The sequence below is a fragment of the Pseudomonas sp. IT-232MI5 genome (genome assembly GCF_949767845.1).
Classification (GTDB): domain Bacteria; phylum Pseudomonadota; class Gammaproteobacteria; order Pseudomonadales; family Pseudomonadaceae; genus Aquipseudomonas.
The window spans coordinates 57,672-115,342 of sequence record NZ_CATKQE010000059.1 but is presented as its reverse complement, the minus strand read 5'-3'; the positions used below and the strand labels follow the sequence as shown (position 1 = coordinate 115,342).

Annotated in this window: 42 protein-coding genes (2 of these 42 cut by a window edge); 23 read left to right on the top strand and 19 right to left on the bottom strand. The window is 57.6% G+C overall.

Features of this window, described 5'->3' with window-relative positions:
- The 6 genes from ACM6JQ_RS25405 to ACM6JQ_RS25380 form a co-directional block, all read right to left on the bottom strand.
- A protein-coding gene (locus ACM6JQ_RS25405) for an ABC transporter substrate-binding protein (protein WP_414894867.1) crosses the window boundary here: on the bottom strand, positions 1 to 1,101 show its 5' portion. It extends 210 nt beyond the left edge of the window; 1,101 of the gene's 1,311 nt are visible here — the first part of the coding sequence; it begins with the start codon at positions 1,099 to 1,101; its stop codon lies beyond the left edge, outside the window.
- 342 nt (positions 1,102 to 1,443) lie between these two features.
- A complete protein-coding gene (locus ACM6JQ_RS25400; protein WP_007914965.1) occupies positions 1,444 to 2,349 on the bottom strand; it encodes an AraC family transcriptional regulator in 906 nt (301 codons plus the stop codon).
- A 68-nt stretch (positions 2,350 to 2,417) separates the two neighbouring features.
- Positions 2,418 to 3,305 carry a hypothetical protein gene (locus ACM6JQ_RS25395; RefSeq protein WP_007914963.1) on the bottom strand — a complete coding sequence of 296 codons (888 nt, stop codon included), beginning with the start codon at positions 3,303 to 3,305 and terminating at the stop codon, positions 2,418 to 2,420.
- A gap of 119 nt (positions 3,306 to 3,424) precedes the next feature.
- Entirely contained in the window at positions 3,425 to 4,735 is a 1,311-nt protein-coding gene (locus tag ACM6JQ_RS25390; RefSeq protein ID WP_007914960.1) for a glycosyltransferase, read from the bottom strand.
- An 82-nt stretch (positions 4,736 to 4,817) separates the two neighbouring features.
- Positions 4,818 to 8,711, bottom strand: coding sequence for a hypothetical protein (locus tag ACM6JQ_RS25385; protein WP_414894866.1), 3,894 nt, complete (start codon positions 8,709 to 8,711; stop codon positions 4,818 to 4,820).
- A gap of 178 nt (positions 8,712 to 8,889) precedes the next feature.
- The gene (locus tag ACM6JQ_RS25380) at positions 8,890 to 9,252 is read right to left on the bottom strand and encodes a response regulator (protein ID WP_007914955.1); all 363 of its coding nucleotides are present in this window, start codon (positions 9,250 to 9,252) and stop codon (positions 8,890 to 8,892) included.
- A gap of 263 nt (positions 9,253 to 9,515) precedes the next feature.
- On the opposite strand from ACM6JQ_RS25380, the gene ACM6JQ_RS25375 reads away from it, so the two are divergent.
- The 5 genes from ACM6JQ_RS25375 to ACM6JQ_RS25355 are packed head-to-tail and all read left to right on the top strand — an operon-like array spanning position 9,516 to position 16,060.
- Positions 9,516 to 13,007, top strand: coding sequence for a response regulator (locus ACM6JQ_RS25375; RefSeq protein ID WP_414894865.1), 3,492 nt, complete (start codon positions 9,516 to 9,518; stop codon positions 13,005 to 13,007).
- Positions 13,007 to 13,840 carry a CheR family methyltransferase gene (locus ACM6JQ_RS25370; protein WP_007914952.1) on the top strand — a complete coding sequence of 278 codons (834 nt, stop codon included), beginning with the start codon at positions 13,007 to 13,009 and terminating at the stop codon, positions 13,838 to 13,840. The genes ACM6JQ_RS25375 and ACM6JQ_RS25370 overlap by 1 nt, the downstream gene beginning before the upstream one ends.
- On the top strand, positions 13,837 to 14,430 hold the full coding sequence (locus ACM6JQ_RS25365) for a chemotaxis protein CheB (protein ID WP_007914949.1): 594 nt from the start codon (positions 13,837 to 13,839) through the stop codon (positions 14,428 to 14,430). Before ACM6JQ_RS25370 ends, ACM6JQ_RS25365 begins: the two co-directional genes overlap by 4 nt.
- Complete coding sequence (locus ACM6JQ_RS25360; protein WP_007914947.1) at positions 14,424 to 15,638, top strand: hybrid sensor histidine kinase/response regulator; 1,215 nt, start codon at positions 14,424 to 14,426, stop codon at positions 15,636 to 15,638. The genes ACM6JQ_RS25365 and ACM6JQ_RS25360 overlap by 7 nt, the downstream gene beginning before the upstream one ends.
- 44 nt (positions 15,639 to 15,682) lie before the next feature.
- Positions 15,683 to 16,060 (top strand): response regulator, encoded by a 378-nt coding sequence (locus tag ACM6JQ_RS25355; RefSeq protein ID WP_007914945.1) that lies wholly within the window; start codon positions 15,683 to 15,685, stop codon positions 16,058 to 16,060.
- Between the two features lie 102 nt (positions 16,061 to 16,162).
- Here ACM6JQ_RS25355 and ACM6JQ_RS25350 read toward each other — a convergent pair whose 3' ends face one another.
- The 3 genes from ACM6JQ_RS25350 to ACM6JQ_RS25340 all read right to left on the bottom strand — a co-directional run bounded on the left by ACM6JQ_RS25350 (position 16,163) and on the right by ACM6JQ_RS25340 (position 20,520).
- Positions 16,163 to 17,833: an ATP-binding protein gene (locus ACM6JQ_RS25350; protein ID WP_414894864.1), complete on the bottom strand. Its 1,671-nt coding sequence runs from the start codon at positions 17,831 to 17,833 to the stop codon at positions 16,163 to 16,165.
- The gene (locus tag ACM6JQ_RS25345) at positions 17,830 to 19,332 is read right to left on the bottom strand and encodes an ATPase domain-containing protein (RefSeq protein WP_007914943.1); all 1,503 of its coding nucleotides are present in this window, start codon (positions 19,330 to 19,332) and stop codon (positions 17,830 to 17,832) included. Before ACM6JQ_RS25345 ends, ACM6JQ_RS25350 begins: the two co-directional genes overlap by 4 nt.
- Positions 19,333 to 19,464: 132 nt before the next feature.
- On the bottom strand, positions 19,465 to 20,520 hold the full coding sequence (locus tag ACM6JQ_RS25340; protein WP_007914942.1) for a tetratricopeptide repeat protein: 1,056 nt from the start codon (positions 20,518 to 20,520) through the stop codon (positions 19,465 to 19,467).
- A gap of 171 nt (positions 20,521 to 20,691) precedes the next feature.
- Between ACM6JQ_RS25340 and ACM6JQ_RS25335 the strand changes: the two genes are divergently transcribed.
- The 3 genes from ACM6JQ_RS25335 to ACM6JQ_RS25325 are packed head-to-tail and all read left to right on the top strand — an operon-like array spanning position 20,692 to position 23,966.
- The gene (locus tag ACM6JQ_RS25335) at positions 20,692 to 22,827 is read left to right on the top strand and encodes an FUSC family protein (RefSeq protein WP_414894863.1); all 2,136 of its coding nucleotides are present in this window, start codon (positions 20,692 to 20,694) and stop codon (positions 22,825 to 22,827) included.
- Positions 22,817 to 23,017, top strand: a complete 201-nt coding sequence (locus ACM6JQ_RS25330; RefSeq protein ID WP_007914938.1) for a DUF1656 domain-containing protein — start codon at positions 22,817 to 22,819, stop codon at positions 23,015 to 23,017. The genes ACM6JQ_RS25335 and ACM6JQ_RS25330 overlap by 11 nt, the downstream gene beginning before the upstream one ends.
- A 4-nt stretch (positions 23,018 to 23,021) precedes the next feature.
- Complete coding sequence (locus ACM6JQ_RS25325) at positions 23,022 to 23,966, top strand: HlyD family secretion protein (RefSeq protein WP_007914936.1); 945 nt, start codon at positions 23,022 to 23,024, stop codon at positions 23,964 to 23,966.
- Between the two features lie 195 nt (positions 23,967 to 24,161).
- Here the strand turns inward: ACM6JQ_RS25325 and ACM6JQ_RS25320 are convergent, their stop codons facing one another.
- The 4 genes from ACM6JQ_RS25320 to ACM6JQ_RS25305 all read right to left on the bottom strand — a co-directional run bounded on the left by ACM6JQ_RS25320 (position 24,162) and on the right by ACM6JQ_RS25305 (position 32,040).
- Positions 24,162 to 25,583: an efflux transporter outer membrane subunit gene (locus ACM6JQ_RS25320; RefSeq protein ID WP_007914935.1), complete on the bottom strand. Its 1,422-nt coding sequence runs from the start codon at positions 25,581 to 25,583 to the stop codon at positions 24,162 to 24,164.
- Positions 25,580 to 28,759, bottom strand: coding sequence for an efflux RND transporter permease subunit (locus tag ACM6JQ_RS25315; protein ID WP_414894862.1), 3,180 nt, complete (start codon positions 28,757 to 28,759; stop codon positions 25,580 to 25,582). The genes ACM6JQ_RS25320 and ACM6JQ_RS25315 overlap by 4 nt, the downstream gene beginning before the upstream one ends.
- Before the next feature lie 15 nt (positions 28,760 to 28,774).
- A complete protein-coding gene (gene mexE, locus ACM6JQ_RS25310; protein WP_414894861.1) occupies positions 28,775 to 30,028 on the bottom strand; it encodes a multidrug efflux RND transporter periplasmic adaptor subunit MexE in 1,254 nt (417 codons plus the stop codon).
- 272 nt (positions 30,029 to 30,300) lie between these two features.
- The gene (locus ACM6JQ_RS25305; RefSeq protein WP_414894860.1) at positions 30,301 to 32,040 is read right to left on the bottom strand and encodes a dipeptidase; all 1,740 of its coding nucleotides are present in this window, start codon (positions 32,038 to 32,040) and stop codon (positions 30,301 to 30,303) included.
- Positions 32,041 to 32,268: 228 nt separating this feature from the next.
- Between ACM6JQ_RS25305 and ACM6JQ_RS25300 the strand changes: the two genes are divergently transcribed.
- Together ACM6JQ_RS25300 and ACM6JQ_RS25295 are read left to right on the top strand one after the other, a co-directional pair.
- A complete protein-coding gene (locus ACM6JQ_RS25300; protein ID WP_414894859.1) occupies positions 32,269 to 34,281 on the top strand; it encodes an McrB family protein in 2,013 nt (670 codons plus the stop codon).
- Positions 34,281 to 35,615 carry an McrC family protein gene (locus tag ACM6JQ_RS25295; RefSeq protein WP_414894858.1) on the top strand — a complete coding sequence of 445 codons (1,335 nt, stop codon included), beginning with the start codon at positions 34,281 to 34,283 and terminating at the stop codon, positions 35,613 to 35,615. The genes ACM6JQ_RS25300 and ACM6JQ_RS25295 overlap by 1 nt, the downstream gene beginning before the upstream one ends.
- A 183-nt stretch (positions 35,616 to 35,798) precedes the next feature.
- Here the strand turns inward: ACM6JQ_RS25295 and ACM6JQ_RS25290 are convergent, their stop codons facing one another.
- From ACM6JQ_RS25290 to ACM6JQ_RS25275, 4 genes are all read right to left on the bottom strand, one after another.
- Positions 35,799 to 36,314: a hypothetical protein gene (locus ACM6JQ_RS25290; RefSeq protein ID WP_414894857.1), complete on the bottom strand. Its 516-nt coding sequence runs from the start codon at positions 36,312 to 36,314 to the stop codon at positions 35,799 to 35,801.
- Positions 36,311 to 37,045 (bottom strand): alpha/beta hydrolase, encoded by a 735-nt coding sequence (locus ACM6JQ_RS25285; RefSeq protein WP_414894856.1) that lies wholly within the window; start codon positions 37,043 to 37,045, stop codon positions 36,311 to 36,313. Before ACM6JQ_RS25285 ends, ACM6JQ_RS25290 begins: the two co-directional genes overlap by 4 nt.
- A gap of 4 nt (positions 37,046 to 37,049) precedes the next feature.
- A complete protein-coding gene (locus tag ACM6JQ_RS25280) occupies positions 37,050 to 37,547 on the bottom strand; it encodes a PAAR domain-containing protein (protein WP_007914923.1) in 498 nt (165 codons plus the stop codon).
- 338 nt (positions 37,548 to 37,885) lie between these two features.
- On the bottom strand, positions 37,886 to 38,800 hold the full coding sequence (locus tag ACM6JQ_RS25275) for a LysR family transcriptional regulator (RefSeq protein WP_007914920.1): 915 nt from the start codon (positions 38,798 to 38,800) through the stop codon (positions 37,886 to 37,888).
- 269 nt (positions 38,801 to 39,069) lie between these two features.
- Here ACM6JQ_RS25275 and ACM6JQ_RS25270 point away from each other — a divergent pair, with 269 nt between their 5' ends.
- From ACM6JQ_RS25270 to pgm, 4 genes are all read left to right on the top strand, one after another.
- Entirely contained in the window at positions 39,070 to 40,092 is a 1,023-nt protein-coding gene (locus ACM6JQ_RS25270; protein ID WP_007914918.1) for a zinc-dependent alcohol dehydrogenase family protein, read from the top strand.
- A gap of 547 nt (positions 40,093 to 40,639) precedes the next feature.
- Entirely contained in the window at positions 40,640 to 42,091 is a 1,452-nt protein-coding gene (locus ACM6JQ_RS25265) for a hypothetical protein (protein ID WP_414894855.1), read from the top strand.
- Between the two features lie 49 nt (positions 42,092 to 42,140).
- A complete protein-coding gene (locus ACM6JQ_RS25260; protein WP_042704921.1) occupies positions 42,141 to 43,538 on the top strand; it encodes a PLP-dependent aminotransferase family protein in 1,398 nt (465 codons plus the stop codon).
- A 105-nt stretch (positions 43,539 to 43,643) separates the two neighbouring features.
- Positions 43,644 to 45,287 (top strand): phosphoglucomutase (alpha-D-glucose-1,6-bisphosphate-dependent), encoded by a 1,644-nt coding sequence (gene pgm / locus ACM6JQ_RS25255; RefSeq protein ID WP_007914911.1) that lies wholly within the window; start codon positions 43,644 to 43,646, stop codon positions 45,285 to 45,287.
- A 72-nt stretch (positions 45,288 to 45,359) separates the two neighbouring features.
- Here the strand turns inward: pgm and ACM6JQ_RS25250 are convergent, their stop codons facing one another.
- The gene (locus ACM6JQ_RS25250; protein WP_414894854.1) at positions 45,360 to 46,055 is read right to left on the bottom strand and encodes a pirin family protein; all 696 of its coding nucleotides are present in this window, start codon (positions 46,053 to 46,055) and stop codon (positions 45,360 to 45,362) included.
- A gap of 279 nt (positions 46,056 to 46,334) precedes the next feature.
- Between ACM6JQ_RS25250 and ACM6JQ_RS25245 the strand changes: the two genes are divergently transcribed.
- Positions 46,335 to 48,809, top strand: a complete 2,475-nt coding sequence (locus ACM6JQ_RS25245) for a UvrD-helicase domain-containing protein (RefSeq protein ID WP_414894853.1) — start codon at positions 46,335 to 46,337, stop codon at positions 48,807 to 48,809.
- A 49-nt stretch (positions 48,810 to 48,858) separates the two neighbouring features.
- On the opposite strand, the gene ACM6JQ_RS25240 is transcribed toward ACM6JQ_RS25245, so the two are convergent.
- Positions 48,859 to 49,131: a DUF1652 domain-containing protein gene (locus tag ACM6JQ_RS25240; protein WP_414894852.1), complete on the bottom strand. Its 273-nt coding sequence runs from the start codon at positions 49,129 to 49,131 to the stop codon at positions 48,859 to 48,861.
- A gap of 263 nt (positions 49,132 to 49,394) precedes the next feature.
- Between ACM6JQ_RS25240 and ACM6JQ_RS25235 the strand changes: the two genes are divergently transcribed.
- The 8 genes from ACM6JQ_RS25235 to ACM6JQ_RS25200 all read left to right on the top strand — a co-directional run.
- Entirely contained in the window at positions 49,395 to 50,210 is an 816-nt protein-coding gene (locus ACM6JQ_RS25235; RefSeq protein ID WP_123375151.1) for a helix-turn-helix domain-containing protein, read from the top strand.
- A 52-nt stretch (positions 50,211 to 50,262) separates the two neighbouring features.
- On the top strand, positions 50,263 to 51,669 hold the full coding sequence (locus tag ACM6JQ_RS25230; protein ID WP_414894851.1) for an NAD(P)/FAD-dependent oxidoreductase: 1,407 nt from the start codon (positions 50,263 to 50,265) through the stop codon (positions 51,667 to 51,669).
- A gap of 41 nt (positions 51,670 to 51,710) precedes the next feature.
- A complete protein-coding gene (locus ACM6JQ_RS25225) occupies positions 51,711 to 52,055 on the top strand; it encodes a cupin domain-containing protein (RefSeq protein ID WP_414894850.1) in 345 nt (114 codons plus the stop codon).
- A gap of 59 nt (positions 52,056 to 52,114) precedes the next feature.
- A complete protein-coding gene (locus ACM6JQ_RS25220) occupies positions 52,115 to 53,200 on the top strand; it encodes a polyamine ABC transporter substrate-binding protein (RefSeq protein WP_007914896.1) in 1,086 nt (361 codons plus the stop codon).
- Between the two features lie 456 nt (positions 53,201 to 53,656).
- On the top strand, positions 53,657 to 55,102 hold the full coding sequence (locus ACM6JQ_RS25215) for a serralysin family metalloprotease (RefSeq protein WP_007914895.1): 1,446 nt from the start codon (positions 53,657 to 53,659) through the stop codon (positions 55,100 to 55,102).
- A 93-nt stretch (positions 55,103 to 55,195) separates the two neighbouring features.
- Positions 55,196 to 55,618: an AprI/Inh family metalloprotease inhibitor gene (locus ACM6JQ_RS25210; protein ID WP_414894849.1), complete on the top strand. Its 423-nt coding sequence runs from the start codon at positions 55,196 to 55,198 to the stop codon at positions 55,616 to 55,618.
- 209 nt (positions 55,619 to 55,827) lie between these two features.
- Positions 55,828 to 57,603: a type I secretion system permease/ATPase gene (locus tag ACM6JQ_RS25205; RefSeq protein WP_007914893.1), complete on the top strand. Its 1,776-nt coding sequence runs from the start codon at positions 55,828 to 55,830 to the stop codon at positions 57,601 to 57,603.
- Positions 57,600 to 57,671 carry the 5' portion of an HlyD family type I secretion periplasmic adaptor subunit gene (locus ACM6JQ_RS25200; RefSeq protein ID WP_007914892.1) on the top strand. Its footprint extends 1,278 nt past the window's final position, so the window shows 72 of its 1,350 coding nt (coding positions 1–72); the start codon lies at positions 57,600 to 57,602; its stop codon lies off the right edge, out of view. Before ACM6JQ_RS25205 ends, ACM6JQ_RS25200 begins: the two co-directional genes overlap by 4 nt.

The following is a 57,671-nucleotide window of genomic DNA, read 5'->3' as shown; positions in this document are numbered from 1 at the left end:
CAACGATTCCAGCGTGACCTTGGCGAACGGTGCGGCGCTCATATAGGCGTCGCTGTAGGTCGAAGCGCGGGTGCCGGGCGGTACGTTGGCGATGCCGTCAGTCTTGGCCACCAGTTCGCCGTACTCTTTTGACGTCGCCCAAGCGCTGAATTCTTTGGCGGCGTCTTTGGCTTTGGAACTGGTCGGGATTGCCAGCGCCCATGAATACAACCAGGCCGAGCCTTTGTCGGTCACTTGATGCGGGGCGAAAGTGAAGCCGACGTGATCAGCAACCTTGCTCTGGGTCTTGTCGGTGACGAACGAGCCGGCGACGCTGGCATCGACCCAGATCGCGCATTTGCCGCTGTTGAACAGCGCGAGGTTTTCGTTGAAACCGTTGCTGGAGGCACCCGGCGGGCCGGATTTCTTCATGGTGTCGACGTAGAAATTCAGCGCGTTTTTCCACTCAGGGCCGCTGAATTCAGGCTTCCACTGCTCATCGAACCAGCGCGCGCCGTAGGCGTTGGCAACCGTCGTGATCAGCGCCATGTTCTCGCCCCAACCGGCCTTGCCGCGCAGGCAGATGCCGTACTGCTCTTTGTCTTTGTGGGTGAGTTTTTCGGCGAAACCGGCGATCTGCTCCCAGGTCGGACGCTCGGGCATGGTCAGGCCGGCATCCTTGAACAGGTCGGTGCGGTAATAGGTGATCGAGCTTTCCGCGTAGAACGGCAGGGCGTACAGCGAACCCTTGACTGACAAGCCTTCACGCACCGATGGGAACACATCGTCGAGGGCGTAACTGGCCGGCAGATCCTTCATCGGTTCCAGCCAGCCTTTGGCGCCCCACAGTGCGGCTTCGTACATGCCGATGGTCAACACGTCGAACTGGCCGCCCTGGGTGGCGATGTCGGTGGTCAGGCGTTGGCGCAGGACGTTTTCTTCGAGCACGACCCAATTGAGCTTGATGTCCGGATGCTCGGTCTCGAAGGTTTTCGAGAGTTTTTGCATGCGGATCATGTCGCTGTTGTTGACGGTGGCGATGGTCAGGGTCTGGGCGCCAAGGCTGACGCTGCTGAGGGTCATGCAGGTGAGGGCAAGCAGAGCTTTTGCAGTCGGTTGCATCGTGCACTCCTTTTCTGCACCCGTAGGGTTACAGAAGGACAGTTATTGTTTTTGTGTCTTCCTGTGCAGGAAGAATGTGCGCTGATTACAGCCTTCAATCGCAGGGCTGACAAATCATCCCTAACACTTTGATCGATACTTTTTTGCACTGGGCTTTTGTGGGGCGAATGCAGGGAAGGGCTTTTCAGCGCAGAGGTGCTGTCGGATGCGTACAGGTTTCCGGAGTGGCATCGCAACTTGTAGGAGTGAGCCCGCTCGCGATAGCGGAGTGTCAGCCAACATATCTGCACGCTGTCACACCGCTATCGCGAGCAGGCTCACTCCTACAGGGGAGTTGCGTTGTCAGAGATGGTTTTGTTCAGTCAGGCGCTGCACCGCAAGCCGCCGATAGTGCGACGGCGTCATGCCCTTGAGCTGCTGAAAGCGCCGATTGAAGTTGGAAATGTTGTTGAACCCCGATTCGAAACACACCTCGGTCACCGGTTTGTCGCCATCGGCCAGCAGCTCGCAGGACTTGCTGATACGCAAGCGATTGACGAACTCGATGAAATTGCGCCCGGTGGCCTGTTTGAACACTCGGCTGAAATAGGTCGGCGTCATGCCCAGATGCGCGGCGACTTCCTCCAGCGAGATATCGCGGGCGTAGTGGCTGAAAATATAGTCGACGGCCCGGTTGGTACGATCGATATTGTGCTCATCGGCCAGTTGCGGGGTGGTGGCGCCGGACAACAGCTGGAAATCATCGCTGGCCGCGAGCAATTCCATCAGGATAAAGAAGTGCCCGAGGCGGGTGATGCCCTTGCTGTCGGCGATGCGCTGCATCAGCGTCATGGCCTGGCGGATGGTACGTTTGCAGCGAAACTCGATGCCGTACTGCGCACGTTCCAGCAGGGGCGCCAGGGTCTTCAGTTCGGCAAACACCTGGTGGCCACTCTCGAACAACTCGTCGGTGAAGTTGACCAGCATGTCGCGCTTTTCAACGACCTCGTCCTCGGCCACCTGGCTGATCCAGTTGTGCGGCAAATTGGGGCCAGTGAGGAACAGGGTTTCGGGATAGAAGTTGCCAATGTAGTCACCGATAAACACCTTGCCCGAGCTGGCGACAATCAGGTGCAGTTCATATTCCTTGTGGAAATGCCAGCGCACCAGCGGGCACGGAAAACCGTGCTGGCGGTAGATGATGGACAACCCGTTGTGGTCATCCATCAACTCGTATGAAGGGTCGGTCACGCGGGCGGTTCGGGTCATGGCGAGCTACTTTTTTTGTTATCGCCTGCCGATCATGCCTCGTTTCTCGGGACTTGCGCCAGCTTCACTCAAGCGGTCTGCTCGCGGACGCTGCCTCTGGACTTCTCGATGGCTTTTTCCAGATTGGCCATCTGGCAAAAACGTACAATGTTCGAGTTTTTAATAAAGTCGAAATTGATGATGTTGCACTTTTTGGCCCAATCCGATCTGGCTGGGTCAAACCAGTGGTCGAGATCATCCAGAATTCGCTGAGGGCCGCCAATCGAAAAACTGGTTGCTGACAGCGACCACGGGCGAAGTGTGCTGTTGGCAGTGCTCAATACTTCTTTGATGTAACCCTGCAGATCGAGAGAACTGACAAGCTGCTTTCCGATCCACTTGTGCTGGATTCTTCCATAGATACGGTAGTCCTCGGTTTCCCAGGTCATGGGGGCTGCCACCATGATGCGCTGCAATGGGCTGATCGCTTTGAGCTGGCCAAGCGTCAGGTGCAGATTCCGGGTCGGGATCATTCGGTCGCCCAAGTGTTGCAGTATCAACGCTTGAAACTCCGAATGATCGAATGCGTCCTTGCCACTACCCAATTCATGAAAGTCCAGAATGATGAATTCATTGATGTTCCTTTCATAAAAAGCTTTGACGTCGCGTACAAGATCTTCAAGCGTACGGGAAGAAAGGTAGCCGTTGTGGTGGAAGCGGAACTTTGCCAGTCCTTGCGCTTTGTTATCGTAAGTCAGGCGGGCGTCGAGTGCTCGAACACCGCGATTCAATTGTGAATAAAAGGAGACATCCTGGCAGGCGAGCCAGTTTTTACCGGGTATCAGTGCATAACCCGCTTCCCAGTCGCAGCCAGCGTTATGGGCACCCGGCAAACTAAGTTCGAAAAGCGACAAGTTGTCGATTTGCGGCGAATCCGCCATCCATTGATAAGGTTGGAAATTATCAAGATTGTTCATGTTGTACATCCTGCAATTGAAAACGAAAGTTGTCGGAATTGCGCGCGCAGGATGTTTATAACGGGTGCCGGGTGTTCGGCCAAGTTTGCTTTTAATGCAAGTCGTGTAAAAGGCGTTACTTATATGTCCGGTGTTTGTTGTGTGTGTCGGTTTTTCGCTTCGATCCATTGCGCCATGTACTGGGTGCTTTTGTGCGAGTGATGACGGAGCATGCTGCCAATGAAGTTGTTGGATCTGAGGTGTTCTAAGTTCCGTTGGCAATAACGCAGTTTTTCAATCAATGCCGGACCATGTACTGGTTGTGGGTAGCGTTCATTCAACAGCGTGTATCCCGCCAGACGAGCGTCCTGCCAGCGCGACTCGTCGTTGTAAAGCGCCACGGCACTGTTGGCGAACTCCACTGCGCTGCTGGTGACTGCACCGGGCCACGCGTGATCGCCCTGCATGGCCTCGGCGCCAATCGGCGTGGTGACACTGGGTGTACCGCAAAGCATGGCGTCGACCAGTTTGCCCTTGATACCGGCACCAAATCGCAAGGGCGCCAGGCAGACTCGCGCGGCAGACATGACCTGCAATGCATCTTCGGCCCAGTTCATGATGTGGAAACCTTCGCGGGCGTTATGCAGCGCTGTGGCTTTCGGCGGCGTATACGCGCCGTAAATGTGCAATTGTGCCTGGGGCAACTGTTGGCGAATCAGCGGCCAGATCGTGGTTTTCATCCACAGCACGGCATCCCAGTTGGGTGCGTGGCGGAAGTTGCCGATACTCAGAAAGTGCGCCCGATCCGCAAATGTTGCAGGTTCGACCGCAGGCGGGTCGATCATCAGCGGGCACCAGTGCAGCAATTGTCGGGGCAAGCCGAACTGCTCGATCAACAATTCGATCTCCACTTCGGAGATCATCAGGTTCAGATCGCAACGATACAGCGCGGCGATTTCACGCTTGGCCAGATCGGTTTCGGCCATCAGTTCGAACTCGTCGCGCAGGGCCGGGGCAAAGACATCACTGAAATCATTCTGGTCAGGATTGACCTTCAGGCGAGACTTGAGTCGCTGATGACGCGCATGCCGCAGACTTTGCAGGTCGGAAGTTTCCAGCACGCGCAGCGCCTGAGGGCAGTGTTTTTCAACTCGCCAGCCGAACTGCTCTTCCATCATGAATTGGTCGAACAAGACGATGTCCGGCGCCAGTCCGCTGATGAATTGATCGAAGCTGCTGTTGTTGAGTTCGATCGGCACCTCACGAATGCCGAGTGCGGCAAGATCCGCCTTGTGCTCGCCGGGACCGGCCGGGCTGCTGAAGGTAATGTCCCAGCCTTGTTGCAGGAAGGTTTCGAGGATCTGCATCACATGACCACTGGCCGCGGAAGAGCGCGGCTCGGGCCAGACGTAGCCGATGACCAGGACTTTGGTGTTATCGGGTTGGGTCATGGGGGCAGATCCTTTAAAGCAGGTGAGAAAAAAGGGCGCAATTAAACCACAGCCATAAAGCTTGGATGCGCCCTGTTTCTCTTCACATCGGTTTGGCGAGATTAAGCAACAGCGGCCCCTGGATAAAAGCACCGGGAGCCGTGTTCTTCAAAGCGTTTTCCATGGCCGAGAGGTTGAGTTGAAACGCCGCGGGCGCGGTCACTTGCTGGTCCAGGAGCGAGACAGACAGTGCATAGGATTCCGCATTCAACAATGCGGGATGGTCTTGGACCACTTTTGGCAGCCCGTCCTTGATTCGCTTGAACTCGATGTATTCCTCACGCTTGGCAAAGCGGAAATGAGGATTGCTCAGATTATCCGGATGGGCCCTGTGCGCGTCCCTGGCAAATTCAAGCAGCCCGACGGCATCGAACTCGGCGGGAGTAACCCCGGCAAGCACTTCGCCGTAGTAAAGGTCGAGCGTTCCCGGAGCGCCGTGCGACATTTCATGGACGATGACATCGCCAATGCTGCCATCGTCATACCTGGACACTTGATAGAACTCATCCAGATTGTCCGGGTAGATCGCGAGAAACTGACCTGCGTTTTTATCGACTTTCACGCCAGCGTCCACGCCGGCTTTCCAGTGTTTGTAGGTATCGACACGCAGTGCCGCGAGGATGTCCGGCTCATGCGGGCGGAATACCATATTGGTGAGATCAACGGAGTCGAGATCCTTGCGCATGGCGCGCAAATTGTGGGTGATGTATTCAATTGCTTCGTTAGAGTCAGTGCCAAAGACATGCTTGAGCAGCGAGCGAACATGGTGATCGTCCTCGTGTATGTTGCTGAGCATGCCGATCGTGTTGTCGAGTTTGCTTTTCGCGTGGGGAATGGCTTTGGTCAGATATCCCTGCGTGTAACTGAAGGGCCTGGCGCGAGCGAACAATCGTTTCAACGGCGAGAAATTCCCCAGATTGAGGAACTTCAGGCGCGGCCCCCAGGCACCGCCGACTTTGAGGTTGAGTGCGTGCCAGCGCTTGTTGCGTTGCAGCACGGCAATATCGACGGCCTGGCTCACACCGTCCGCCCCGCGCCAGGTCGCCTGGCGCATATCGGTCAGCCGTTCGAACTTGATCAACTCAGGGGCATTTGCACCGCGCACGAGTTTGCGCAACTGGGCATTGGCGGTTCGCGCCGTACTCAGTGCGTTTTCGCCGACGAAGACGATGCCACGGCCCGCGAGCCGCAGACCTTTGCGTGCCAGTGTCGGCAAGCCATCCAGCGGATTGATCAACGACAGCGCTACACGAGCCACGGCCCTGGAGATTTTCAATACCTTGAGTGTGGTTGACCCGGTCTTGGCGGCGATACTTGCCGCGCTTGCCCCCAGACCAATCAACAAACCGATGACCGACAGGCCATCCAGCACACAGCCACCGATGCCCTCGGAAACCCGATCAGTACGCCCCGAACGGATATCTTCAATACATTGTTTGAACGGCACGATCACGTTGATCGCCAAGCGTTCAACGGTTTCTATGGTTGTGCGCCATTCCTCCAACTCCGTCTGCACATTCAGTGAGGTGTACAGCTCGGCACGGCTGGCCACAGGATGGTGGGTCAGGATGCATTCGGCGATGTCATCGACCTCGCGGGAAAAGAACAGGGAAACCGGTCGATTGTCCGTGGCGGCCAGATTCAGGTGCCAGAGCTTTTCCACCACTACGCGAGACGTCACGCCACCTCGGGGCTCGCTGCCCTCGCTGTAAGCCGCGAAATCGAGAGGCCATTCCACGGCTTTGTTCTTTGCCTGGAAGTCGTACCGGCTGCCGGTGAAGGAGAGTGTCGGGCGAGCATCGATGATCTGCGTGCTTTGCAATAACACCAGTAATTCGGGGCGTTCGCGACACAGACCGCGCAAGCTGAATAACTCATAAGTACGCAATGCATCGTCATTGTTACAGCACAGAATAAGGCCGTAGCGACCTTTCGCTTCGTCACGAGCGAATTGGGTTTCTTCCTGTGGATTGAGTGGATTGACTTCCTTTCTGACGGTGTAAAGCGTCATGTAGCCGTTGGTGAGCGCCTGTCTATCGCGCTCGGGCATGTTCGAAATCGCCATTTTCATGATCGAAGACATTCCCTCGCGCACGTCTTTGTAATAGCAATCGAAGGCTTGATCGAACAGTACGCCAGGCAATTCGAGTTCAGACAATCGGGCAAACGCGTCAGCGGGTGGCTTGAAATCGCTTTGTTGCTGAAATCGGTCTGTCAACTTGCCATTTTCGATCAGGTCGCCGGACAGGTAGAGATCCACTATCGAGAAGCGCAGGCGCAGCAGTTTGTTTATCGCGTATTCGCTGTTGCCGGTTGTGCTAAGCAGCGCATCATAGAACTCGCTGAGAATGCCGGCCGGGTGCGCCGCCTTGAGTCCCTCGAGCCAGCTGCGGTCTTTGAAGCTGCTCAGGTATTTGATGGAGAACCCTTTCTTTTCGAGGTAACTGCCTTCGGGCATCACCTTCTTTAATGCCTCAAGGGCGATTGTTCTGCGCTCGGGGGGCGTTCGCGACAGACCCGTCTCCGATTGGCTGAGGGCCTCCATGTAGCGCTCGAAGTGCGCGGTAGCCTTGACCAGCGTGGGCTTGTCGTAATCTTTTTGGGCTCGGTAGTCGATCACGCCATTGAGTACTGCCCAATTGATCGTCGGGGTGAATCCAGCTACCTGGTGCAGTTCGATTTGTTCGGGGGACAGCGGAGCCAGTTCTGCAAACGCCTTGATTTGGCTATATGTCATCATTCGGGAGGACCCCGGCGAGGCGTGCTCGATCAACGCCACCGCTTGAGCGATGACGACCCAGCCAGGTTTTTCCAGGGTCAGATCAGGCGGTATATCGGCGATCAGAAATTCAGCGGCGGAGCCGGCCAGTAACAGGTGTGCCGCCAGCAGGGCGTAGTCTGGTTCAATCAAGCCTTCGCTAACGAGATGCTGCTCGAGGCTTTCACGCACTTGTGCAGCATGGCGGGTTGCATTGGCCGGTTGATACAGGTCGTAACCGGCGAGGATGGGCGAGTTGGTCCGCGCCTCCAGATCGATGACCAGCGCGGCCTGCAGGATTTCGCGAAGCTGATTGGCGCGCACGTGCTGATCGTCCGTTTCCAGATGCCAGTCGAGGCACTCATGGAGCTTTCGGCCCAGGTCACTGGCAAAGTTCTGCTTCAAACAGTCGGTAATAATGTCGTCCACGTGCTTGCGTTTAGTGGCGATGGGAATCTGCTTGAAATCGGCGAGGGACAGTTTTTTCAGAAGAGTGCTCTTGCCTTCAGTCGCTTCCTGAATGACTTGTGTGATGATTTCGCGTTTGGCGCGCGATAAATGAAACGGTGAATCCGCTTCACTGTTCAGTAACTCGTGGTAATCGCCGGAGTCGGGAGGGGCGGGAAGTTCAAAAATCAAATAGGCGATCAATTGTTTGATGTCGCCAATGGTCTGCGGCAGATTCAAACCTTCAAAGGCAAGCCATTGCTCAATGCCAATGTCGTAACCGGAATAAACATAGCCACCGGTTATTTCCGCAAACTCGGCCAGCATCAGCGTCTCTGCGCTTCCGCCGATGGGTAGCTCATGTTTGGCGTGTTCAAATATTCCAAAGATACTGCCTTCGCCGTCGACACCGATTCTAGCGTTCGCCGGAAAACCATGAATTTCGCAAAGATGCGAGAACTGCTCGGTTTCAATCATTTTCTGCAAGGCATGACGTGCTGGCTCATAGGCTTCATCGAACGTGCTGCCGGCAACGTAGGGGAAAAACAGGTTCTGCAGGCTAAGCCTGGTTGTCTCGGGTAAAGACGCGCTCGCGCTGTACTGCTCAAATGTCAAAGTGGGATGCGAACGTAGAAGGGCAGCATTCAGCGCTTGGGTGATGTTGGCTCTTTCCTGTTTGTCGAAAAGAGAACGATCGACGTATGAAGTTTTATTGATTACTGCGGGGCGCATGTCTTATATCCTGAGTCGGGTAAGCTTCAAGTGTCTTTGTTAGCGGCGCTGATTTGTCAGGCGCCACAGATCAAAGAGTTGACTCAGGATAGAACTGCGGTGATCAGTAATTACAGGTTTAGTGCGTTGCGAATTATGCGTGGATATAACAAGTTGCTTCGGCTGCTATTTCCTGTTGTTAATTGTTCAATATGGCTTTTACCTTGTCACGCAACTGATCAATTGAAAACGGTTTGCCGATTACATGCATGCCTGCGGGTACATCAATGGATTCGGCATAACCGCTGGCAAACATAATCGGCAGGGCGGGGCGCAGTTTGCGTGCTTCGGTCGCCAGTTCGCGGCCATCCATGCCCGGCAGGCCGACGTCGGTCATCATCAGATCAATGTGCAGACTTGAGTCTTCAAGCTTTTCCAGTGCCTGTTCGCTGCCGTCTGCTTCAAGCACCGTGAACTCCAGCTCCTCCAGCACATCGACGATCAGCATGCGCACGATGTCGTCGTCTTCTACGACAAGGATGGTGGAGGCGGGGGTAGACATAATAAGGCTCTCGAAAGTCAGTTCAGGGTCGCCGGTCGATCAAAAGTGCCGGGCTTCTTCATCAGTAAGTGGCGCAGTGCCACAAGTTCCCCGCCCGACGCAAAAAAAGCATAGCCGCAGATGGGGGCGCAAGGATAACTGTTCAGGGGCATGAACATGCTGGTGAGCGTAGGAATTTGCTGCGAAAGGTGTGAGAAAAATGGATCCATGCCGCCGTTTTGGGGCAAACTGCCTGTTTTTCAACAGTTCGACAAGGCTGCCCCATGTCCTCTCCGTCTACGGTTGATGAGCAACGGTTTCGTAAACTCCTGAGTCGCAACATCAGTCTGCCCTTGGGCGTCGGTGTGCTCAGTGCCGTGTTCTTCGTGTCGCTGATTACTTATCTGCTGTCGGTGATCCAGTGGGTGGAGCACACCGACCGGGTGATCAATAACGCCAACGAAGCGGTGAAGCTCACCGTGGACCTGGAAACCGGCATGCGCGGTTTCTTGCTTAGCGGCGACGAGCATTTCCTTGACCCTTACGAAACTGCCAAACCGCGTATCGCGGTGGCGCTCAGTACTTTGCTCGATCTGACCGCCGATAACCCGGTGCAGACCGATCGCTTGCGTCGTTTGCAGGCCTTGCAGATCGAGTGGGCCAATTACGCACAATCGATGATCGATCTGCAGCGCTCCAGCGGCGATTACCGGGGCGCGGTCAAGGCTGGACGTGGCAAACGCTTGACGGACGAAATCCGCAAGCAATTTGAAGACGTCATCGAAACCGAACAGGTTCTGCGCACGACGCGCAATGAAGACGTGCGCCGCACCACGATCTGGAGCATCAGCCTCTACCTGATTTTCATTGCCGGTATCAGCGGCTTGCTGGCCTATATCGGCCGTCGCGATCTGGTCAATCTGTCGACCAACTACAGCGCCAACCTTGCCGCACAGCAAGCCAGTGCCGAACGTCTGGAGCAGCAGGCGTGGTTGCGCAATGGTCAGACCGAGCTGGCCGAGCAGGTGCTGGGGCAACTGACGCTGAACTTGCTGGGGCGCAATATTCTGCAGTTCTGCGCGCAATACCTGGGCACCGCCGTGGCCGCGCTGTACGTGCGTGAAGAACATGGCGGCCTCAAGCGGGTGGCCACTTACGGCTTCTCTCGCGAGCAGGAAGAACAAGATCAGTCGATTTACAGCGGTGAAGGCATTGTCGGCCAGGTGGCGCAACAGGCGCGGCTGATCCGTCTGGATTCGGTGCCGTCGGACTACTTCAAAGTCAGTTCTGGGCTGGGCGAGGGCTTGCCGCACAGTGTGCTGGTAGTGCCGACCAGCGATGACGACCGGGTCAATGGCGTGATCGAACTGGGTTTCCTGCGGCCGCTCACGGATCGCGATATCGAATTGCTGGAACTGATTGCCGGCAATATCGGCACCTCCATCGAAGCTGCGCGCTACCGTCAGCGCTTGCAGGAAGTGCTGGCCGAAACCCAGCAGCTCAACGAAGAGTTGCAGGTGCAGCAGGAAGAGCTGAAAACCGCCAACGAAGAACTGGAAGAGCAGTCGCGGATTCTCAAGGAATCCCAGGCGCATCTGGAAACCCAGCAGGTCGAACTGGAGCAGACCAACGAGCAACTCGCCGAGCAGGCGCAGACCCTGGCCGAACAGCGCGACGCCATGGACCTGAAGAACACCGAACTCAACCAGGCCCAGGTACAACTCGAAGAACGCGCCGAAGAGTTGCAGCGTTCGAGCAAGTACAAGTCCGAATTCCTCGCCAACATGTCCCACGAACTGCGCACACCGCTGAACAGTTCGCTGATTCTGGCCAAGCTGCTGGCGGAGAACCCGCAAGACAACCTCAGCGCCGAACAGGTCAAGTTTGCCGAATCGATCTACTCCGCCGGCAACGATCTGCTCAACCTGATCAACGATATTCTGGACATCTCCAAGGTCGAGGCGGGCAAGCTCGAAGTGATTCCGGAGAACACCAGCGTGGCGCGTCTGGCCGATGGTCTGCGCAGCGTGTTCGAGCCTCTGGCGGCAGACAAGCAGCTGACCTTCAGTGTCGATTTGCAACCTGGCGCGCCGGGCATGCTCTACACCGACCGTCAGCGTCTGGAGCAGGTGATCAAGAACCTGCTGTCCAACGCCGTGAAGTTCACCGAGAAGGGCGCAGTCAGCCTGACCATTGCCGGCCAGCCGGATGATCGCGTCGCGTTCATCGTGCGCGATTCGGGTATTGGCATTGCTGCCGATCAGCAGGAAAGCATTTTCGAAGCCTTCCGCCAGGCCGACGGCACCACTAACCGCAAGTACGGCGGCACCGGTCTGGGCCTGTCGATTTCGCGGGATCTGGCGACCTTGCTCGGCGGTTCGATCAGCGTCAGCAGTACACCGGGGCAGGGCAGTGTGTTCACGCTGGTGTTGCCGCAGCAGTTCGACGAGACCAATGAAGTGCCGTTCGCTCCGTTGACCTTTACCCCGCCAGCGACGGTGGCCAGCGTGCCACTGGCGCCGGTTGTTTCGCCGTTGACGCCGGTGCACATTCCGCGCTTCGCCGATGACCGTAACAAAGCGCCATTCGCCACGCGCTGCATTCTGGTGGTGGAAGACGAGCCGAACTTTGCGCATATCCTCTACGATCTGGCGCATGAGCTTGGCTATCAGTGCCTGGTGGCTCACGGCGCGGACGAGGGCTACGACCTGGCCAAAGAATTCGTCCCGGATGCCATCCTGCTCGACATGCGTCTGCCGGATCACTCCGGCCTCACCGTGCTGCAGCGTCTGAAAGAACACGCCGGAACCCGGCACATCCCGGTGCATGTGATTTCCGTCGAGGACCGCGTCGAAGCGGCGATGCACATGGGTGCGATCGGTTACGCGGTCAAACCGACCACCCGCGAAGAGCTCAAGGACGTGTTCGCCCGTCTCGAGGCCAAGCTGACCCAGAAGGTCAAACGCGTGCTGTTGGTCGAGGACGACGACTTGCAGCGCGAGAGCATTGCCCGACTGATCGGCGACGAAGACATCGAAATCACCGCCGTCGGCCTCGCGCAGGACGCGCTGGAGCTGCTGCGCACGACGATCTACGACTGCATGGTCATCGACCTGAAATTGCCGGACATGCTCGGCAATGACCTGCTCAAGCGCATGTCCACCGAGGACATCTGCTCGTTCCCGCCGGTCATCGTCTATACCGGACGCAACCTGACTCGCGATGAAGAGGCCGAACTGCGCAAGTACTCGCGCTCGATCATCATCAAGGGCGCACGCTCGCCAGAGCGTTTGCTGGATGAGGTCACACTCTTTCTGCACAAAGTCGAATCGCAGTTGTCCCATGAACGGCAGAAGATGCTCAAGACCGCGCGCAGCCGCGACAAGGTCTTCGAGGGTCGCAAGGTGCTGCTGGTGGACGACGATGTTCGCAACATTTTCGCCCTCACCAGTGCCCTGGAGACCAAAGGCGCAGTCGTGGTGATCGGCCGTAACGGTCGTGAGGCGATTGAAAGACTCAATGAAGTCGAGGACATCGATCTGGTGTTGATGGACGTGATGATGCCGGAAATGGATGGTTTCGAAGCCACCATTGAAATCCGCAAGGATCCGCGCTGGCGCAAGCTGCCGATCATCGCGGTGACGGCCAAGGCCATGAAAGACGATCAGGAGCGCTGCCTGCAGGCGGGCGCCAATGATTACCTGGCCAAGCCTATCGACCTGGATCGCTTGTTCTCGCTGATTCGCGTGTGGTTACCGAAGATGGAACGCATTTAGTGGAACGTAGTACGCCAGCTGAACGAAACAGTGAAATCGAACTGCGCTTGTTGATTGAGGCGATTTACCTCAAGTACAGCTACGATTTTCGCGATTACTCCGGCGCTTCAATCAAGCGCCGGGTGCAGCACGCGCTGAGCCAGTTCGAATGCGCGACCATTTCGGCGCTGCAGGAAAAAGTCCTGCACGATCCGACGGCGTTCATGCAGTTGCTGCAATTGCTGACGATTCCGGTCAGCGAGATGTTCCGCGATCCGTCGCACTTCCTCGCCATTCGCAGGGAAGTGGTGCCGTTGCTGCGCACCTATCCGTCGATCAAGATCTGGATTGCCGGGTGCAGCACGGGCGAGGAGGTCTATTCGATGGCGATTTTGTTGCGCGAAGAAGGCCTGCTCGATCGCACGATCATCTATGCCACCGATATCAACCCGCGCTCGCTGGACAAGGCCAAGCAGGGGATTTTCTCCATGGAGAATGTTCGTGCGTATACGGCCAACTATCAGCAGGCCGGTGGTCAGCGTTCGTTTGCCGACTACTACACGGCAGCGTACGGTTATGCGATTTTCGACAAGAGCCTGTGCGAGAACGTGACCTTCGCCGACCATAGTCTGGCGACGGACAGTGTGTTCTCCGAAACCCAATTGATTTCCTGTCGCAACGTACTGATTTACTTCAACAAGAAACTTCAGGACCGTGCCTTCGGTCTGTTTCATGAATCGCTGTGCCACCGCGGATTTCTGGTGCTGGGCAGCAAGGAAACGCTGGATTTCTCCGGTTACGCGAACCAGTTCGAACCGCTGGTCAAACAAGAACGGATCTACCGCAAAACATGAACGAGGCCGTGGATTTACCTCGCGTCGAGGCGATTGTGGTCGGGGCTTCCGCCGGCGGCGTCGAGGCGCTGCTGAGCCTGCTCGGACCGCTGCGCCGAGGCTATAGGTTGCCGATCGTTGTGGTCCTGCATCTGCCCGAAGAACGCCGTAGTCAATTGGCCGAAGTCTTCGCCCGCCGCGTGGACATGCCGGTGCACGAGGCTGCTGACAAGCAGGATATCGTTGCCGGCAATGTGTATTTCGCCACGCCGGGTTATCACCTGTCGGTGGAGCAGGATCGCAGCCTCTCGCTGAGCCTTGAGGAGCGCGTGCATTATTCCCGGCCATCGATCGACTATCTGTTTGAATCGGCGGCTGACGCCTACGGAGAGTCGCTGGCCGCCGTACTGCTCACCGGCGCCAATCACGATGGCGCGCGCGGGCTGGCGCAAGTCAAACGCCGCGGTGGCCTGACCATCGTTCAAGACCCCGAAGACGCGCAAGTCGCCACCATGCCCTTGGCTGCACTGAAGATTCAGCAGCCGGACCATGTCCTACCCATTCACGGCATCGGCCGTCTGCTTGTCGAGCTGGAACGAATCGCATGCTGAGTAATATCCAAGCCAAACTGCTGATCGTCGACGATCTGCCGGAGAACCTGCTGGCGCTCGAAGCGCTGATCAAGCGTGAAGACCGTACTGTCTACAAAGCCTTGTCGGCCGATGAAGCGCTGTCGCTGCTGCTGCAACACGAGTTCGCCATGGCCATCCTCGATGTGCAGATGCCGGGCATGAACGGCTTCGAGCTTGCCGAGTTGATGCGCGGCACCGAGAAAACCAAGAACATCCCGATCATTTTTGTCAGCGCTGCCGGCCGTGAACTCAATTACGCGTTCAAGGGCTACGAGAGCGGGGCAGTGGACTTTCTGCACAAGCCGCTGGATATCCACGCGGTGAAGAGCAAGGTCAACGTCTTCGTCGATCTGTACCGTCAGAGCAAGGCGATGAAGCAACAGCTCGAAGCGCTGGAGCAGGCCCGTCGCGAGCAGGAAGCACTGTTGCAACAACTGCAAAGCACCCAGCTGGAACTGGAGCAGGCGGTGCGCATGCGCGATGACTTCATGTCCATCGTCGCCCATGAAGTGCGCACGCCGCTTAATGGCCTGATCCTTGAAACCCAGCTGCGCAAGATGCACCTGGCCCGCGACAACGCTGCGGCGTTCACCCTCGACAAGATGCACGCCATGGTCGACCGCGATGAACGCCAGATCAAAAGCCTGATTCGCCTGATCGAAGACATGCTCGACGTGTCACGCATTCGCACCGGCAAATTGTCGATCCGACCGAGCCGTTTCGATCTGGTGCAACTGGTGAGCAACCTGCTGCAAAACTTCGCGGCACAGATCGAAGCTGCTGAAACCGAAGTGTCGTTCACCGCGCCTGTACCGGTGGAAGGCCATTGGGACGAGTTCCGCATCGAGCAGGTGGTGACCAATCTGCTGACCAACGCCCTGCGTTACGGTGGCCGCAGCCCGATTCAGGTGCGGGTTTACCGTGAAGGTGATGAGGCGCGGGTCGAGGTGCAGGACCGTGGCATCGGCATCAGCCAAGAGAATCAGAAACGTATTTTCCAACAGTTCGAACGGGTTTCCGCCAAGACGGTAGTGGCCGGGCTCGGGCTGGGTCTGTTCATTTCCGAGCAGATCGTCGCCGCCCATGGCGGCTCCATCGTCGTCGAGAGTGAAATCAACGAAGGCGCCCTGTTTCGCGTTTGTCTGCCAATTCAGGAAAACGGCACATCCGACGCAACCTCTGATTGACCGTACGGTCGTATCAGCAGCTATTGACTGAACAAAGGCTTCCCATGAGCGTAGATGCACAAGATGTAGTACTCGTCGTCGAGGACGAACCGGTTATCTTGATGGTCCTGACGGATTACTTGTCAGGGCAGGGGTATCGCGTGTTGCAGGCGGAAAACGGCGAGCAGGCGTTCGAGATTCTTGCGCGCAAGCCACATCTGGACATGTTGATCACCGATTTCCGTTTGCCGGGCGGGATCTCCGGCGTGCAGATCGCTGAACCGGCCGTCAAATTGCGCCCGGACCTGAAGGTGATTTTCATCAGCGGCTATCCGCAGGAAATCCGCGAAACCGGCAGCCCGATCACACGCAAGGCGCCGATCCTGGAAAAACCATTCGACCTGGATGTGTTGCAGGAAAAGATTCAGGAATTGCTCGCGTAAAGCCCTGTAGGAGCTGCCGAAGGCTGCGATCTTTTGATGTTGATGATCAAGAACAAGATCAAAAGATCGCAGCCTTCGGCAGCTCCTACAGTTTCAGCGGTTTCAGCTTTCGATCATCTCCCGCACTTTGGCGGTCAACAGGTCGAAAGTGAACGGTTTGGTGATCATCTGCATCCCCGAATCGAGGAACCCGCCACGCACTGCGGCGTGCTCGGCGTATCCGGTGATAAACAGAACCTTCAGCCCCGGACGATATTGGCGGCCGACTTCCGCCAGTTGCCGGCCGTTCATGCCCGGCAGGCCGACATCGCTGATCAGCAGATCGATACGCTGCGTCGAATTCAGAATCGGCACGGCGCTGTCAGCATCCCAGGCTTCGACAAAGGCATAGCCCAACTCACCGAGCACCGCGCAGACCAGCACGCGCACTGCCGGGTCGTCCTCGACGATCAGCACGGTTTCGCCGTCCAGCGCATCCGGGGCTTGTTGAATAGCCGAGTCTGGACTGGACAGTTCTTCACCGCGAAAGCGCGGCAGATAAAGTTTTACCGTGGTGCCTTCATCGATCTCGCTGTGAATCGAGACATGGCCACGGGACTGCTTGCTGAACCCATAGATCATCGACAGGCCCAGCCCGGTGCCCTGACCAATCGGTTTGGTGGTGAAAAAAGGATCGAACGCCCGGTTAATGACACTTTGCGGCATGCCGCTGCCGTTGTCGGTGACACTGAGCATCACGTAATCACCGGGTTCGAGATTGCTGTAGGCCTCGGTGAATTCGCGCTTGAGTACCTGATTACTGGTCTCGACCACCAGTTTGCCGCCGTCGGGCATGGCGTCGCGGGCATTAATGACCAGGTTGAGCAGGGCACTTTCCAGTTGATTGGGGTCGGCCTCTGCGACCCACAACTTGTCGTTGAGGCGCATGTCCAGTTGAATGCTTTCGTTGAGGCTGCGTTGCAGCAGTTCACCCATGGACAGCACCAGGGTGTTCATCTGCACAGCTTTTGAATCGAGTGATTGCCGACGCGAAAATGCCAGCAGGCGGTGGGTCAGACTGGCGGCACGGTTGGCCGACGTCACGCCCAGATCGATCAGGCTGTCGAGGTCGTCCAGACGTCCACGGGCCAGGCGCCGACGTAACAACTCAAGGCTGCCGATGATGCCAGTCAGCATGTTGTTGAAGTCGTGGGCGATACCGCCAGTGAGTTGGCCGACCGCTTCCATTTTCTGCGATTGGCGCAGGGCTTCTTCATTGTGCCGCAGTTGTGCGGTGCGCTCTTCGACCTGTTGTTCAAGGGTTTCCAGGGTCGATTGCAGACGTCGTTCGCTTTCACTGAGGTCAACCAGCCGGTCGCGGGCCTCGTACTGTCGTCGTCGGCCGCGCAATGCGGCGGACACCATACTGACCAGTGTCGCGGGATGGAACGGTCGCTCAAGGAACGTCACGTTGCCCAACAGATCGCTCAACCGCGAGGAGGGGCCTTGTTCCTGGCCGCCGTGATGGGTCAACAGCACAATGGGCAGATCCGACCACGCCGGCTGCTGCTCCAGGTGCAGGAACAGCGCTTCCAGTTCCGGTCCGCGCAAGGCTTCGGCGGCGACCAGCACCAGACCGGCACCCTGTTCAAGCTCCGTGCACAGCGAATCCAGACCTGGCGTGACGAGTCCGCTGTAGCCGGCCTCGTTGAGGATCATCAGCGCAATCTGGCTGTCGCGACCCACCGGCGCCAGAATCAGCGCCCGTTCGGCCGGCGGCACCTGAACCGTCACAAGTGTTCTTCCTGCAACAGCGGATTACTCGCGCCGAGGTAGGTGGGGACGCCTCGCAGCACGCCTTGAAAGGCTTCCAGCGGTTCACCGATGGTCATGCCTTGCGTGGAAATGCGGTATTCACGAATGGTCGATTCGTGGCTGCCGGTGCGTTTCTTGATGATCGAGATCGCGCGGCGGACTTTGCCTAGTGCTTCGAAGTAGCGCAACAGAATCACCGTGTCAGCCAGATAAGTAATGTCGACCGGCGCTTGCATGTCGCCGACCAGACCATGCTGGGCGACCGTCATGAACGTCGCCGCGCCTTTGCGGTTCAGGTACAGCAACAACTCGTGCATGTGCAGCACCAGCGCGTTTTCTTCCGGCATTGCCGCCTGATAGCCGTTGATGCTGTCGATGACCACGGTTTTGATTTGACCTTCATCGACGCAGCGTCGCACGCGATGGGAGAACTCACCTGGCGACAGTTCAGCGGCGTCGACTTGCTCGATCAACAGATTGCCGGTGGCCTGCAAGGCTTTCAGGTCGATGCCGATGTTTTTCATCCGCTCAAACAGCAGGCCGAGTTCTTCATCGAAGATAAACAGCGCGGCTTTTTCCCCGCGTAGTACGGCAGCGGCAGCGAAGATCATCGAGATCAGCGATTTACCGGTACCGGCAGGGCCGAGAATCAGCGTACTGGAGCCGGTCTCGATGCCGCCGCCGAGGAGCGCGTCCATTTCCGGGATGCCGCTCGAGAGTTGCAATCGCGCGTACTCGCCGCGATGTTCGGCCGCCACCAGTCGTGGGAATACATGCACGCCGTCGCCCATGATGGTGAAGTCATGGAAACCACCGCGATACTTCTGGCCGCGGTACTTGACCACCCGCACGCGTCGGCGCTCGGCGCCGTAGTTAGGTGTCAGCTCTTCGAGGCGAATGACCCCGTGAGCAACGCTGTGCACAGTCTTGTCGAGCGACTCGGTGGTCAGGTCGTCAAGCAGCAATACGGTGGCGTTATAGCGCACGAAGTAATGCTTGATCGCCAGAATCTGTCGGCGATAACGCAAAGAACTCTGCGCCAGCAAACGGATCTCCGACAGGCTGTCGAGCACCACGCGCGTCGGCTTGAAGCGTTCGACTGCTTCGAAAATCTGCTTGGTGGCTTCGCCCAGTTCCAGGTCGGAGGAATACAACAGGCTCTGCTGATGCTCGGCATTGAGCAGGCTTTCCGGGGGCGTCAGCTCGAAGATCTTGATGTTGTCATCCAGCGTCCAGCCGTGGGACGACGCCCCTTGCCTTAGTTCGCGCTCGGTTTCCGAGAGCGTGATGTACAACGAGCGTTCGCCGGCTTTCGCGCCGGCCAGGAGAAAATGCAAAGCGACCGTGGTTTTGCCGGTACCGGGTTCACCCTCCAGCAAGAAAACATGACCGCGAGACAAACCACCGGCCAGGATGTCGTCCAGACCCACAATGCCGGTAGCGGCTTTCGCACTGATCAACTCGTTAGAAGTAGACAAAAAATGCCCTCTCATGACTAAGGGAAGCGAGGCCGCCAACAGAATCGCGCGGCCTGATTAACTTGACCCTTTGGCGTGATGGCAGTTCCGAAATTCCTTGCCAGATGTGTCGAAAGAGCTGTCGAAAGTGGGTCAGAGGCCTTGCTGCAAGGCCGGGTCATCCGGGTTGAGTTGTTCCAGTTGCGCCAACAGAATCTGCACATTCTGCAGTTGACCGCTTTCTTTCCAGTAGTTGATCAACAAGACCCGCGCCTTGCGGTCAGCGGGGTGGCGCTGGACGATTTCCTGCAATTGCTTTTGTGCCGCTTCCAGTTCTTCGGCGCTGTGCAGGGTGGTGGCGAGGTCGTAGCGGTAATCCTTGTTGTCTGGCTCAAGTTCGACGGCTTTGGACAAGCCGAGCAGGGCGTATTCGCGCTGATCGTGGTGTAACAGCCAAAGACCGAGAGCATGTTGCAGGTAAGCAGAATCGGGTTGCGCTTTGAGTTGTTGCCCCAGCAATTGCCGGGCGGCGTCGGTCTGGCCCTGGCGGTCGAGGACATCGATCTGCATCACCAGCGCCTGCAGATTGCCGGGCTCCAGGCGCAGGGTGTTATCGAGCGCGACCTGCGCCTCCTTGAGTTCGGCGTTGTGTAGATGCAGCCGAGCGATTTGCGCGTAGTTGGCGGCGCTTTCCGGTTGCGCCTTGAGCGTTTGTTCCCAGCCGTCGATTGCTTGTTGCAGTGGTGCGAAGTACAGACCCAGTTCATCCGGGGTCAAGCCGAGCAGAGCGTTGATGGCGGCAAAGCGCACGGTTTGATCTTCATCATCGAGCATTGGCCCGAGCAACAGGCTGCGTTGCCCGCCTGGCACCAGCCCCACCACGCTTTTGATCGCCGCCAGCCGCACGGCTGGGGATTCGTTTTGCAGGTCGGTGTCGGCCAGCTTCAACGCCTGTGGACTCGGATAGTTAGGCAGCTCGCCATGCAGCCACACGCGGCGCTTGACCGAGATGTCCGGACGGCCCAGCTGTTGATATAGCTGACGCGCCGCGCCCGGTTGACCCTTGCGCGCGGCATCCAGCGCTTCGCTATAGCCGTGTTTGATCGCATCGGGTATGACCGGCACGGTGCTGCGCACGGACAACCACGCGACAATGACGACAAGCACAAGGCCCAGGCTGATAAGCAGGTAGCGGCGCGACTGAGGCATGCAGGTTTCCGAAACAGGCGTTCTTGAGCAGAACGGCAAGCTTCGGTCAGCGCGGGCCACGAGTCAAACCCTGTGCATGCGAATCGCCCTACAAGCTGCGTCGACTCAGTTACCCGTCAGGCTTTCGATGCAGTGTCTACGCTTGCAGAAGTCGCTTCGATGAGTGTGCCCATGCAAGCCCTGTTCAATTATTTCAAGGCCGTGATCCATCCCGGTCAGGCCGTCCTGCTGTTTGCCCTGCGAACCATCGCGGCGGGATTGTTGACTTTGTATCTGGCCTTTTTGTTCGATCTCGACCAGCCCAAGTGGTCGATCATGGCGGTAGTCATCGTCAGCCAGCCGTTGGCCGGGATGGCACTGGCGCGCAGTTTCGGTCAGGTGATCGGTACGACCCTCGGGGCGGCGGTGGCGGTGTTGATCATGGCGATCTTTCCCCAGGCACCGCTGCCATTCATTACCACTCTGGCCCTATGGCTGGCGCTGTGCACGGCGGGCGGTACGTTGCTGCGCTACACCAGCTCTCAAGCATTTGTGCTCAGTGGTTACACTGCCGTGGTGGTGGCGTTACTGGCGATTCCGGATCAGGACGGTACGTTTTTACTGGCGGTTACCCGCGTGACCGAAACCTTGCTGGCCGTGGCGTGCGTGTGTGTCGTCAGCCTGCTGACAGCGCGCCCGCAAGCGGTGGCCAAGGGTTATTTCGCCAAAGTCGATCAAGTGATCAAACTGGCCGCCAGCCACGCAGCGGCGGTGCTTCGCACGGAAGAAAGCGAGGCCGATTTCCAGCGCCGGCAAATGCAACTGCTGGGGGAGATCAGCGCACTTGAAGGCTTGCGGCGACACTTGTATTTCGATGCACCACGATTGCGCAGCGCCAACCATCTGGTGCTGCTGTTGGGCAATCAACTGATGCTGTTGACCTCGCGATTAACCGCGCTGCGCCATCAACGCGAACTGCTCACCGAACGTTGGGAGGGGGAGCTGCCGCTGGATATCCAGCGACTGCGTGCGGACGAACTGGCGCTCCTCGATCAGTTGGCGGAGCAGGGGCGATCATTGTCCGAGCCCACACGTCACCGGTTTATCACGCTGCAGCATCAGTTCGAGGCGCTCGCTTATCAGGCCGAACAACTGACTGAAGACATGAGTGCCACGCTACGTTCGCTGGCCTGGGCGCTGCGCTGGGAACAGGCGCGGCTGTTGCAGCAACTGGAGCAAATCCTCGAATTGAGCGATGCCATCCAGGAAGGGCGCGAGGCCAGTTGCCTCTATCGCGGTCAGGTCAGCCCGTTGCATCTGGACTTCACCCTGGCGTCGATGAACGCGATTCGCGCTTTCACTGCGTTGCTGGTGGCCGGGTTGATCTGGATCGAAACCGCGTGGGACGGTGCGCGGGGCGGGATGATTCTGGTGGGAATCCTCTGTTCGCTGATGGCTACTTTCCCGCGTCCACTGATGGCCGCGCAAAGTTACGCCCGAGGCTTGGGGCTCGCGCTGGTGGTCTCGGCGTTCTATCAATTCATGCTGGTGCCGGCGGTCAGTGATTTCGAGCTGTTGGCATTACTGCTGGCCCCGCTGCTGTATGTGATCGCGATTGGTCTGGCCAGCCCGGCGACGGCGGGCATCGGCATGGGACTGGGGTTGTCGAGTTTCCTGATGATCGGCCCGCAGAATGTCGGTACCGGGCAGAACACGGCGATTCAATGGTTCGAGTTCGCCGGCGCCTACGTCAGTGCGGCCATGCTTGCCCTGATTGTTTACGCGTGGATTTTCCCGTTTCGCCCGGCGTGGCGCCTTCGTCGCTTGTACAACGAAGCGCGCGAGCAGGTGTATGCGCTAACCAAAACCCCCGCGACCGATGAACAACAGTTCGCCTTCGAAAGCCGCATGGTCGATCGTCTGACCAGCATGCTCGGCCTGCTGCCGGCGGTGAACAGCCGCGCGATGCAGCAACTTTACGAAATCAGCCTGGCGTGTGTTGCGCTGGGTGTGGCGATGCATCAACTGCGTCAGCAGGCACACAACAATGCGCTGCTGACAGACACCTTCAATCAGCGTCTTGCTTCGGCCGTGCGCAAAACCGGGCGTTTTGTCGCCGGGCGTCAGGATGTGCAATTGGCGCCACTGCTGACCACGCTGCACACACTGGGCGACGAACTGGATGAATTGCACGTCGCCAGTCATGAGCATGTGTGGTCGTTGTTTCGCATGCGCGTGGCCCTGTTGATTGTCGTGTCATTCCTGCAGCGCCACGGTGACGCCATCCAGCAATCTGTCCCGGAAGGAGAAGCAGCCCTTGCCCATTGATTTCGAGATTGGCGGTGTCTACCTGCCGCCCATTGCCCAGGCGCTATTGTTGGCCATACCGATATTCATGCTGCTCGACTGGGGATTGCGGCGTCTGGGTGTGCTGCGCCTGGTCTGGCATGAAGCGCTGTTCGAAGGCGCCCTATATGCCTGCGTCTGTGCCACGCTGATTTTGCTGATGGGAGCCTGATGCCTTGAAAGTGTTATTCACGCGATTGATCACGTTGGCGGTGGTGTTGCTGGCGATCGTGCTCGGCTGGTTCGCCTGGGAGCATTACACCCGCGCACCGTGGACTCGCGATGCCCGGGTGAGGGCGGATGTGGTGACGCTGTCGGCGGATGTCTCGGGGCGCATTGTCAGGCTGGCGGTGCAGGACAACCAGCATGTCGACAAGGGGCAACTGTTGATGGAGATCGACCCGGCGCGTTACAGGTTGGCGGTGGAGCATTCGCGACGTTCAGTGGAAGTGGCCAAGGCGACGCTGGGCCAGTCGCAAGCGGCGATCGTTGCCAGTGAAGCCTTGCTCAAACAGCGGCAAAGCGAAGAGCGTAGGCGGCGTACGCTCAAGCAGGGTTTTGCGATTTCCGGGGAAGAGTGGGAGAAATCCAGTACCGATGTAGCGGTGGCCCAGGCCGATCTTTTACGTAATCAGGCCAATCTCGGCCTGGCCGAAGCCAATGTGCAGTTGGCGATTGCCGCGATGACTCAGGCCGAACTGGACTTGCAGCGCACCCGCGTCGAGTCACCGGTCAGTGGCTATGTCACTAACCTGCTGACTCGCGAAGGTGACTACGCAGTGAGTGGCGGCGCGTTGTTGGCGCTGGTTGACAGCGATTCGTTCTACATCAGTGGTTACTTCGAAGAAACCAAACTGCCGCGAATCGGTGAGGGCGATCGGGTGCGGGTGCAATTGATGAGTGGGGAGACCTTCGGCGGTACGGTGCAGAGCATTGCCTTCGCCATTGCCGACAGGGAGAACGCGCCGGGCAGTCGGCTGCTGGCGAACATCAACCCGAGTTACACCTGGGTGAAACTGGCGCAGCGGGTGCCGGTACGGATCGAAATCGATGGCGACTACGCCGGCAAAAACCGTTTGCGTGCGGGCACCACAGCGACCGTCACCGTGCTGGAAAACTGATCCCTGTAGGAGCTGCCGCAGGCTGCGATCTTTTGATCTGCTCCTTTAAAGCAAAGTCAAAAGATCGCAGTCTGCGGCAGCTCTTACAGAAGAGGGTGTGATTTTCGAGGCATAAAAAAGCCCCGCGACCGAATGATACGCGGGGCAAAAAATTTGGTTGGTTGCGGCCAACCAAAGGAGCTCTTTAACAATCGATTACTTGCTGGCAACAGTCTCCGGTTGCCAGCCGCCGCCAAGGGCCTTGTAGATCGCGACAATGCCGCGATACAGGTCAACTTCGGCCTGGGCCTGACTGTCTTCGGCGTTCAACCGTTCACGTTGAGCGTCGAGCAGCACGAGGAAGTCAGTCGTGCCTTCGCGATAGCGAATTTCAGCCAGGTCGGCAGCCTTGCGGCTCGATTCGCTCTGACGGATCAGCGAGATCAGGCGTTGCTGGCGTTTGCCGTAATCGCTGAAAGCGTTTTCCGACTCTTCCAGGGCCAGCAGCACTTGTTGCTCGTAAGTCGCCAGTGCGCCTTCGGCTTCAGCATCGGCGCCACGCAAACGGGCGCGTACGCTGCCAAGGTCGAACGCCGCCCACGTGATGCTCGGGCCGAGTGCCCAGGCGTTGGCCGCCGAGGAACCGATCTGCGAACCACGCCCGGCCGTCCAGCCGAGGAAGCCGCTAAGGCTGACCCGAGGGAACAGATCGGCTTTCGCCACGCCGATACGCGCCGTGGCCGAAGCCAGATTGCGTTCAGCGCTGAGAATGTCCGGCCGACGCTGCAGCAGTTCGCCCGGATCTCCGATCGGCAAGGCCTTGGCAATCGCCGGCAAGTCTTTCGGGCTCAGATCGACGGTCAGCTTGTCCGGACGCTCACCGAGCAGGGTGGCGATGCGGTTTTTCTGCCGAACCTGTTCCGCCTGCAACTGCGGCACGGTGGCTTCAACGTTGGCCAGACGCGCATCGGCGCGCTCGACATCGAGCTGATCACCGACACCGGCGTCTCGCAGGCTGATGGTGATCTTGCGCGACTCCACCTGATTGTTCAGGTTGGCCACGGCGATCTTTTCGCGCAGCTGGGCACCGCGCAGTTGACCGTAAGCATCGACCAGTTCGGCAATCATGGTGACTTGCAGTTGATACAGATCGGCTTCGGCCGCTTGCTGGTCGGCGTTGCTGGCTTCCAGATTGCGCTGGATGCGGCCAAACAGGTCCAGCTCCCAGGCCATGTCCAGACCGAGGTCATAGCGTTCGCTATTGACCCGGTCGGTGGTCTGGCCAGGGATTTGCCCCTTGGCCAGATCACTGCTGGCGCGGCTGGTGATGGTCGGCATCGCATCGTTGCTGGCGTCGTCGCGGATCGCCCGGGCGGCTTTCCAGCGGGCGAACGCCACGCGCAGTTCACGGTTGCCTTGCAGCGATTGGGTCACCAACTGGTTGAGGGTCGGATCGTCGAATTGCTGCCACCAGATGCCTTCGAATTTCGAGCGGTCGAAGTTCTTTTGCCCGGCGGCGCCGTCGGTGACGGCCGTGATGTTGGCCGCCTCCGTGGCTGGGGTCTTGTAGTCGGGGCCGACGGCGCAGGCACTGAGGGCCAGCACCAGCAGACTCGGCAGGAAGACTTTCAGACTCATCGTTGCGCCTCCAGTTTCAGAGCTTTGGCCGCTTTGCGGGCTTCACCGCGTTCGACAAAGTTACGGATCAGTACGTAGAACACAGGTGTCAGCAACAGACCGAAGAAGGTCACCCCGAGCATCCCGGAGAACACTGCCACACCCATGGCGTGACGCATCTCGGCACCGGCACCGCTGGAGAACACCAGCGGCACCACACCCATGATGAACGCGAAGGAAGTCATCAGGATCGGCCGCAGACGCAGACGGCAGGCTTCCAGTACCGCAGCGAGCGGGTCGAGGCCTTCTTCCTGTTTGTCCTTGGCGAACTCGACGATCAGAATCGCGTTCTTACAGGCAAGTCCGACCAGTACGATCAAGCCGATCTGGGTAAAGATGTTGTTGTCACCGCCCGAGATGATCACGCCGGTGATGGCCGACAGCAGGGTCATCGGTACGATCAGGATTACCGCCAATGGCAGGCTCCAGCTTTCGTATTGAGCGGCGAGCACCAGGAACGCCAGCAGTACGCAGAGCGGGAACACGAACAACGCGGTGTTGCCGGACAGAATCTGCTGGTAGGTCAGGTCGGTCCACTCGTAGGTCATGCCGTTCGGCAGTTCATCTTTCAGCAGTTTCTCGATGGCTTTCTCGGCTTGGCCGGAGCTGTAACCGGGAGCTGCCGCACCGTTGATTTCTGCGGTGATGAAGCCGTTGTAGTGCATCACGCGATCCGGGCCCGAGGTGTCGCTGACCTTGATGAAGGTCGCCAGCGGGATCATTTCGCCTTTGTTGTTGCGCACTTTCAGCTGACCGATCTGATCGGATTCGAGGCGGAACTGTTGTTCGGCCTGAACGTTGACCTGATAGGTGCGCCCGAAACGGTTGAAGTCGTTGGCATACAGCGAGCCCAGGTAGATCTGCAGGGTGTCGAAGATGTCGCTGACGGCCACGCCGTGGGTCTTGGCTTTTTCACGGTCGATGGCGGCATCGACCTGTGGCACGTTCACCGTGTAGCTAGTGAACAGGCCCGCCAGTTCCGGCACGCTGTGGCTCTTGTTAATGATGTTCATGGTTTCTTTGTACAGCTCGTCGTAGCCCAGGTTGCCCCGGTCTTCGATTTGCAGACGGAAACCACCAATGGTGCCCAGACCTTGTACCGGCGGTGGCGGGAAGATCGCCATGTACGCCTCTTGAATGTTCGCATATTGGCCGTTCAAGGCACCGGCAATTGCACCGGCGGACATGCTCGGGTCTTTACGCTCGTCGAACGGTTTCAGCGTCACGAAGACGATGCCGGCGTTCGGGCTGTTGGTGAAACCATTGATCGACAGCCCCGGGAACGCAACGGCGCTTTCCACGCCTGGCTGTTTCAGCGCCAGATCAGACATGCGCTTGATCACGTCTTCGGTGCGATCCAGGCTCGAAGCATCCGGCAGTTGTGCGAAGGCCACCAGGTATTGCTTGTCCTGGCCGGGTACGAAACCGGTCGGCGTGCTGGAGAAACCGAAGAAGGTCAGGACCATCAGACCGGCGTAGAGCAGAAGGGCGATGCCGCTGCTGCGGATAACCCGGCCCACCGTACCGACGTAGCCATGGCTGGCGCGGTCGAAGAAGCGGTTGAACGGACGGAACAGCCAACCACCGAAGATCTTGTCGAGCACTTTGGAGAAGCGGTCTTTCGGTGCGTCGTGGCTTTTCAGCAACACAGCGGCCAGTGCTGGCGAGAGGGTCAGCGAGTTGAACGCCGAGATCACGGTCGAGATGGCGATGGTCAGTGCAAACTGTTTGTAGAACTGCCCGGTAAGACCGGAGATGAACGCTGCCGGAATGAACACCGCACACAGCACCAGCGCCGTGGCAACGATCGGGCCGGTCACTTCACGCATGGCGCGCTTGGTGGCTTCGACCGGATTCAATCCGAGCTCGATATTGCGCTCGACGTTCTCCACCACCACGATGGCGTCGTCCACCACGATACCGATGGCCAGTACCAGGCCGAATAGCGAGAGCGCATTGAGCGAGAAGCCGAACAGGTGCATCACCGCAAACGTACCGATCAACGATACCGGCACCGCCACCAACGGAATGATCGAGGCGCGCCAGGTTTGCAGGAACAGGATAACCACCAGTACCACGAGAATCAGTGCTTCGAAGAGGGTGTGAACCACCGCCTCGATCGAGCCGCGCACAAAGATCGTCGGGTCATAGACGATGCTGTAGTCCATGCCTTGCGGGAAGCCTTTCTTCAACTCGTCCATTTTCGCCCGAACGTCGTTCGAGATGTCGATGGCATTGGAGCCTGGACGCTGGAAGATCGGGATGGCTACCGCCGGCTGATTGTCCAGCAACGAGCGCAGGGCGTATTGACTGGAACCGAGTTCAACGCGAGCGATGTCTTTGAGACGAGTGATTTCACCGTCGTCGCCTGCACGAATGATGATGTTCTCGAACTCTTCCTCGGAGACCAGACGGCCCTGAGTATTGACCGACAGCTGGAAGCTCTGGGCATTCGGGGCAGGGGGCGCACCCAATTGACCGGCCGCGACCTGGCGGTTTTGCTCACGAATCGCGGTGACCACATCCGTTGCGGTCAGATTGCGCGAAGCGGTCTTGTTCGGATCGAGCCAGACCCGCAGCGAGTAATCGCCCATACCAAACAACTGCACATCACCAACACCGTTCAGACGAGCGAGCTCATCCTTGATGTTGAGGATCGCGTAGTTGGACAGGTAGAGCATGTCGTAGCGCTTGTCCGGGGAGGTCAAGTGCACAACCATGGTCAGGTCGGGCGAGGCCTTGTCGACGGTGATACCTATGCGCGTCACTTCCTCGGGAAGCTTCGGTTCGGTACGGGTCACCCGGTTTTGCACCTGCACCTGCGCATTGTCCAGGTCAGTGCCCAGGGCGAAGGTGATGGTCAGGGTGATCTTGCCGTCGGCGGTCGACTGCGAGGACATGTACAGCATGTTCTCGACGCCGGTGATGGCCTGCTCCAGCGGAGCGGCCACGGTTTCACCGATGACTTTAGGGTTGGCGCCCGGGAAGTTGGCACGTACCACCACGGTCGGTGGCACGACTTCCGGGTATTCGCTGATCGGTAGCTGGAACAGCGAGATCGCACCGGCGATCAGGATCAACAGCGAGAGCACCGCTGCGAAGATCGGCCGTGAAATGAAGAATTGGGAAAAATTCATCGGAGTTGTCGTCCCTTAACCGCGTGGGGTCGTAGCAGCCAGCTTCACAACCGCACCGGACGCACCTTTGGCAGGGGCGACTTTGGGCAGGTTGCTGGCTTCCAGCGCTTGACGTTGTTGAGCGAGTGCCGCGATGGTCTGTTCGCTGGCCATGGGCACCACTTCAGGAGTGACCGGTGAGCCAGGGCGAACCCGTTGCAGACCCTTGACGATGATCGTGTCGTCCTTGTTCAGGCCGTTACGGACGATGCGCAGGCCTTCGATTTTCGGACCCAGTTCGACGGCGCGGTACGCGGTTTTGTTGTCCGCATCCATCACCAGTACGAACTTCTTGCCGAGGTCGGTACCGACCGCTTCGTCGTTGATCAGCATGGCGTTGTAGGTACCGCTGCCGACCAGTTTCAGGCGTGCGTACAGGCCCGGGGTGTAGGTGCCGTCGCGGTTGTCGAACACCGCGCGACCACGGATGGTGCCGGTTTTCGGGTTGACCTGGTTGTCGACGAAGTTCATCTGGCCGAGGTGCGGGTTGCCGTCTTCGTTGGACAGGCCCATGTACACCGGAGTGGTGGCACCGCGCTGACCGTTACGGGCGAGTTGGGTGTATTTGAGGAACACGCGCTCGTCGGCGTCGAAGTAGGCGTAGACGCGGTCGGTGGAAACCACGCTGGTCAGTGGCGTGGTGTCGGCGGTTACCAGGTTACCGGCAGTGATTTCGGCACGGCTGACGCGGCCGCTGATCGGCGCGGTCACGCGGGTGAAGCTGAGGTTCAGTTTGGCCAGATCCAGTTGCGCTTGCAGGGCACCGACGGCGGCGCGGGCTTCCTGTGCAGCGCTGGTGCGCGAGTCGGCCAGTTCGGCGGAAATGGCGTTGCTGGCGCGCAGACGCTCACCACGTCCGGCTTCGTTTTCACTGCGGGTGGCGTTGGCGCGGGACTGGGCGACCAATGCTTCGAGGCGGCGCACCTCAGCCTGGAACGGACGCGGGTCGATCTGGAACAGCAGGTCGCCTTTCTTGACCAGTGCGCCTTCGGTGAAAGCCACCTCGTCAATCTGGCCGGAGACCCGTGGACGGATTTCAACGGTTTCTGGCGCTTCGAGGCGCCCGGTGAATTCGTCCCACTCGTTGACCGGTTGTTCGATCACCTTGGCCACGCTGACTTTCGCAGCGGGCATAGTGGCGGCAGTCTCCGGAGTCTTGCCGCAGGCGCTCATCACCAGTACGGCCAACATGGCCAACGGGAAGCGCAAATGTTTGAGTGACTGTTCCATGGATGCATCCGCCAATGTATTGAAGATGGGCGGATGATGCTCGGCGGGGTGTGATGGCACGAATCGAATGAAGCAAAGGTAACTATCATTCGGAATGATATAAGACCCGAACGAGCCCTCTAGCATGCACCTTTCGTTAGGTGGCTATCAATCTCTCTCACGGCAATTCTCTGTTGCCTGACCTGCAAAAGTCAGAAGCGAGGCTGCGCGGCGGGGATTATGCGGGGATTAAAAATGCCGAACCCGCCATGGCGGCGGGTTCGGCAATGTGATCAGAGTTTCGGCAACTGGCCGACACGTCCGATCATTTCCGTCACGATCTGCAGATCCAGCTGGAATTGCTCCACGGTCTTGAACTCGCCATCAGTGTGACCGGTGTACTTCACATTTGGCATGGCCAAACCGAATTGCACGCCATTCGGCAGTTCATGCACCGAAGTGGCGCCGGCGGAAGTGCCGAACTCGTGTTTCATGCCGAGGTTTTCTGTCGAAACCGCCAACAGTGCCTTGACCCATTCGCCCTCAGGATTGCGGTACATCGGCTCGGCAATCGAGTAGTCGAACGCAACCGCTACGTGGGATTTCTTGCTCCACGCCGCCAGTTTCTCAGCGATTTCAGCCTTGAGCTTCTCCGGCGACTTGCCCTTCGGAACGCGCAGGTTGACCGCGAGTTTGAAGGCTTTGTCATCCATTCCGACGTAGGTCAACGACGTTGTCAGCGGCCCCATGAAAGCATCGGAGAAACCGACCCCCAGCTTGTTACCGAGGTAATCCAGACCCCAGTTGTCGGCGGCGTAACGCGCGGCATCGGTGATGTGGTTGTGCTTGAACGCGACTTTGCCATCAAGGCTATCGATAAAGACCAGCATCCGCGCGACCGGGTTGACCCCGGACTCTGGCTCGGAGGAGTGCGCAGATACGCCAGTCACGGTCAGCTTGACGTCTTTGCCATCAACCTTGGCATTCACCTGGAAATCGCCGCCATTACGCTTGGCAAACTCGTCACCGGCCTTCTGCAGACTGGCGGCCAGCTCCGCAGGCTTATCGGTGACCAGGGTGACGACAGACGCTGATGGAATCTGGTTGGTCGCCAGGCCACCGGTCATCGAGATGATTTCCGCACCTTTGCCTGCACCTTTGCGCTTGGCAAAGTTGGCCATGACGGTACCGTAGCCTTTCTCGGCAATCACCACCGGGTAACCGCCGTCCAGCGCCAGGTTGTAGTTCGGTGTCGGATTGCGTTCGAAGTAGTAGGGAATCGCGTCGCCCGTGGTTTCTTCAGTGGTGTCGACCAACAGCTTGAAGTTGCGCACCAGCGGCAGCTTTTCTTCCTTGATGACTTTCATGGCATACAGCGTGACCACGATGCCGTTCTTGTCATCCTCGGTGCCGCGACCATACATGCGGTCGCCGATCAGGGTGATCTTGAACGGGTCGAGGCGGGTGCCATCCTTGAGCACCCAGTTTTCCGGCGTCACCGGCACCACATCGGCATGGGCATGAATGCCGACCACTTCATCGCCGCTACCGTCGAGAGAGATCTCGTAGACACGATTATCGATGTTGCGGAATTTCAGATTGAACGACTCGGCAAGGCTCTGAATCTTCGCCGCGATCTTGGTGAATTCCGGGTTGTCGTGTTGTTCGACGCCGTCCTTGCGATAAGTCGGGATCTCGACCAGTTCGCGCAGGGTTTCGGTGGCGGCGGCGCTGTATTTCGCTCGTGTGTAGATACCCAGCAGACGATAGATTTCGTTCTGCTGATCGGCGTTTAAGGTCTTGTTGTCGAGATAAGCACCAATCGCCGGGCCGATGTTGGCGGTTTTCGCCAGATCGCTCTTGCCCAGATTGCCGAGGAACTGTCGGAAATCAGTGGCTTTGTCGGCGCTGTAGGTCTTGAGGATTTCAGCGCTCTGTTGTGGGGTGATATTGGCTTGCGCGGGCGCGGTGAACACGGCGAGGCCGGCCAGCATCAAGGTGGTGGCAGCCAGTTTTTTGAAAGGGACATTCATTACGAAGGGCATTCCTTTGCAGGGCAGTGAGTTAGGCGTGTCTCAAGGTTGAGACACATACGCTTACAACCTAACACCGTGTCAGAGCCTTGCGGGAGTCCTGAAAGGGGATGTGTCGCACAAAAATGCAAAAGAGACGCACAAATGAAAAACTATTTCGAGGTGCTCTATCCGCGCCCTATGAGTGGTGGCACCATGCGATTACTTTCAAGGATGGGATGACGACACGTGGCAGCAAACTTCTTCACCCGTGAACAATTCGTTTGTTTGAGAACCTGGCAGAAGAGGGTCTTTGACAAGAACGACATTGCGCACCGCCAAGCCTACAGTCAATTGCGCGAGGCCTACGACACCACCAAGTTGTGGGCGATTGAACTGCAACGACATTTGTTCCCGGACAGCATTGCTCCTCGAGTCATTCGCAGGCCCATAGGCCAGTGGCAGAAGGCGTTTTTGGGCTATAACTGGGCGCGTATCTATCCACGCGCGGACGCTCCGCAAGGCTTGGCTTATACCGTCGGGATCGACGCCAATTGGGGCTTTGTCGTCAAACTTGATCTGGTCGATACAAAAAACGCAGATAAAGCGTTGCGCGACCGCTATGAAAAACTGCGCGGCTCTTATCAGTCCTCACCTATCGTTGCGACCTTGCCGGCCGAAGAAGGCCTTGCGCGCGGCTTTCAGGGGATTGTCGACTGGAGTGCCGAGGCTATTTCGAAATTTGCAATTGGATACGACGACATGGCTGAACAGCTCGGCTTGACCAACACACCAACAGTGGCCCAAATATTGGGACATTTCCAGGTCAGTGAAGCCTTCCGCAAGCGGCAGCCTGACTGGACTGACGAGACTACGCAGTTATTTGTGCGGTTCGCAGTTGCGGTACATAACATGCGCTGGGATTGGTGGCATACAAAGACCACCAACGCTCAACTGATTTTCGGTTCGAAGGAAAAGATTAAAAAATACGGGTCGGCGTTTGGTGAGTTGTTTGTCCAAGTGGATCGTTTTCAGGTCAAATTTGTATCATTCGGTAGCTTGAAACCGATGTCGGAGTACCAGGATATGACTGATGAACTGGTCACTTTATTCGAAGCGGAAAGCGCCGTCGGAGCTAGTCGTCGCCCGCCCTCCGGCCGTACGGGTTTCTGGCCGGATGATTACGTTAATGGAGAAAAGACAGACGGAGACGAGGGCAACCAGCCTAATAGCGTTGCTCAGACCCAGAAACATACCGCTACTCGCAACGTGATCTATTTTGGTCCTCCGGGCACCGGCAAAACGCGCATGTTGCAGAGGTTACTCCGCGATAAATACACATCCTCCGAAGGCACTATGCGCTATGAGTTTGTAACCTTCCACCAATCTTACGGTTACGAAGATTTTGTTGAGGGCCTGCGCCCGGTGCTTGTCGATCTTGAGAATAAGAAACTCAATGACAAAACCCTGGAAGAATCTTCAAAGGATGTCCGCTACGAGATCAAAAAAGGCGCATTCCTGCGGTTGTGCGAAGAGGCTCAGGAAAATCCGGATCAGCAATATGCGATGGTGATCGACGAAATCAACCGCGGCAACATCAGCAAGATTTTCGGCGAGTTAATCACGCTGATCGAAGTCGACAAGCGCAAGGGTGGTGAATATGAGGTGACCCTGACATTGCCCTATTCGAACAAGCCATTCAGCGTTCCTTCAAATGTTGACGTGATCGGGACGATGAACACAGCCGACCGCTCACTGGCATTGGTTGATACGGCATTGCGACGTCGTTTCGAATTCATCGAGTTGATGCCAGAACCGTCCGTGTTGGCCGAAATCACAGTTTCCGAAGGCGGTCATACCCTCCATCTCGATAAATTGCTGACGGCACTCAACCTGCGTATCGAGGCGTTGTATGACCGTGAACACGCCATTGGGCATGCCTATTTCACGTCATTGAAAAATCTCGCGTCCGAGGAGCGTTTCAAGGCTCTCGGCGGCATTTTCAAGACACGCATTATTCCGCTGCTGGAAGAGTATTTTTTCGAGGATTGGCAAAAAATTCGACTGGTACTGGGTGATAACCAGAAATCGGCGGACATGCTTCAGTTTGTCCAGGAGTTGAAAACCGACAGTTTGCCCAAGGACCTGTTTGGCGCCAATCACGGTCTGGATGAATACTCGCTGCGGCCTCAGTACCGTTTGAATGCGGATGCGCTGCATCACCCGCAAGCCTTTATCGAAATCTACGCGACGCTTGCTTAATGACGTCCATACAGATTTTCGAGTTCGATACGCTGGTACCCAAGGCTGACGGTGCATTTGGCAACACTGTCCCCGCGAAGGTATTTGCCTGGCTTGAAGAGCAATGCCTGACCCCTGACGTACTTGCGCCGGTCTGGATGAAATTGACAAGTCGTCGGGGGCGGCGCGCCATTCAGTTCTCCAACTATGTAGGCGTGCTCTGTGCTCCCTGTGGTTATCAAATAGAGATTTTGCCCAAGATCGGTCGCAATACGACTGTGGAAGACGCACGCAAAACGTTGATAGAGATGCTCAAGTGTCTGCGAGGCTTTCGTCATATCAAGACATCCAATGCTGATCTTCAAAAGGAACAGATGCCGTTGTTCGAGGTATTTCTTCAGCAGTTTCTAGGGTCAGCAATGGATGTGGTAAAGCGAGGAGTTCGAAGTGACTACAGCACTCGGCAGGCTAATCTGGCGAGCCTGCGTGGCAAATTGTTGATAGCGGCTCATCTGTCGCAGAATGTGGTGCGTCGTGACCGTTTTTTCACCGAATACGACGAGTTTATTCAGGACCGCGCTGAGAACAGGCTCATTCATGCAGCACTGCGCAAAGCGCTGGGTATGTGCAAAGTACCGGGTAACCAGCGCCTAGCGCGCGAGTTGTGTTTCGTGTTCGCCGACGTCCCTGTGTGCACTGATGTAGCCCAGGACCTCAAGCGTATCCGGCTGGATCGGGGTATGAGCTATTACGAACCAGCGCTTGCCTGGGCGCGGTTGATCCTGCAAGGCGACAGCCCGGTGACAGGTGCAGGCAAGCACAACGCACCTTCCATGTTGTTTCCCATGGAGGCGGTGTTCGAAGCTTATGTGGCGAAGCACCTCGACGCTCAGGTCCGGCAGGGTTTCAATCTGCGGACCCAGACCAGCAAGCACCATTTAGTGAGCCACAAGCAGCAAGGCTGGTTCCGCCTCATACCGGATTTGCTGATAGAGCAGGGCGGCCAAACTTGCATGGTGCTCGATACGAAATGGAAGCTTCTTGATAGTGCCAAGGGCAACAGTGTTGAGAAATACCAACTCAGCCAGAGCGATTTTTACCAATTGCACGCCTACGCACACCTCTATTTGAAGAGTCCGGGGAGCGTCGTGTTGATCTACCCGTGGACGGAGTCATTTACTCAGCCTTTGCCTGTATTCGACTTCACGAGTTCGAAAGACTTGAAGCTCTGGGTTGTGCCGTTTTGCATAAAAAGCCGCAAGTTGTTACTGCCAGAGACATCACCTTTGGGTCGGTGCCTCTATGACAGTGAAACTCGCGAAATCGTGGAGGGGCAAAGCGCTCTCTTGGTATGAGTTGATGAAATGGATCACCGCTGTCTCGGCACGCGTTGTCTGCTGGATGATGCCGTTCCCCGGATAGCCGACGGGGGGTTGGTCGCGCGTCGCTTGGCGCGGCAGCGTTGGTGGTCAAGGTGTTTGAGGGTGGCAATAACCGGGCCTATCTGCCAGATATGGTTGCCGATGACGAGGTGATGGTTACCTGAAAATCTGCTCAATCATCAGCCTGGATGGAATCAGCAAAGTATTCGTGTAATAGGCTTCATACCCATAGGCAGTTATGCGAACTTTGCAGGGGATTGAAGCTTGCGACGCCAGCAACGGTTTGATGGCGTCGTAGTCATTCAGGTCGCGTTGCGTGCCATTCGGATTGGTATAGTAAAAGATCAGATCAGAGGAAAACTTGTAATTTGGCTTGGCCTGACTGCTCGCTGTAACTCGTCCTTCGGCTTTTACAGCGATTGGATGCTCGGATGAGAATTGCGTGTCTCGATTCAGAGAGCAGATCAGGGTAGGGCTGAGTTGGTTGGAATTTTCGTAGTCATTGAAAGCACTCTGCAAATCCACAGTGGAGTTGAAGTGCGCCGTGAACAGATTGGCGGGGCCGAGCTCAAACGACGATAACGTGAGGTCGGCGGGTGGAATACTGGCCGTTTTTACGCACCCGGTGCAGAAAAGAACGCCCAGGTAAATGACCGCGCGGAAGCTGTTCATTGGCTGAAGATACCGTTGATTGAGTCAAAAATCAGATCGCAGGCGGACTTCGTCCCTTGCACAGGTTCTATAAACATCCAGTCAGCAGAAGCATGGTGCTTATCAATGGTTTTATTGATGGTCGGACCTGTCTCGATAATCCAGCGCTCCCCGAAGTCAGCGACACCGTCAGATTGGTCAGGTGTACTGGCATTCGCCCGGATGTTGATCCATGTTTCAGCGACAGGCGTTGGCTCAGAAAAATAGATATCGGAACCCAGCCATACCAAGAACCCTTCACCCACGGGATCGAGTGTCACCAGATATTTGATGGAGTAACCGGCTTCGGAAAGGATCTGTGACAGATGTGCCCCGTTCCATCCGCCGAGGCTGTGGCCGACGATGTAAATCGGGCAGGATTTGCTGGGAATGTTGTCGATGAAGTGAGTCTGGATATCGCCAGCCCCCCTTGCATCCTTATAGCTTTTAGGGATCCCCGTGTATTTCGCCTTCAGCTTGGCGTTGCCGGCAATTTTACCGTCGAGCTGTTTTTGTGCGTCATCGATATTGTGGAACGCGCCCTGGAAATAGTATTTCTCTTGGTCGGCAGCCCCACCAATGAAGAAAACGATCGCCTTCTTTACTGGAACAGGAGCCGTCTTTACAGATTGATCCTTCACAAGTGTTAACGTCGGCGTGACGGCCAGACTCGCAGTATTACCATTGGGAAGCTGGATTTGCTCTGCCGGCATGTTTTCAATCTTCCAGAAAGAGTTTGAAGGTTTCTGCCACGTGTGAACTCACGACGTGCGTGAACCCCAGCGAATCACTGGTTCCGTACTCGAAACTGCCGTCCGCGCGCTGAATCGCGTAGGCATGATTAGGCATGGGCTCACCCGTGCTTTCGTCGATCAATTTGATCTTGTCGCTGAAGTGCACCGGCATCGGCAGCAGACCGCTGAAAGGTGCCGAGACGAAGGTGTCGCCGATGATGACTGTTCCGGAACCGCCCACAACGATGTTGCCGTGTCCGCCCGTGCTGTCGATCGTCGCAGCATTCAAACCATTGATGAAAACGGTCGAGCTGACGCCTCCCGTGATCGGACTGCCACAAGCGGATTTGTCGGTCATCCGGGCGGCAGCAAGCCCGTCAAAGTTCACATTGGGCGAGCCACTGGCAATGGGATTCGTGCCATGTCCCGGAAGAGGGCAGCTAGTGGGGTCCGTGAGGCGTGCAGCAGGTTTTCCGCTCATGCGAAGTTCCGTTTCAAGAGGTCAGATCGGGCAGCCGTGATGAATAGCCGTATCGTAGAACAGCCAGGGCTGTTCGCTGGATCGACAGCCTTGGTGGTCGTAGTAATCGGGAATGGTGAGGGTGTGGTGTCAGCTCTGCGAGACATTGACCCCATGTGCATCCGGACGGATGCGAGTGTTCGCCTTCAATCACACCGGTGGTGTTTGAAGACGCGAGGGGCACAAGCGCTTGCATACGTGAAGTACGCATCAAATTTTACCGTCCCTGGAAATTTCGTTGCGAAGAATGCCGCAAGCTACGCTTGCGTTCAATAATATTCAGAACTGCCAGCGCTGATTCAGAGACTATCCGGATCCCCAAAAAACATCTGAATCCGCGACCGCAACCACCGCTCACCCGGATCATTATCCTGCGACCCACGCCAAGCCATATGCAGCTCAAACGTACGCGTCGGCAACGGCGGGTCCTCCGCGCGAACACCGCCGGCAGCCGTCAATGCTTCCGCGGTGTAATCGGGCACGGTCGCCACGATGTCGGTGCCGGCCAGCAACGTACTCAACCCGTTGAACTGCGGAACAGCCAGCACCACATGGCGTTTGCGTCCGAGCTTCTCCAACTCTTCATCAATAAAGCCACTGAGGTCGCCGGCAAACGACACCAGCGCATGCGGACGAGCGCAGTAGTCGTCCAGGCTCAACGGCCCCGGCACGGTATCGGCACGCAGCAATTTTGGCGCGCTGCGACGCAGGACCTTGCGCTTGGCGTTGGCCGGCAGGTCCGTGGTGTAGCTGACGCCAATGGATATCTCGCCGGAAGCCAGCAGGCCCGGCATCAATATGTAATTGACGCGACGAATCACCAACACGATTCCCGGGGATTCGGCGCGCAGGCGTTTGAGCAGCATTGGCAGCAGGGCGAATTCGACGTCGTCGGACAAACCGATACGGAATACCGAGGTACTGGTCGCCGGGTCGAATTCGGCCGCACGGCTGACGGCGGTCGAAATCGAATCGAGGGCCGGTGAGAGCAGGGCGAAGATTTCCACCGCGCGGGCGGACGGTTCCATGCTGCGCCCGGTGCGTACAAACAGCGGGTCATCGAACAGGCTGCGCAGGCGCGAGAGCGCCGCACTGATCGCCGGTTGACCGAGAAAGAGCTTTTCTGCCGCCCGGGTCACACTGCGTTCGTGCATCAATGTTTCGAATACGATCAACAGGTTCAGGTCGACACGACGCAGGTCATTACGATTCATCTGGAGTCCTGGCAGAGTCATCAAGCTTGACGAGAGCGGCCATATGAGAACAATGGCCGGCATGAATCTTACGGGGAAAGGCTGGTACTCTGCACCGGAAAATTCAGCTTGAATGAGACGGTGGCAGCAGTTTTTCATGGATTTTGCCACTGCCGCCCCTGTTGCGGAATCAATGACAGGCATGTCGACTATTAATAGCCACTGATAGTCTTGGGTCAAAAGCCCAGATAGAGTTCATGGCATTAGAGGTTACTTTGACGAGGTTTGCGATGTCCCGCACGATCCGTTTTCACAAGTTTGGTCCGGCCGAGGTGCTCAAATGCGAAGAGCATGCGGCCGCTCAGCCAGGTCCTGGCGAAGTGCAGGTGCGTGTCGAGGCAATCGGCATCAGCTGGTACGACACCCTGTGGCGTCAGAACCTGGCATCGTCCCAGGCACGTTTGCCATCGGGTCTTGGCCATGAAATGGCCGGCGTGGTCACTGCAGTCGGTGCCGATGTCGAGGACCTGTCCGTCGGTGACAAGGTCGCGAGTTTTCCGGCTGAAAGCCCGAACGACTATCCGGTCTACGGCGAGTCGATCGTACTGCCGCGTACTGCGCTGACCCGTTATCCGGATGTGCTCAGCCCGATCGAAGCCAGCGTGCATTACACGCCACTGCTGATCGCCTACTTTGCCTACGCCGATCTGGCGCGGGTCAAGCCGGGGCAATTCGCTCTGGTCACGGACGCCAGCCATTGTGCCGGTCCCTCGTTTGTCCAGTTGGGCAAGGCGATGGGCGTGCGGGTGATCGCTGCGACCAAAGAAGCCGAAGAGCGCGAGTACCTGCTGTCCCTCGGTGCAGAAAAGGTCATCGTCACCGAAGAGGAAGATCTGTTGATGCGAATCAACAAGATCACCGACAACCGTGGTGTCGATGTGGTGTTCGACGGTCTCGGCGGCCCACAGATGTCGCTGCTTGGCGATGTGCTGGCGCCGCGTGGCAGCCTGGTGCTGTACGGTTTGCAGGGCGGCAACCAGACGCCGTTCCCGGCCTGTGCAGCGTTCCAGAAGAACATCCAGTTTTTCGTGCACTGCATCGGCAACTTCACCGGCAAGCCGGAACTGGGCATCACTCAGGACCACGTCGCTCTGCAACGTGCCTTGCGTGACATCAACCAGTTGACCGCTGATCGTGTGTTGCTGCCGCTGAAAACGCGGGTTTTCCCGTTCAACGAATTCGTCGAAGCGCATCGCTACATGGACGAATGCCCATGCCGCGAACGGGTTGCCCTGCAAGTCGAACCGGCGTAAGCCTTGTCATCAGAGTCCGTGGCCCCACGGACTCTTGTGCGTTTACCTCCCTCCTGAAAAACACAGCGCTCTGGTGCAGCCCCCGGGACCGTTCAGCAACTGAACTGGTTTTTGCTCCCTATCTGTATCTTCTAATCACAATGTAAGCCCTGATAATTGAATGATTACTTTCATCTCAAGGAATGAGCCATGGCTGTGCATTCAATTTGTCCTGCGCGATATCAAACGAATAAATCGATTGATCAAGCCAACTTTTGTTTAATTGTTGTAGGGCTATTCGGAAACTGCTTCTCTTTTTCTTGTACTCACTTGTCGTGGGACATTGTGGGAAGTTTCCTAGGACTGCGTCCGGAAAAAAATATCCCTGCAATTACAGCGGTTTGAGGCTGTTGGTCGGTCGCTGAAGGGGTTTTTGCAGCTCAAGTGTTTCAAATAACTACAAACTTGTAAGTGTTAGCATTCGAACGTCTATTACTTATTGATGAATTGTCGCCAGACTGATTTTCAGTCCGCGCGGCATGAAACTTTCGATACCGGGTAAATACCGATGAGCACGATCCATGATCAGGCAATGAACTATGTCTACCAGCAAGTATTGCAACGTTTGCTGAGTTTCTTCTCTCGCGCGGAACGCACGGCGTTGCAGTTGCTGATCCAGCGACTGGCAGTGGCCGCCGGCGGTATGGAGAACATCGGTCATTTCAAGGTTCTGGTGAACCAGTCAGGGTCGCGCGACAGTTGTTATACGCTGGCCCTTTTACGGGCCGCACAACTGACCATTGCTGGCCGATCGCCCGCGACCTTTCAGCTGCGGGTCGCCAACCTGCGTTGGAACGGCAGCAGCCCGGCGTCCCTGCAAAACATGCACCGCAGCTACAGCGCGCTGTTTCTGTATGACGATCCACGAGTCGAACTGGTGATGGTGGATCACCGCGAGGTCCTGCCGTTTGATCATCAGGCACCCATTGGCGAGGCGGGGCGTGAAGCCAACCGCATCAATCTGTTGCTGATCGGCCATCGTCGAACCTGGAACGAAACGCTTGAACTGTGGGATGACGCTTATCTGGCCACTGCCGAGTTCTACGGTCAGGTTGCCCGCTGGAACAATGGCGTCGATGCGATGGTCGGCAGTGAATCCGTGCGCCGTCAGGGGCACTTCCTTGAGGGATTGGGGCGCGCCGCGCAGAAAGCCGCGATTGCCGGGCCGCAGGTGAGTTCTCTCGGCTTTGACATGCTGTTCCCGCTTCTCGATGGACTGGGTGGCGATTATTACCGCGAGTTTTATCCCGAAGAAGAGCGGGTAGCGTGGCGTCCCGAAGGTCAATTCGAGGCCTGTCGGCGCACCAGTTTCATCAGCATCAACGACATGATTGTCGGCAAGCTCGAAGAACGCTGGCCCTTGCTGAGTGATTTTCTGGGTTTTCAGGCTGATGACCTGACGCTGTATCAAGGTGATAACGAACATGTGGAACCTCTGGTAGCTGCGCATCTGCAGGGCTTGCAGGCGCACTTCATCGAGGGACGAACCTACGAGGCTGGCGTCAGCGATTACCTGAAAAACAGCCTGATATCCATGCGACAAAAACAGGTTCCCGAACCTGTTTGCGAACAGTTGCTGGCGAGTTTCGGCAATCTGCAGGCACTCGAGTCTCTGCGTAAGCAGGCAGAAAGCGCTCTGCAGGCCAATTTTGAACTGAATGAAATCCAGCTGACGTGCTTGCTGTTTTCACCGTTCATCAATGCTGGCGCCGGGCTCGAGCGGTTCTTGCGCAATTGTCACCCCGGCATGTTGGTGGCGTTGCCGGATCTGCACCGGGCGATGCAGGGCCTGCATGCGCCGGAACAGGTCATGAAATGGATGACGGATGTCAGTGGGCTGCCGGTCAGGCTGATTGTGCGCCTGTATGCAATGGGGCCTGTTCATATGCCTGCTGCCGGTGAAAAAGCCTCGCAGGACCCGGTCGTTGAACCGGCAGCTGATCGATCAGCGGAGGGGTGAACGTGAGCCTCGTGCAGGGAGATGGAGCCATGCCAACGGACGCGAGCTTGTGAAAGCGGCGAGGCAGAATGACTTTGTTTATCAGGCGGTATATCGATATCTCACGCTGCTGATAGACGAGGCGGGCAGTGGCTCGGCGGTGCGCTTGCCTTCACTGCGACAACTGGCGGATCGGCTCAATGTGTCGATCTCGACGGTCCAGTACGCCTATTCGCTGCTGGAAAAGGAAGGCAGGGTCTATTCAATCGCCAAATCCGGATACTACGCGCAAGCACTACACGTATCGGACTCGCCCGATAGCGGCAGTGATTTGCTGGAAACCGTTTACGTCAATGCCAGGCGCCCGGGCATGTGTGTGCTGAGCGCCGATGAGCCGGCCTCTCTGCAACCGCTCGACAGTCCGTTACTGATGCTGGAGCGCGAACTGCTGCGTCAATATCCGCGCCAGCCGCAAGCGCTCGTGCAACCTTGCGGAGAGCTTGAGCTGCGCACGGTAATGGCCGCGCGCTATACCTCGTCTACCGCCAATTACTGGCGTGCGGATGACGTCTATATTGGTGCTGATCTGCGCGGTGTCCTGGACATTCTGATTTCCGTGCTTGAGTTGCGTCGCGCCACCGTGGTCGTCGAGTCGCCCTGTGACTGGGTGATCTTGCGTCTGCTGGAAGCCGCCGAGGTGCGTGTTATCGAACTGCCATTTGCCGGTGGCGTGATTGATCTGCAGCGCCTGGAGTCGGTGCTCAAGAGTGAGTCGGTGCGTTTGATCCTGTTGTCTTCGGCGTTGAGCATGCCGCGGGGCAGCCTGATACCGCTGAGCAACCAACAGGCAGTCGCGCATTTGCTCGGGCGCCATGGCACTTGGGTGCTGGAAAACGATTGTTACAGCGAACTCCACGAAGGAGGGGGCACCCAACGATTGCGTGATTGGCTGGACCCTGATCGTCTGCTGGTGTTTTCCACGTTCGAAAAATTCATTGGTGCCGAGGCACCTTTCGGCATATTGCTCTCACGGCAGTGGCGCAACGAGTTGCAGCGGCATTTTCTGTTGCGCGCGTTTCGCTTGTCGCCGATCCGTCAGAAGGCCGTTGCCAGGCTGTTGGCGGGTGGTCGGCTGGATCAGCATTTGTTGATACTGCGACGAATGCTCAAGGAGCGTCGCACGCAATTGATTGAGCTGTTGCGTGAGCGTCTGGGCGATGCGTTGCAGGTTGTCGAACCCCAAGGTGGCGCGACCGTGTGGGTGCGTTCTCTGCGGCCGGTCAACATGGCACAGGTGTTCCAGCGCCTGCTGAGGCAGCAGATCATTATTGCGCCGGGCGAGCTGTTCAGCCTGCAAGGCCTGCATGCGCAGCATGTGCGATTGAGTCCGCTGAGCCACGGCGAGCATGACCTGGCCCGCGTGGTCGGCCTGCTCGGTGACGCCTTGCGCCTGGCACCCGGTGAATAACGTTAAAAAACATCGGGAGCGTCCCGGATAGATCCCATCGCACTGCGGTCAAACTGCCAGTAAACTGCGCTCTATTCCTGAATCACTCTATTTCAGAGGTTTTGCATGACACTCAGTCCTTTTGCGGGCAAACCGGCACCGGCAGAATTGTTGGTCGATATCCCGCGACTGGTAACGGCTTACTACACCGGACAGCCTGACGCCTCGATTTCCACTCAGCGTGTGGCGTTCGGAACTTCCGGGCACCGGGGCAGCTCGTTCGATTTGAGTTTCAACGAGTGGCACGTTCTGGCCATCAGCCAGGCGATCTGTCTGTATCGCGAAGCCCAAGGGATCACCGGGCCGCTGTTTGTCGGCATCGACACCCACGCCCTGTCGACTCCGGCCGGAGCCAGCGCGCTGGAAGTACTGGCCGCCAACGGTGTCACCGTGATGATCGCCGAAGGTGATGAATACACGCCGACGCCGGCCATTTCCCACGCCATTCTCTGCTACAACCGTGGCCGCACCTCGGGCCTGGCGGACGGCATCGTCATCACGCCGTCGCACAATCCGCCACAAAGTGGTGGTTACAAATACAACCCAACCAACGGCGGGCCGGCCGACACCCACATCACCAAATGGATCGAAGCCAAGGCCAATGAACTGTTGGCCGCCAAACTGGCCGGTGTGAAGCGCATCAGTTACGAGCAGGCGCTCAAGGCCAGCACGACGCATCGTCACGACTACGTGAACACTTATGTGGCCGACCTGATAAACGTGATCGACTTCGACGCCATTCGTGACGCCAAACTGCGCCTGGGTGTTGATCCGCTGGGCGGAGCAGGGGTGCGCTACTGGTCGGCGATTGCCGAGCATTACCGCCTCGATCTGCAAGTGGTCAACAAGGAAGTCGACGCGACGTTCCGTTTCATGACCGTTGACTGGGATGGCCAGATTCGTATGGACCCGTCGTCCAGCCACGCGATGCAAGGCCTGATCGGCCTGAAAGAGCGTTTCGACGTCGCTTTTGCCTGCGACCCCGATCACGACCGTCACGGCATCGTGACGCCGTCCGGTGGTTTGCTCGCGCCGAACAACTATCTCGCTGTTTCGATCGATTACCTGTTCCAGAACCGCCCGCAGTGGCGTGCGGATGCTGGCGTCGGTAAAACCGTGGTCAGCAGCGGTCTGATCGATCGCGTGGCCAAGCGCTTGGGGCGTCGTCTGTACGAAGTTCCGGTCGGTTTCAAATGGTTCGCCGACGGCCTGTTCGATGGCTCGCTCGGCTTCGGTGGCGAAGAGAGCGCGGGCGCATCGTTCTTGCGCAAGGACGGTGGCGTGTGGAGCACCGATAAGGATGGCCTGATCCCGGCATTGCTCGCCGCTGAAATGACCGCGCGCACCGGTCGCGATCCGAGCCAGGCCTACAAGGCATTAACCGATGAGCTGGGCGAACCGTTCTCGGTGCGCGTCGATGCCAAGGCCAATCCGGAGCAGAAAGCGTTGCTGAGCAAGCTGTCGCCTGCGCAGGTTACCTCGACAGAACTGGCCGGCGAGAAAATCCAGAGCATTCTCAGCCATGCACCGGGCAACGATCAGGCGATTGGCGGTCTGAAAGTGATGACTGAAAACGGCTGGTTCGCCGCGCGTCCGTCGGGCACCGAAGACATCTACAAGATCTACGCCGAAAGCTTCATCAGTGACGACCACCTCAAGCAATTGGTCGTTGAAGCGCAGACGCTGGTAGATGGCGCCATTTCCGGCTGATGAAGTCGGCAAGCGCATGAAAAAAGGGGCAACCGTCTGGTTGCCCCTTTTTTTTGCCTGCCATTCGAGCGATCAGGCCAGATCCACCAGGACAATTTCACTGTCCTCAATGGCCGTGACGCTGAGCACTCGTTCCTGCGCCACCGCCACACCGTCTCGAGCTTGTGCACGCAAGCCGTTGACCTCAATCACGCCAGTGGCCGGCACCAGATACGCACGACGACCTTCATCCAGCTGATATTCGGCAGTTTCCCCGGCTTTGAGATTGGCCGCGACCAATCTTGCATCAGCGCGAATCCGCAAGCTCTGGTCATCACCTTCCTTGCCGCTGGCCAGCGTGACAAAGCCTTCGCGCTGGCCTTTCGGGAATGGTTTGGCACCCCACGAGGGTGGCGCGCCGGTTTCCGTTGGCAGGATCCAGATCTGGAAGATCTTGGTGTCCTTGGCTTCCAGGTTGTATTCGCTATGCGCGATGCCGGTGCCGGCGCTCATCACCTGAACGTCGCCAGCCTCGGTGCGACCCTTGTTGCCGAGATTGTCCTGGTGAGTAATCGCACCTTCACGGACATACGTGATGATTTCCATGTCGCGATGCGGATGTTGTGGGAAGCCAGTACCTGCGGCGATCACGTCATCGTTCCACACCCGCAGGTTGCCCCAGCTCATGCGCTGCGGATCGTAGTACTCGGCGAACGAAAAGTGGTGATGGGCATCCAACCAGCCGTGGTGGGCGCCGCCCAGCGAGCTGAAGGGTCTGAGTTCAATCATGATCGTCTCCTCAAAAGGTTCGTCATGGGGTGTGAATGGTTGACACCCGACGCGACACCGGTGGTTTATGACGGCCATCATCTATCAGTCAATAATCGATAAAAAGCGTAAAAAGTGCGGCGTTATTATCGAATTGATCGATTGGAAACAAGCTCGAAAGGGTCTCATCTCACCTTCAGTTCATCGCCTAAACCAATGACCTGTAAGCATTTCGCTAGAACTGAACGGCAAATACAGACACCATAGCCGCAACAGCCTCACACACTGGAGTCCGTCAGCGTGGCGCAACACACCCCCGATCTTCCTCCCGAACTTCGCCCCTTGGCCGAGATGCCATGGTTCAAACGTCTGGCTGCGCGCTTTTTCGGCCATGGTTTGACCCGGCTGCGCGCTCAACACCGAGCATCGTGGTTGCACGGTCAGGCCGATGGCTTTCGCAGCGGGCATACCGCCGGCGTCGAATATGGCTTTAAGGAAGGCAAGCTTGAGGGGCTGGAAGAAGGCCGTCAGGTGCTGCTGATCCGTGACAGTCGTAACACTGAGCATCGACCACCCAGTGTCGATAACCATCTGTTTGACGATTGGCGCCTGCCGCTGACGGCCGAGCTGAAAAAGCGCATGAAGGCCGATGTCGCCCGTTTGCTGCCGGAGCACGCTCAGCCGAGCGCTGCACAATGGAAGATGATTTTCAGCGAAACCCCGTCAACCTCAGTGGTTGCTGGCGCAGGCGCGGGCAAATCCACCACGTTGGTGCTGCGAATTCTGTTGCTTAACCACTATCTGGGTTTTGAGCTGGACTCGATGACCGTGGTGACCTTCACCCGCGAGTCGCGCAAGGATTTCATCAACAAACTGATCGAGCTGTTCGCGCTCTGGGGCCTGGCGCTGAATCTGCGTCAGGCACGCGATCTGGTGCGTACTTTCCACTCGCGCATCCTGCCGATGGTGCGCAGCTTGCCGGGTTTCGAACGTCTGCAGGCCTTTGAAAACCTCAGCCACCGCGCACAAGGTGATGAGCAGGAGGTCGACAGTAACCCCTTCGACCTGCGCATCAACGATGCACAACGCCAGCAACTCAACGCCTGTTATCAGCGCTTGTTTAATGAAGACGAGCGTTTCCGCCAGTTGATTCAGCCGCTGTCCCGAGCTGGTTTGCAGCTCAAGGAGCTGGAACGCGATCATCCGGACGTGCAAAAACGCGTAGCGGTGACGCAGTTAGCCTCCCAGCGCGATGAAGAACTGTGCGATGCCATCGAAGATCTGTGGTTCCGCGCTGGCGCCTGGCCGATCAAGGGCATTGAGCCGAACCGGCAGAGTTTCGATATCAACGGCGCGAAATTTCACTGTCATGGCTACATTCCGAGCCTGGATGCCTGGGTGGTGCTCGGTTTCGATCCGCGGGAAAACCCGCAAACGAGCCGGCCAAATGCCAAGCTCAGCGTGCGCGCCGAGTGGGCAGTCAAGCGCACCCTGTTTCAAGCTTTCTGTCGTAAGCCTCTGATTTGGCTAGATAGTTACGAATCGTCAAGGCGTGTTCTGGCCACGTTGGCGGGTGATGCCAGCGCCGGGCCGGGCTTTGAGTACAAGGTCAAGGGCGAGCTGGCTTCCGCGCCATTGCTCGACTGTTTTGTCGCGGCGGCCGGTTTCATCGAAAACCTCGGCCTGGACGTTCCAGACGCAGTCGGTCGCATGAGCTTTGCCAAGGACGACCCAGACCGGTTTTTCTTTGAGGCACTCAGCCTGTTCTGGCGGGCCTTTGAAGATCATCTGCTCGACCAGAAGCCGCCGATCATGACCTACAACCGGATGTTCGCGCTGTTCAGCGAGCACTCACCGGAGAACCTCAAGTTGTTGAGCGATGAGTTACTCAGGCCGTTGTCGCACTTGATGATCGACGAGTTTCAGGACGTTTCGCCGCAGATCGTTTCGTGGATTCGCGCCAGCCTCACGGAAATCCGCAGCCGTGGCCCGGCCATGCACGTCGGGCGGGGCGCGCAGCGTTCATCGCTGCTGTGCGTCGGTGATGACTGGCAGTCGATTTACGGCTGGCGTGGCAGTTCGCCGAGTTACTTCATGGCGTTCGACAAGGAGTTCCCGTCGCCAGGCACCACGCGAGTGATGCTCAGTGACAACTATCGCAGTCACCAGCACATCATCGATGCCGCTGAACACATCGTCCGCGCGGCGCCGGCGATCCCCGGCAAAAAAGCCAAGGCCAGCGGTGCGCCCAAGCCGTTGCAGCCGGTCAATGTGCTGGAGCGCGATGATCAGGCCTTGGGGCAGCGCCTCGCCGAGCACTACCGCCAAGGTCATTCGATCTTGATGCTTTATCGAAAAAGTAGCGATAAGTTATTGATTGAAGAGCATATTCAGTCAGTAGTTAATGTTGATTCGAGCTTGCCGTACGAAGCGCGGCGTCTCAAGCAGCTGACCTACCACAGCGCCAAAGGCTTGCAGGCCGACGCGGTGTTTCTGCTCGGCGATTGCCAGCACCTGACCAGTTCGCCCTACAAGAACCAGGTCTATCGCATGGCAGGTTTGGGGAAGTCGGGCGACAGCGAACCGTACGACACTGCGCAAAAAGACGAAATCCTGCGCCTGGCCTATGTCGGTATTACACGGGCGGTCAGCCATTGCTACTGGTTCGTCGAACCGCAGGAAGCGCAAGCGGTGAACATGCCGCGGGCGTCTGACCGGGTGGCCAAGGGCAAGCCGTTCTTCGTTGATCACCGTGTTACCAAACAAACCGCATAGGCACAAAAAAGCCCGCAGAGATGTGGGCTTTTTGTTTTAAATCAAAAGCTTATGCGTAGCTTCTGAGAGACTCCGGAGGTACGAAGGTTTCCAGTTCATCCTCCACAGCCTCGATGATTCGCTCCACATCCGCTGCATTCATCACCGTCGCACACGGGATGCCAGCAATGGCGATCATGGTTTCGCCGCTGGCACGATCAAACAGACGGGCGATCATGCTGCCCGGCGCGTCCATCGTCGCCTCAAAACCCATGGGATGAAAATGCCAGCGCATCAGTTGGCATGCATTGGGAAACGTGACTTTGCTTGACCCTTTATTCATGTGTTGCCCGCCTTCTTCATCGAGCGCTTCCGTTTGCTCATGTTAGGTGGGAAGAGCCTTCATTGGCTCAACCGGTGACTGACATTAAAAGTAGCATCTGCATGTGAAATTCCTGTGAGATTTTTCAGTTCATTTTGCGATTGCTTCGCATTTTTTGATGTAAGTCACGGCCTACGCAATCGTCGCCAAATGGCCACTACGGATTAGTCATTGAAGCTCGCGCCGAACTTCGGCAAGCTCGATTCTTTTGCGCCGAGCCCTTTATGCACGCCGACGACGACGGCCCAGAACAGACCCAGGCCACGGCGGCCACGGTCATGCGCTATCACCTGAGCTGGAAGCACCGTGACCTCGACAGCGTCATGGCGCTGTATCACCCGGACATCCAGTACAACGATTTCTTCCAGAATCGCGTGCTCGGCCTTGATGAGTTGCGCGAGTACGTACGCGTCAGCATGCCGCGTGAATCCGACGAACTGCTCGAGCATTGCGACCGCATTCGCGTCGACGGCAACACCGCATTCATCCAATACGAAGTGACCTTGCGCGGCGGCGACGGACTGGTGTCGTTTCGCTCCAGCGAGGCGATCACGGTCAAGGACGGGCTGATCTGGCGCGTCAACGAATACGCTTCGCTGGTGCGCACGCAAACTCACGGCACAAACTCGGCAAGTCAGCGCCCGGCGGTCAGTCGCCTGGGCTTGTCGCCGCGTCAATTGAGTTTCATGGCTGAAGACCTGCAACAGTACTTTGAAAAGCAGCAGCCGTATCTCGATCCTGAACTCGACTTGCAGCGGGTGGCGAAGGAGTGCGGCTACAGTCGCAATCAGATTTCCTATCTGCTCAATCAGGTGCTTGGGCAAAGCTTCTATCGCTACGTCAATCAGGCGCGCCTGCAGCATTTGCTGCGTGCGCTGGATAACGCCACACCGCCGGTGCGTATCGATGAACTGGCTTTCGCTGCCGGTTTCAATTCGTTGTCGGCGTTTTACAGCTGTTTCCGCCAGCACACCGGTCAGTCTCCGAAGGCTTACGTTAAACAAATTTCTTTGCGGACACGCGCGCAAGACAGCAACTGAGCACAGCCACTAGGATCGACGCCATCGAAGGTTTTCAGTGGCGGAGTCTTGCATGCCGGCGTGGCGCACTATCAGTTTGTGGATGGATCAACTCGATGAGCCGCTGACCGCGCGGCCCGAGCTTGAGCGAGATATGGACGTCGACGTGGCGATCATCGGCGCCGGCTACACCGGCCTGTGGACGGCGTACTACCTGAAGAAACTCGCGCCGGGCCTCGACATTGCGATTGTCGAAGCACAAACCGCCGGTTTCGGTGCCTCCGGTCGCAATGGTGGCTGGCTGATGGGCAACCTGCTCGGCGAGGATCGCTTGCTGGCCGGGCTGTCGCCAGAGCAACGCCGCGCGTCCTTCGATCTGCTGCACAGCATTCCCGATGAAGTGGAAATTGTTCTCGAACGCGAAGGCATCGACTGCGATTACCGCAAGGGCGGCGTGCTGTATTGCGCGGCGCGCTATCCGGAGCAGGAAGCCACGCTGCGTGAGTATCTGGCCAAACTACATGCCCAGGGCCTGACCGACGACGATTACCGCTGGCTCAGCCCCGAACAACTGGCCCAGCAGATCCGTGTGGCCAAACCCTATGGCGGGATTTACGCGCCACACGTGGCGACCATCCACCCGGCGAAACTGGTTCGCGGCCTGGCGCGCACCGTGCAAAACATGGGCGTGAAGATCTACGAAAACAGCCCGGTCACCCATTGGCAGTCGGGCAGTTTGCGCACGGCGAAAGCCAGCGTGCGCAGTCGCTGGATCGTGCCGGCCGTCGAAGGTTATTCGGTGACTCTGCCGCCGCTGGGCCGTTATCAGTTGCCGGTGCAAAGCCTGATTGTCGCCACTGAACCGTTGTCGGCGGCAACCTGGGAGGAAATCGGTCTCAATCGCGGCCAAGCCTTCAGCGAATTCAGCCGCCAAGTCACTTACGGCCAGCGCAGCGCGGATAACCGCCTGATCTTTGGCGCCCGTGGTGGTTATCAGTTTGCCGGCAAGTTGCGGCATAACTTCGATCTGACCCGCGATGAGGTCGAGCTGCGCCGCTATCTGTTCGGCGAACTGTTCCCGCAACTGAAAAACGTGCAGATCACCCACGCCTGGGGCGGCAACCTCGGCATGTCCCGGCACTTCAAGCCGCACATGCTTTGCGATCGCGCCAACGGCATCGCGCTGTCCGGCGGATATGGCGGGGAGGGCGTTGGCGCGAGCAATCTCGGCGGGCGCACCCTCGCGGAGCTGATTCTTGAGCGCGACACCGAACTCACCCATCAGCCGTGGGTGCTGCCGGACGGCGGCATTCATGCCCTGCGCGCCTGGGAGCCAGAGCCGTGCCGCTGGCTCGGCTACAACGCGATCATCAAAAGTTTCGTCCACGAAGACCAGACCCTGGCCAACCCGGCGACGGCGCCATGGCGGCGCAAACTCGCCAGCCAGGTCGCGGGCTTCATGGAAGGTTTCATGCATTGAGCGTCGAATTAATTCAAGAAAGCCCAAAGACAGGTCAGACCATGAGCATTACCCAGTTCAAAAACACTGCAACCCTGACACTCGATGAATCCAACCCGGTGACCGTACCCCTCGGCGAACCGGTGGCGATCGCCTCGACCACCAGCGTCGAGCGCGATGACGGCGTCGAGACCGGCGTCTGGGAATGCACGCCCGGGCGCTGGCGCCGGCAGATCACCGCGCAAGAGTTCTGCCATTTCATTTCCGGGCGTTGCACGTTCACCCCTGACGGTGGCGGCGAAACCCTGCACATACAAGGTGGCGACGCACTGATGTTGCCGGCCAATACGCTCGGTATCTGGGATATCCAGGAAACCGTGCGCAAGAGCTACGTGCTGATTTTCTGATTGTTTGATCCTTTTGATTGCCTGCCAACAAAAAAGAAAACCCACACAGGAATCGATCCATGATCCGCAAGACCCTCGCTCTGGCACCGCTGATGCTCGCCGTTTCCCTTGCTCAGGCAGCGGAAACGGTCAAGGTTTACAACTGGTCCGACTACATCGCGCCGGACACCACCAAGAACTTCGAAAAAGAGACCGGCGTGGGTGTCACTTATGACGTCTACGACAGCAACGAAACGCTCGACGGCAAGTTGATGACCGGTAAATCCGGTTACGACGTGGTGTTTCCGTCCAACCACTTCATGGCTCGGCAGATTCAGGGTGGGGCGCTGAAGAAACTCGACAAGAGCCAGTTGCCGAACTGGAAGAATCTCAATCCGGTGCTGCTCAAAGCCCTGCAAACCAATGACCCGAACAACGAACACGGCTTTCCCTACCTGTGGGGCAGCACCGGCATCGGCTACAACATCGCCAAAGTCAAAGCGGTGCTGGGCGACAACGCACCGGTGGACTCCTGGGATCTGATCTTCAAGCCCGAGTACATGGAAAAGCTGCAGAAGTGCGGCGTGGCGATCCTCGATAACGGCCCGGAATTGCTGCCCGCGGCGCTCAACTACCTGGGCCTGCCGCACCACAGCAAGAATCCCGAGGACTATAAGAAAGCCGAAGCGCTGCTGATGAAAGTGCGGCCGTATGTCAGCTACTTCCATTCCTCGAAATACACCAGCGACCTGGCCAACGGCGACATCTGCGTGGCGGTCGGCTTCTCCGGTGACATCCTGCAAGCCGAGAACCGCGCCAAAGAAGCGAAGAATGGCGTCGACATCGGCTACGCGATTCCCAAGGAGGGCGCAGCGATCTGGTTCGACATGGTCGCCATGCCCGCCGACGCGCCGGACGAGAAGGCTGGTTATGCGTTCATGAACTACCTGCTCCGCCCGGACGTGATGGCCGGCATCAGCAACTACGTGCATTACGCCAATGGCAATGAGCAGGCGGACAGCCTGATCGACCCGGCCATCAAGAACGACACCAAGGTGTATCCGAGCCCGGAGATGATGGGCAAATTGTTTGCGCTGGAGGCGATGCCGTTGAATATCGACCGGATCCGCACTCGCGTGTGGAACAAGATACGCACCGGTAGCTGATCCGCTTTTCCCCTGTAGGCGCTGCCGCAGGCTGCGATCTTTTGATCTTGCTTTTGAAAGGCAAAGTCAAAAGATCGCAGCCTCGTTTCACTCGTCAGCTCCTACAGTTTGGGTGAGCCATTTGGTTGATATCAATACACTGGCATCGCACTAATAAAGTGCAGGAAAGTGAGACGCGCCTAACAAAAAACAACTTACCCATATTTAATATTTAAATAGAAAATCGTCAGACAATTAGGCAAAAGCTCCGCAACTAAAACATTCTTTCACCTCCGCACGCTTTGTTTACGGCAGTTTCCCGAAACAGTCCGATTTGATCCAAAAAAAATCCTTTACGGCAGATTTCAAATTGTGTCAGGTTTCTTACGCCTTCATTGGGCGAGTGATAGGACGACCTCGCCAGAGATCGTCCTGTCGGACAAAAACTGTTCCATTGCTAAACAAGGAAGTGTGTTTATGTCGAAAGTTAAAGCGAATGCTATTGATACTGCCGAACAGGCTTTCCAGCTGTCAGCCTTCAGCTCGGCGTATAACCAGATCAATAGCTTCAGCCATCAGTACGATCGTGGCGGCAACCTCACGGTCAATGGCAAACCCTCCTACTCCGTCGACCAGGCCGCCACCCAGTTGCTGCGCGACGGTGCTGCCTACCAGGACAAGGACGGCAGCGGCAAGATCGAACTCACCTATACGTTCCTGACTTCGGCATCGTCCAGCACGATGTACAAGCACGGGATCACCGGGTTCAGTCAGTTCAGTGCACAACAACAAGCCCAGGCCAAGCTCGCCATGCAATCCTGGGCTGACGTGGCCAATGTGACCTTCACCGAGAAAGCCTCGGGCGGTGACGGCCACATGACCTTCGGTAACTACAGCGGTGGCCAGGATGGCGCTGCAGCGTTCGCTTATCTGCCAGGCACTGGCGCCGGTTATGACGGCACCTCGTGGTACCTGATCAACAGTGGCTACACGCAGAACAAGAATCCGGATCTGAACAACTACGGTCGTCAGACCCTGACTCACGAAATTGGTCACAGCCTGGGTCTCGCTCACCCTGGCGACTACAACGCCGGTAATGGCAACCCGACCTACAACGACGCGTCCTACGGGCAGGACACCCGCGGCTACAGCGTCATGAGCTACTGGAGCGAAAGCAACACCAATCAGAACTTCAGCAAGGGCGGGGTCGAAGCGTATTCGTCCGGCCCACTGATGGACGATATCGCTGCCATCCAGAAGCTCTACGGTGCCAACCTGACAACCCGTACCGGTGACACCACCTACGGCTTCAACTCCAACACTGGCCGCGATTTCCTCAGCGCTTCGTCGTCGAGTGACAAAGTGGTGTTCTCGGTGTGGGACGCGGGCGGCAAAGATACTCTGGACTTCTCGGGTTTCACTCAGAACCAGAAGATCAACCTCAATGACGCCTCGTTCTCCGACGTTGGCGGCATGGTAGGTAACGTGTCCATCGCCAAGGGCGCGATCATCGAGAACGCCATTGGCGGCTCGGGTAACGATCTGCTGATCGGCAACAGCGTGGCCAACGAGCTCAAGGGTGGTGCCGGCAACGACATCCTCTACGGCGCTGGCGGTGCTGACAAGTTGTGGGGCGGTGCTGGTTCGGACACCTTTGTGTTCGCGGCCAGTTCCGATTCCAAGCCAGGTACGATCGATCAGATCCTCGATTTCGTCAGCGGTCTGGACAAAATCGACCTGACTGGCATCACCAACGGTGCCGGCCTGCACTTCGTCAGCAGCTTCACCGGTGCTGCCGGTGACGCGGTCCTGACGTCGTCGGGCGGCAACAGCCTGCTCTCGGTGGACTTCTCCGGGCACGGCGTGGCCGACTTCCAGGTCAGCACCGTTGGCCAGGCAGCGACCAGCGACATCGTGGCGTGATGTAGAAATGGAAAGCGGCGCGTGATGCGCCGCTTTCTTTGCTTGCATCGTATTAACAGGTAAGCAAGGCTACACGCCGGAGCGAATATTCCCATGATCAGTAAAGCTTTTACCTACAAGGTAGCGGCGTGGCTTTCGGCGGCGCTCATCATGATTTCAGGAGAAACCAGCATGGCAAGCAGCCTCAGACTCGAAGAACCCTCGGTGTTTGCCGGACAGTGGCAAGCGACATTGTCTACCCGGGATGATGATCGAGAAGCGCTAAAGCAACAGGACAAGCCTTCGAATACGTGCCTCGTGGAATTGGCAGCCAACAAAACCTTGAGCAAAGGCGCCGACTGCCTGGGTGCATGGCTTGAAGAAACCCCGATCGGCTGGTTTCCTGAGCCGGACGGTATCGCGATCACCGGTAAAGAAGGCTCAAGAATCCAGTTTTTCAGCCGACAACGTGACGGGCTTTATCTGGCGACTTTGAGATCGGGTCTGGTGATTACGCTTGAGCGCGCAGCGCAATAGCCTTGATTATTCAAACGGCGACGAAGTTTTAATATAAAGCGCCACGCAATGGTTATAAGAAACGCTGAATGGCAACTGCACCGCAGTTAATCGCGCAAGTTGTTATGAAAGTGTAAGCGGTAGACGAAAAAAGCAAGTTCCGACGTTGCACGGATCATTAATTCGAATCTTGCCAATGAATGGCGGGAAATATTTTCCAGGAATAATCAATGAAGATGGCGAAGGCCCCAGCCACCGCTCCCTTAATCAAGGCATTGGGTGACTATAAAAGTATCCTGATCAGCGTCGGTTGCTTTACCGCGCTGATTAACGTGCTGATGCTGGTGCCCTCCATCTATATGCTCCAGGTCTATGACCGGGTGCTGTCGTCGCAGAACGAAACGACCCTGGCGATGCTGTCGTTGATGGTCGTCGGCTTCTTTGCCTTCATCGGCATGCTGGAAGTGATCCGCAGCTTTATCGTGATTCGCATCGGCAGCCAGTTGGAGCGCCGCTTCAACCTGCGTGTTTATCAAGCGGCGTTCGAACGCAACCTGTTCAAGGGCGAGGGCAACGCCGGGCAGTCGCTGGGCGACCTCACGCACATTCGTCAATTCGTTACCGGGCCGGCGCTGTTCGCGTTTTTCGATGCGCCGTGGTTCCCGGTCTATCTGTTCGTGATTTACCTGTTCAACGTCTGGCTCGGCGTGCTCGCCACCGCAGGCGCACTGTTGCTGATCGGGCTGGCCTGCCTCAACGAATACATGACCAAAAAGCCACTGGGCGAAGCCGCCGGTTATTCGCAGAAGTCCAGCCAGTTGGCCACCAGCCATTTGCACAACGCCGAAACCATTCAGGCGATGGGCATGCTCGGTTCCCTGCGCAAGCGCTGGTTCCAGGTGCACTCGCGCTTCCTCGGTCTGCAGAATCAGGCCAGCGACACCGGTGCGGTGATCAGCTCTGTGAGTAAAACCCTGCGCCTGTGCCTGCAATCGCTGGTCTTGGGCCTGGGCGCATTGCTGGTGATCAAGGGTGACATGACCGCCGGGATGATGATCGCCGGTTCGATCTTGATGGGTCGTGTACTGAGCCCGATCGATCAGTTGATTGCCGTGTGGAAGCAGTGGAGCGGGGCGAAGCTGGCTTACCGTCGTCTCGATGCGCTGCTGCAAGCGTTCCCGCCGAGTGACGACGCCATGGCGCTGCCCGCGCCGAAAGGCCAGATTACTTTCGAACAGGTCAGCGCCGGCCCACCGGGGCAACGCACGGCTACGTTGCAAATGGTCAATTTCAATCTGAATGCCGGCGAAGTGCTCGGCGTGCTCGGTGCTTCCGGCTCCGGCAAATCGACGCTGGCCCGTGTGCTGGTCGGTGTCTGGCCAACCCTCGGCGGCACCGTGCGCCTCGATGGCGCGGATATTCATCGCTGGAACCGCGACCAGCTCGGCCCCTACATCGGTTATCTGCCGCAAGACATCGAACTGTTCAGCGGCAGCATCGCCGAAAACATCGCCCGTTTCAGCGAGGCTGATCCACAGAAAGTCGTCGCCGCCGCGCAACAGGCTGGCGTGCACGAAATGATCCTGCGTCTGCCGCAAGGTTACGACACGCAACTGGGCGAGGACGGCAGTGGCTTGTCCGGCGGCCAGAAGCAGCGTGTGGCACTGGCGCGTTCGATGTACGGCACGCCGAGCCTGGTGGTGCTGGATGAACCGAATTCCAACCTCGACACCGTCGGTGAAGCGGCACTGGCCAGCGCCATTGCCGCGCTTAAAGCGCAAGGCACCACGGTGGTGCTGGTGACGCATCGCTCTTCAGTGCTGGCCCAGGCGGACAAATTGCTGGTCCTCAATGACGGGCGTCTGCAAGCCTTCGGCCCGAGTCAGGACGTGCTCAAGGCACTTTCCGGCCAGCAAGAACAACAACGGGAAAAAGCTGCACAGGCACCGGGCGGGCTCAGCATGAGTCGCCAGTATCAGCCCTCGACAAGGAATTCGGGTGTATGAGCAGCGCAAGCATGAACACTGAAAACGAAGCGAGCATGGAACACGCCTACATTACCGAGCGCCCGGAA

Coding starts and splice junctions, on each gene's coding strand:
- ACM6JQ_RS25215 (WP_007914895.1), top strand. CDS start 53,657: ATGTCGAAAGTTAAAGCGAATGCTATTGATACTGCCGAACAGGCTTTC.
- ACM6JQ_RS25320 (WP_007914935.1), bottom strand. CDS start 25,583: ATGAGTCTGAAAGTCTTCCTGCCGAGTCTGCTGGTGCTGGCCCTCAGT.
- ACM6JQ_RS25290 (WP_414894857.1), bottom strand. CDS start 36,314: ATGAACAGCTTCCGCGCGGTCATTTACCTGGGCGTTCTTTTCTGCACC.
- ACM6JQ_RS25230 (WP_414894851.1), top strand. CDS start 50,263: ATGCCGGCGTGGCGCACTATCAGTTTGTGGATGGATCAACTCGATGAG.
- ACM6JQ_RS25395 (WP_007914963.1), bottom strand. CDS start 3,305: ATGAACAATCTTGATAATTTCCAACCTTATCAATGGATGGCGGATTCG.
- ACM6JQ_RS25240 (WP_414894852.1), bottom strand. CDS start 49,131: ATGAATAAAGGGTCAAGCAAAGTCACGTTTCCCAATGCATGCCAACTG.
- ACM6JQ_RS25315 (WP_414894862.1), bottom strand. CDS start 28,759: ATGAATTTTTCCCAATTCTTCATTTCACGGCCGATCTTCGCAGCGGTG.
- ACM6JQ_RS25335 (WP_414894863.1), top strand. CDS start 20,692: ATGCAAGCCCTGTTCAATTATTTCAAGGCCGTGATCCATCCCGGTCAG.
- ACM6JQ_RS25375 (WP_414894865.1), top strand. CDS start 9,516: ATGTCCTCTCCGTCTACGGTTGATGAGCAACGGTTTCGTAAACTCCTG.
- ACM6JQ_RS25305 (WP_414894860.1), bottom strand. CDS start 32,040: ATGAATGTCCCTTTCAAAAAACTGGCTGCCACCACCTTGATGCTGGCC.
- ACM6JQ_RS25295 (WP_414894858.1), top strand. CDS start 34,281: ATGACGTCCATACAGATTTTCGAGTTCGATACGCTGGTACCCAAGGCT.
- ACM6JQ_RS25355 (WP_007914945.1), top strand. CDS start 15,683: ATGAGCGTAGATGCACAAGATGTAGTACTCGTCGTCGAGGACGAACCG.
- ACM6JQ_RS25280 (WP_007914923.1), bottom strand. CDS start 37,547: ATGAGCGGAAAACCTGCTGCACGCCTCACGGACCCCACTAGCTGCCCT.
- ACM6JQ_RS25275 (WP_007914920.1), bottom strand. CDS start 38,800: ATGAATCGTAATGACCTGCGTCGTGTCGACCTGAACCTGTTGATCGTA.
- ACM6JQ_RS25220 (WP_007914896.1), top strand. CDS start 52,115: ATGATCCGCAAGACCCTCGCTCTGGCACCGCTGATGCTCGCCGTTTCC.
- ACM6JQ_RS25360 (WP_007914947.1), top strand. CDS start 14,424: ATGCTGAGTAATATCCAAGCCAAACTGCTGATCGTCGACGATCTGCCG.
- ACM6JQ_RS25265 (WP_414894855.1), top strand. CDS start 40,640: ATGAGCACGATCCATGATCAGGCAATGAACTATGTCTACCAGCAAGTA.
- ACM6JQ_RS25340 (WP_007914942.1), bottom strand. CDS start 20,520: ATGCCTCAGTCGCGCCGCTACCTGCTTATCAGCCTGGGCCTTGTGCTT.
- mexE (WP_414894861.1), bottom strand. CDS start 30,028: ATGGAACAGTCACTCAAACATTTGCGCTTCCCGTTGGCCATGTTGGCC.
- ACM6JQ_RS25380 (WP_007914955.1), bottom strand. CDS start 9,252: ATGTCTACCCCCGCCTCCACCATCCTTGTCGTAGAAGACGACGACATC.
- ACM6JQ_RS25390 (WP_007914960.1), bottom strand. CDS start 4,735: ATGACCCAACCCGATAACACCAAAGTCCTGGTCATCGGCTACGTCTGG.
- ACM6JQ_RS25385 (WP_414894866.1), bottom strand. CDS start 8,711: ATGCGCCCCGCAGTAATCAATAAAACTTCATACGTCGATCGTTCTCTT.
- ACM6JQ_RS25210 (WP_414894849.1), top strand. CDS start 55,196: ATGATCAGTAAAGCTTTTACCTACAAGGTAGCGGCGTGGCTTTCGGCG.
- ACM6JQ_RS25225 (WP_414894850.1), top strand. CDS start 51,711: ATGAGCATTACCCAGTTCAAAAACACTGCAACCCTGACACTCGATGAA.
- ACM6JQ_RS25250 (WP_414894854.1), bottom strand. CDS start 46,055: ATGATTGAACTCAGACCCTTCAGCTCGCTGGGCGGCGCCCACCACGGC.
- ACM6JQ_RS25400 (WP_007914965.1), bottom strand. CDS start 2,349: ATGACCCGAACCGCCCGCGTGACCGACCCTTCATACGAGTTGATGGAT.
- ACM6JQ_RS25285 (WP_414894856.1), bottom strand. CDS start 37,045: ATGCCGGCAGAGCAAATCCAGCTTCCCAATGGTAATACTGCGAGTCTG.
- ACM6JQ_RS25205 (WP_007914893.1), top strand. CDS start 55,828: ATGAAGATGGCGAAGGCCCCAGCCACCGCTCCCTTAATCAAGGCATTG.
- ACM6JQ_RS25365 (WP_007914949.1), top strand. CDS start 13,837: ATGAACGAGGCCGTGGATTTACCTCGCGTCGAGGCGATTGTGGTCGGG.
- pgm (WP_007914911.1), top strand. CDS start 43,644: ATGACACTCAGTCCTTTTGCGGGCAAACCGGCACCGGCAGAATTGTTG.
- ACM6JQ_RS25235 (WP_123375151.1), top strand. CDS start 49,395: ATGCACGCCGACGACGACGGCCCAGAACAGACCCAGGCCACGGCGGCC.
- ACM6JQ_RS25270 (WP_007914918.1), top strand. CDS start 39,070: ATGTCCCGCACGATCCGTTTTCACAAGTTTGGTCCGGCCGAGGTGCTC.